At 56.7% G+C, this 42,435-nt stretch carries 34 protein-coding genes and 5 pseudogenes; 18 read left to right on the plus strand and 21 right to left on the minus strand.

What is annotated here, in order from left to right:
• The 6 genes and pseudogenes from ACMGFG_RS22480 to ACMGFG_RS22505 form a co-directional block, all read left to right on the plus strand.
• Window positions 1-96: pseudogene (locus ACMGFG_RS22480) on the plus strand (IS5/IS1182 family transposase); the annotation flags it as partial.
• 177 nt (window positions 97-273) lie between these two features.
• Window positions 274-1,644 carry a glycosyltransferase family 2 protein gene (locus tag ACMGFG_RS22485; RefSeq protein WP_436932526.1) on the plus strand — a complete coding sequence of 457 codons (1,371 nt, stop codon included), beginning with the start codon at window positions 274-276 and terminating at the stop codon, window positions 1,642-1,644.
• Window positions 1,637-2,653, plus strand: a complete 1,017-nt coding sequence (locus ACMGFG_RS22490; protein WP_436932527.1) for a polysaccharide deacetylase family protein — start codon at window positions 1,637-1,639, stop codon at window positions 2,651-2,653. The genes ACMGFG_RS22485 and ACMGFG_RS22490 overlap by 8 nt, the downstream gene beginning before the upstream one ends.
• On the plus strand, window positions 2,650-3,024 hold the full coding sequence (locus ACMGFG_RS22495; protein WP_436932528.1) for a DUF8044 family membrane protein: 375 nt from the start codon (window positions 2,650-2,652) through the stop codon (window positions 3,022-3,024). Before ACMGFG_RS22490 ends, ACMGFG_RS22495 begins: the two co-directional genes overlap by 4 nt.
• Before the next feature lie 9 nt (window positions 3,025-3,033).
• Window positions 3,034-4,083, plus strand: a complete 1,050-nt coding sequence (locus ACMGFG_RS22500) for a GNAT family N-acetyltransferase (RefSeq protein ID WP_436932529.1) — start codon at window positions 3,034-3,036, stop codon at window positions 4,081-4,083.
• A complete protein-coding gene (locus ACMGFG_RS22505) occupies window positions 4,080-4,751 on the plus strand; it encodes a DHHA1 domain-containing protein (protein WP_436932530.1) in 672 nt (223 codons plus the stop codon). Before ACMGFG_RS22500 ends, ACMGFG_RS22505 begins: the two co-directional genes overlap by 4 nt.
• A 337-nt stretch (window positions 4,752-5,088) precedes the next feature.
• Here the strand turns inward: ACMGFG_RS22505 and ACMGFG_RS22510 are convergent.
• Together ACMGFG_RS22510 and ACMGFG_RS22515 are read right to left on the minus strand one after the other, a co-directional pair.
• Window positions 5,089-5,939, minus strand: a pseudogene (locus tag ACMGFG_RS22510) (IS5 family transposase); the annotation flags it as partial.
• 2,393 nt (window positions 5,940-8,332) lie between these two features.
• On the minus strand, window positions 8,333-9,121 hold the full coding sequence (locus ACMGFG_RS22515) for a class I SAM-dependent methyltransferase (protein WP_436932531.1): 789 nt from the start codon (window positions 9,119-9,121) through the stop codon (window positions 8,333-8,335).
• A gap of 598 nt (window positions 9,122-9,719) precedes the next feature.
• On the opposite strand from ACMGFG_RS22515, the gene ACMGFG_RS22520 reads away from it, so the two are divergent.
• The 4 genes from ACMGFG_RS22520 (at window position 9,720) to ACMGFG_RS22535 (ending at window position 15,202) form a co-directional block, all read left to right on the plus strand.
• Window positions 9,720-11,543, plus strand: coding sequence for a hypothetical protein (locus tag ACMGFG_RS22520; protein ID WP_436932532.1), 1,824 nt, complete (start codon window positions 9,720-9,722; stop codon window positions 11,541-11,543).
• A gap of 121 nt (window positions 11,544-11,664) precedes the next feature.
• A complete protein-coding gene (locus tag ACMGFG_RS22525; protein WP_436932533.1) occupies window positions 11,665-12,768 on the plus strand; it encodes a glycosyltransferase family 4 protein in 1,104 nt (367 codons plus the stop codon).
• Window positions 12,765-14,198: an oligosaccharide flippase family protein gene (locus ACMGFG_RS22530; RefSeq protein WP_436932534.1), complete on the plus strand. Its 1,434-nt coding sequence runs from the start codon at window positions 12,765-12,767 to the stop codon at window positions 14,196-14,198. The genes ACMGFG_RS22525 and ACMGFG_RS22530 overlap by 4 nt, the downstream gene beginning before the upstream one ends.
• A gap of 113 nt (window positions 14,199-14,311) precedes the next feature.
• Window positions 14,312-15,202, plus strand: coding sequence for a hypothetical protein (locus ACMGFG_RS22535; RefSeq protein ID WP_436932535.1), 891 nt, complete (start codon window positions 14,312-14,314; stop codon window positions 15,200-15,202).
• Between the two features lie 238 nt (window positions 15,203-15,440).
• Here the strand turns inward: ACMGFG_RS22535 and ACMGFG_RS22540 are convergent, their stop codons facing one another.
• The 5 genes from ACMGFG_RS22540 to ACMGFG_RS22560 form a co-directional block, all read right to left on the minus strand.
• Window positions 15,441-16,715, minus strand: a complete 1,275-nt coding sequence (locus ACMGFG_RS22540; protein WP_436932536.1) for a right-handed parallel beta-helix repeat-containing protein — start codon at window positions 16,713-16,715, stop codon at window positions 15,441-15,443.
• A 60-nt stretch (window positions 16,716-16,775) separates the two neighbouring features.
• Window positions 16,776-17,141: a hypothetical protein gene (locus tag ACMGFG_RS22545; protein ID WP_436932537.1), complete on the minus strand. Its 366-nt coding sequence runs from the start codon at window positions 17,139-17,141 to the stop codon at window positions 16,776-16,778.
• A gap of 21 nt (window positions 17,142-17,162) precedes the next feature.
• Window positions 17,163-17,468: a hypothetical protein gene (locus ACMGFG_RS22550; protein WP_436932538.1), complete on the minus strand. Its 306-nt coding sequence runs from the start codon at window positions 17,466-17,468 to the stop codon at window positions 17,163-17,165.
• 3 nt (window positions 17,469-17,471) lie between these two features.
• Window positions 17,472-17,978 carry a pre-peptidase C-terminal domain-containing protein gene (locus ACMGFG_RS22555; RefSeq protein ID WP_436932539.1) on the minus strand — a complete coding sequence of 169 codons (507 nt, stop codon included), beginning with the start codon at window positions 17,976-17,978 and terminating at the stop codon, window positions 17,472-17,474.
• A gap of 366 nt (window positions 17,979-18,344) precedes the next feature.
• Window positions 18,345-19,364, minus strand: coding sequence for a DUF8471 domain-containing protein (locus ACMGFG_RS22560; RefSeq protein ID WP_436932540.1), 1,020 nt, complete (start codon window positions 19,362-19,364; stop codon window positions 18,345-18,347).
• A gap of 227 nt (window positions 19,365-19,591) precedes the next feature.
• Between ACMGFG_RS22560 and ACMGFG_RS22565 the strand changes: the two genes are divergently transcribed.
• On the plus strand, window positions 19,592-20,794 hold the full coding sequence (locus ACMGFG_RS22565) for a glycosyltransferase (RefSeq protein ID WP_436932541.1): 1,203 nt from the start codon (window positions 19,592-19,594) through the stop codon (window positions 20,792-20,794).
• A 39-nt stretch (window positions 20,795-20,833) separates the two neighbouring features.
• Here ACMGFG_RS22565 and ACMGFG_RS22570 read toward each other — a convergent pair whose 3' ends face one another.
• Together ACMGFG_RS22570 and ACMGFG_RS22575 are read right to left on the minus strand one after the other, a co-directional pair.
• Window positions 20,834-21,928 carry a glycosyltransferase gene (locus ACMGFG_RS22570; protein ID WP_436932542.1) on the minus strand — a complete coding sequence of 365 codons (1,095 nt, stop codon included), beginning with the start codon at window positions 21,926-21,928 and terminating at the stop codon, window positions 20,834-20,836.
• Between the two features lie 1,308 nt (window positions 21,929-23,236).
• Window positions 23,237-23,871, minus strand: a pseudogene (locus tag ACMGFG_RS22575) (IS6 family transposase).
• A gap of 252 nt (window positions 23,872-24,123) precedes the next feature.
• Here ACMGFG_RS22575 and ACMGFG_RS22580 point away from each other — a divergent pair.
• Together ACMGFG_RS22580 and ACMGFG_RS24300 are read left to right on the plus strand one after the other, a co-directional pair.
• Window positions 24,124-24,360: a hypothetical protein gene (locus ACMGFG_RS22580; protein WP_436932543.1), complete on the plus strand. Its 237-nt coding sequence runs from the start codon at window positions 24,124-24,126 to the stop codon at window positions 24,358-24,360.
• Between the two features lie 12 nt (window positions 24,361-24,372).
• Window positions 24,373-25,005 (plus strand): annotated as a pseudogene (locus tag ACMGFG_RS24300) (DUF8008 family protein); the annotation flags it as partial.
• A 1,061-nt stretch (window positions 25,006-26,066) separates the two neighbouring features.
• Here ACMGFG_RS24300 and rfbB read toward each other — a convergent pair.
• Window positions 26,067-26,990 (minus strand): dTDP-glucose 4,6-dehydratase, encoded by a 924-nt coding sequence (gene rfbB, locus ACMGFG_RS22590; RefSeq protein ID WP_436932545.1) that lies wholly within the window; start codon window positions 26,988-26,990, stop codon window positions 26,067-26,069.
• Between the two features lie 52 nt (window positions 26,991-27,042).
• Between rfbB and rfbD the strand changes: the two genes are divergently transcribed.
• A complete protein-coding gene (rfbD, locus tag ACMGFG_RS22595; RefSeq protein WP_436932546.1) occupies window positions 27,043-27,927 on the plus strand; it encodes a dTDP-4-dehydrorhamnose reductase in 885 nt (294 codons plus the stop codon).
• Here rfbD and ACMGFG_RS22600 read toward each other — a convergent pair whose 3' ends face one another.
• Genes ACMGFG_RS22600 through ACMGFG_RS22610 form a run of 3 tightly spaced genes read right to left on the minus strand, consistent with a single transcriptional unit; the run spans window position 27,928 to window position 29,657 of the window.
• A complete protein-coding gene (locus ACMGFG_RS22600) occupies window positions 27,928-28,107 on the minus strand; it encodes a hypothetical protein (protein WP_436932547.1) in 180 nt (59 codons plus the stop codon).
• Between the two features lie 2 nt (window positions 28,108-28,109).
• Window positions 28,110-29,183, minus strand: a complete 1,074-nt coding sequence (locus ACMGFG_RS22605) for a glucose-1-phosphate thymidylyltransferase (protein WP_436932548.1) — start codon at window positions 29,181-29,183, stop codon at window positions 28,110-28,112.
• Window positions 29,184-29,186: 3 nt separating this feature from the next.
• The gene (locus tag ACMGFG_RS22610) at window positions 29,187-29,657 is read right to left on the minus strand and encodes a dTDP-4-dehydrorhamnose 3,5-epimerase family protein (RefSeq protein WP_436932549.1); all 471 of its coding nucleotides are present in this window, start codon (window positions 29,655-29,657) and stop codon (window positions 29,187-29,189) included.
• 201 nt (window positions 29,658-29,858) lie between these two features.
• Here ACMGFG_RS22610 and ACMGFG_RS22615 point away from each other — a divergent pair, with 201 nt between their 5' ends.
• Window positions 29,859-31,271, plus strand: coding sequence for a flippase (locus ACMGFG_RS22615; RefSeq protein ID WP_436932550.1), 1,413 nt, complete (start codon window positions 29,859-29,861; stop codon window positions 31,269-31,271).
• Between the two features lie 62 nt (window positions 31,272-31,333).
• Here ACMGFG_RS22615 and ACMGFG_RS22620 read toward each other — a convergent pair whose 3' ends face one another.
• The 3 genes from ACMGFG_RS22620 to ACMGFG_RS22630 all read right to left on the minus strand — a co-directional run bounded on the left by ACMGFG_RS22620 (window position 31,334) and on the right by ACMGFG_RS22630 (window position 35,766).
• Window positions 31,334-33,196: a glycosyltransferase family 39 protein gene (locus ACMGFG_RS22620; protein ID WP_436932551.1), complete on the minus strand. Its 1,863-nt coding sequence runs from the start codon at window positions 33,194-33,196 to the stop codon at window positions 31,334-31,336.
• A gap of 163 nt (window positions 33,197-33,359) precedes the next feature.
• On the minus strand, window positions 33,360-34,808 hold the full coding sequence (locus ACMGFG_RS22625; RefSeq protein WP_436932552.1) for a sulfatase-like hydrolase/transferase: 1,449 nt from the start codon (window positions 34,806-34,808) through the stop codon (window positions 33,360-33,362).
• Between the two features lie 70 nt (window positions 34,809-34,878).
• Window positions 34,879-35,766 (minus strand): glycosyltransferase family 2 protein, encoded by an 888-nt coding sequence (locus ACMGFG_RS22630; protein ID WP_436932553.1) that lies wholly within the window; start codon window positions 35,764-35,766, stop codon window positions 34,879-34,881.
• Window positions 35,767-36,243: 477 nt separating this feature from the next.
• On the opposite strand from ACMGFG_RS22630, the gene ACMGFG_RS22635 reads away from it, so the two are divergent.
• Window positions 36,244-36,507 carry an alkaline phosphatase family protein gene (locus ACMGFG_RS22635; RefSeq protein WP_436932554.1) on the plus strand — a complete coding sequence of 88 codons (264 nt, stop codon included), beginning with the start codon at window positions 36,244-36,246 and terminating at the stop codon, window positions 36,505-36,507.
• Here ACMGFG_RS22635 and ACMGFG_RS22640 read toward each other — a convergent pair.
• Window positions 36,493-37,131: pseudogene (locus tag ACMGFG_RS22640) on the minus strand (IS6 family transposase). The gene ACMGFG_RS22635 and the pseudogene ACMGFG_RS22640 sit on opposite strands and share 15 nt — an antisense overlap.
• Window positions 37,132-37,288: 157 nt before the next feature.
• Between ACMGFG_RS22640 and ACMGFG_RS22645 the strand changes: the two are divergent.
• Window positions 37,289-37,633, plus strand: a complete 345-nt coding sequence (locus tag ACMGFG_RS22645) for a sulfatase-like hydrolase/transferase (protein ID WP_436932555.1) — start codon at window positions 37,289-37,291, stop codon at window positions 37,631-37,633.
• A gap of 12 nt (window positions 37,634-37,645) precedes the next feature.
• A complete protein-coding gene (locus ACMGFG_RS22650; RefSeq protein ID WP_436932556.1) occupies window positions 37,646-37,900 on the plus strand; it encodes a hypothetical protein in 255 nt (84 codons plus the stop codon).
• Window positions 37,901-37,911: 11 nt separating this feature from the next.
• Here the strand turns inward: ACMGFG_RS22650 and ACMGFG_RS22655 are convergent, their stop codons facing one another.
• The 4 genes from ACMGFG_RS22655 to ACMGFG_RS22670 are packed head-to-tail and all read right to left on the minus strand — an operon-like array spanning window position 37,912 to window position 42,290.
• The gene (locus tag ACMGFG_RS22655) at window positions 37,912-39,030 is read right to left on the minus strand and encodes a glycosyltransferase family 4 protein (protein ID WP_436932557.1); all 1,119 of its coding nucleotides are present in this window, start codon (window positions 39,028-39,030) and stop codon (window positions 37,912-37,914) included.
• A 3-nt stretch (window positions 39,031-39,033) separates the two neighbouring features.
• Window positions 39,034-40,122, minus strand: coding sequence for a glycosyltransferase family 4 protein (locus ACMGFG_RS22660; protein WP_436932558.1), 1,089 nt, complete (start codon window positions 40,120-40,122; stop codon window positions 39,034-39,036).
• A 27-nt stretch (window positions 40,123-40,149) separates the two neighbouring features.
• The gene (locus ACMGFG_RS22665) at window positions 40,150-41,250 is read right to left on the minus strand and encodes a glycosyltransferase family 4 protein (protein ID WP_436932559.1); all 1,101 of its coding nucleotides are present in this window, start codon (window positions 41,248-41,250) and stop codon (window positions 40,150-40,152) included.
• Window positions 41,247-42,290, minus strand: coding sequence for a glycosyltransferase family 2 protein (locus ACMGFG_RS22670; RefSeq protein ID WP_436932560.1), 1,044 nt, complete (start codon window positions 42,288-42,290; stop codon window positions 41,247-41,249). Before ACMGFG_RS22670 ends, ACMGFG_RS22665 begins: the two co-directional genes overlap by 4 nt.
• Between the last annotated feature and the right edge of the window lie 145 nt (window positions 42,291-42,435).

Below are 42,435 nucleotides of genomic sequence, written 5' to 3' on the forward strand. Positions count from 1 at the left end.
GTTCGTGCTCGAACCTGGTTCGGTCAGTTCCGCGAACTCGTCCTGAAATGCGCTGTCAGAAACATCGAACTTAGCGTTAGCCACTCATCACCGTGAAATCACGCGTCTAAACAGGGCCCTTAATTTCTGTGTTCCGGACTGTGCGTGATCTGGCTTAAGAAGCGGTATCGTCGGCATCGGAGGGTCCGGAAAAAGTTTAGGAACGAGTTACAAGAACGGCAATTCAGTCAAGTTGAATATAACAAATACTCTGGGATAGGTCCTCTTCGCACTATGAGTTCGGGAAATATTGTGGGGGACGTGGATGAGGTGCGGGAAGAGACGTTTCGTGTCGACCCTCGTAATGAGCAACCAGCGGTGGGCCTAATCCTACGAAGGAACAATGAGGATGCAGTGACACGTGTTGTACTTCGGGCGGCCGCACATGGACATGCGGTGTTTCTCACCTATCAAAGCGACCCCGACAGGAGCTTCCTCAACACCTTGTGCCAGTTCAACGTCCATGTCGTTCAACCGAACTCACGGACTGACAACCTCGTGTTGCTCTCGATGCTGCTCGATGCGGCGCGCAAAGAAGGACATCCGGGACTCATTTTCCACGAAGACCCAGAGGAGTACATCGACTACGAGCGGACGAATGTCCGCATCACCGAGTCTCAGACCTCGATCATGCAGCCAGTGACGGCGAGATACCCACCGTCTAAACAGGAGAGTCACCTGATTGTGGGGATACCGGTATACAACGAAGAGGAAACAGTCCAGAACGTCGTCAGTGGTTCTAGTCAGTATTCTGATACTGTGATTGTCATCGACGACGGGAGCGAAGACGACACATCTAGAAGAGCTTCGGAGGCCGGGGCGACGGTTCTCCGTCATGAGACCAACAAGGGCTACGGGGCGGCATTACAGACACTCTTCCGCGAGGCGATGCGACGAGAAGCAAAGCAACTGGTCGTCCTTGACGGAGATGATCAACATGACCCTGACGACATCCCCCGATTAGTTGAATTCCAGCGAACACAAGAGGCCGACCTCGTAATCGGCAACCGGTTCGGGAACGACGTGCGGACGGACATGCCGAGCTATCGCCGTACCGGCCTCAAGGTCGTGAACGGACTAACTAACCTCAGTCTCGGAATCCTCCCTCGGGGGGAGTGGATCAGTGACACACAGAGTGGGTTTCGCGTGTACAGCAAGCAAGCGATCCAGACGCTCGCCCGCGATGAGAGCCTCAACGATGGAATGGCTGCGAGTACCGATATCCTCGACCACGCCATAAGTCACAACTACAGGATCGCCGAGATCGGAACTGAGATTGACTACGACGTGGTAGATGGAAGTACCCACGCGCCCATCTCACACGGTTTCGTTCTGGTAAGCAATATCCTGAAGAAGATCGAATCGCGCCGGCCGCTCACGTTCATCGGCATCCCTGGGTTCGGAATAATGTTGTTCAGTCTTACTATCTCCTACTGGATCATCTCACCACTACTCTCAACCGGAACGGTTTCGACGGCCCCGATACTCGTCGCCATCGTTTCGTTCCTCCTGGGGACAGTCGCCTGTGTCACTTCGCTCATTCTCCACTCACTCCACATCATGAACGGACACTACGACGCAACTCCGGGGACGACCGATGGATGACTGGACAATAGGTGCCCCGAAAGGGGAATCCGACTGTTCCGGCGAGCAACAGCACTCGAGCGCCAACCGCACTGACAGGCACCGTCACTCGACGCCTGCATTCGACGAGACGGTCACAAATGTCCTCTCGTTCGACCTCGAGCACTGGCACTCAGCGACGCTCATCAGCGAACACATCACGTCCCCAGACGATCGCATTGAAGAGTCGGTTCGACGTGTCCTCGAGATTCTCGATGCCCATAACGTCACGGCGACGTTTTTCACCGTTGGAGAGATCGCCCGGGAGTACCCCGGATTGATCGGGCGCATCGCGGACAAAGGTCACGAAGTTGCCTCGCACGGTGATACACACACGCCGCTTTCCGACCTCGACCGGCGGACATTCAAAGCGGAACTCAAACGGAGTAGTGATGCTATCGAGCGAGTGACAGGGACCAGCCCTGAGGGATTCCGTGCGCCTAATTTCTCGCTGGAACCGACGACCGCCTGGGCAGCTCAGACGCTCGCGGCCGCCGGTTTCGCATACGACGCGAGCATCTTTCCCATCCAGACGCCGATGTACGGGGTTAGCAGCGCACCAGTCCGGCCATATCGGTTCCACCCCGAGCAGCCATTCACGAGCTGCGACGGCCGGTCGGGGACGAGCGCGAGCCTAGTCGAACTCCCGGCTGCCGTCTTCCATCCCTGGTTCAGGCTGCCGGTTGCTGGCGGTTTCTACGGACGCGTGCTACCCCGAGAGTTACTTGAAGCCGGAATACGAAACCTCAACCGGCGAGGCGCTCCGGCGATACTGTACTTCCACCCTTGGGAGTTTAATCCAGACGTTCCGACGACCGGCCTCCCATGGCACAAGCGGTTCGTCAGTTTTCACGGGATCGATGGATTAGGGGAGAAACTGGGAACGATACTCGACTCCTTCGCCTTCGACACGGCGGAGGCGGCAGTCGCGACTGTAGAAGCTGACGGTTTTCGCGAGACAGATTCTCACGAGAGGAGAACACAAATATGACACGTTCTGATGAGACGACCGACTCGTCAAGTTCGATAACCGGTCACGACAAAAGCCTTGATCTGTGGATGCCGACTGTGAACAGTCGGCCACAGCAGGAAGGTGACGGCGTCGAACTGTTCGAATTCGTCCTATTGCTCGGCAGTTGGGCTATTCTCGTCGGCGCCTACCTGCTTGTCTCGGGAATGTTCACTGCCCAGTCACTTTTCATCGGGGTGTTTGTCGGACAATTGATCCTAGTCGAAGTCACTACGACCAACGACCCAACAGCAGAGAAACAGAGTGTGCTCAGCTGGAGTGCCCGTGTCGGGTATCTCGTGTTCGGGTACTTCATCTATAACGATGTGCTAGCGCTCATAACAGCCGGATAATACTAGAAAATGACGTCATCCACCCGTTACAGCGTCGACCTCCTCGACGATACAGGATGCGACTCCCGCTGGACAGAGTTCGTCGCTGCGCACGACCACGCGACACCGTACCATACGCTGGCCTGGAAACAGGCCATCAAGGAGACGTTCAGTTACGACCCAGCATACCGACTCGTAACCGACGCAGAGGGGAGCGTGGTCGGAGCGATTCCCGGGTTCAAACTCCCTGAGACGGTCGGTACAAGTCTCAAGAACCCGTTCTGCGAATACGGCTTCCCCTTGGTAGCATCCGGTGTCGACCCGCGCGAGGTACTCGAAGCAGTCGGGGGCAACGTCGGAGGCACCCGTGTGGCCATCATCAAAGACTGCCCGTTCTCGGGCGTGGCAGGTTATAGTGCGGCCGGATACGGTGGCGTCGAGACCGGTATCACACATCGGCTGGATGTGTCGGTTGAGTTCGACCGGCTCCTGGAGGATGTGTTTGACGACTCGCTTCGCCGGACGGTCGACCGTAAGGGGGAGGTCGACGCTATTATCGAGCAGAGCGACGACGTTGCGGCGTACTACCCCGTCTACGTCGAGACGATGCAGCGACTCGGGAGTCCCCAGTTCCCGGCAGGGTTCTTCGAATCGCTCCGAGACGCGTTCGGGGCTGACTTCCACTACTACACCGCGACTATAGACGGTGAAACGGTTGGCGGACTCATCGTGCTCACCGGGGGCGACGGGCGGTACATCTTGAGCAATGCGGCGGTGAGACAGTCGGGCGCCCCTTCCTACAACGCGTTGCTGTACGCGTCGGCTGTCGAGAAGGCCTGCGAGACAGACTGCCGCGTCATCGACTTCGGACGGTCGGAACCGGGGTCGGGCGTTGACCAGTTCAAGTCACAGTTCGGCGGGACTACGTTCCGGCTCGTAAGTTTCGTCACGCCGTCGCGTCACGTCGGACGGGCGGACGTGTCCGGGTACAAGCGGCTCGCCCCAATCACCCGCATGTTGAGCCCGGTGATCACACATCCGGCGGTCGGACCGGAACTGAAACGGAGGATCCACGAATGAACACCGCGAAGCTAGTCGCGCTCGGGGCCGCCTTCGCCATCGCAGTGACGAACGGGTACTGGTGGCGGCGGCTGCGGACCGTCGAGAGTGGGCTTGAAACGAGCCATGAGTGGGATCAACGAGCGGTGACTAACGACGCCGACAGAGACGTGGTCGATTCTAGACAGATGTCACTGCTCAATCGGGCCGCCGAGAAAGCAGACACGACGCCGGAAGACCTCCCGGAGACAGTAGAGATGCTTGACGAGAAACGGCGTGAACTCCGAACGAACGTCAAGAAACTCCGGACGGAATGGGTTTCGTCGTACTGGGAGGCGTTGACCCGGAGCAGTATTGAGACAGACCGCCCGCATGTCGTCACCATTGACCTCGGTAGGTCGACCTACGACGATGCACGCGCGTTTGCCAACCATGCACAGGACGCCGACCGGGAGGTGGTAGTCGCTGTCGCTCGGTCGGACGACACGTTCGCTGTCGGGGTGAGTGAGGACCTGACCGAACGGTTCGGCGTTAGCGCCGACGACATCGCGACGACGATTGCGACGGAAGAAGACGGCAACGCCGGCGGGACGGCGGCGTTCGCAGGCGGCAGCGTGCCGGACGCGGACCGTTTGTGCGACCGGGTCGACGGCTACTGCCCGGACCTCCACTCCCAGCCGGCCGGATAGAACATGGATGGCGGGTCGGCGGAGGTCGGTCACGCCGACCAAGAGACTGAAAGTGAGGGCTGACCGGGTCTGGCGACGCCGTAGGCCGTCAACGTGTCCGACATTGCTGACGTTGGGGCCGGAAACCGGACAGGCGCTCCGGATTGCTGTGACCGGCGAAAGAGAAAGGAAAGGTAATCATCGAGCCCGTGTGTTGATAGATCGCTCATGGGTAAGCGATCGTTGGTAGTATCATAGAGCGGTTTCGAGATGGTTCTGAGTGCGTCCTCGTTCGGTTTGCGACGGTATAGTTAGAACGCTCTAAAGGGCCTTGTTTAGACGCGTGACTTCGCGGTTGTGAGTGGCTGACGCTGAGTTCGATGTTTTTGACGGCGCATTTCAGGACGAGTTCGCGGAACTGACCGAACCAGGTTCGCGCACGAACGATTTCGCCGTATTTGCGGCGCAGCGCGAAAAATATGGATTCGGCGTTCGAGCGTTGATGGCAGATCGTATCAACCTGAAACAAGTTGTTTACGATGCCGTGCCAACCGGATTCGCGGTGTATTATCACCGGTTTCACGTCTTCTGCACGGAGTCTTTGGCGAAGCAGCCACCAGTCGTAGCCTTTGTCGGCGGTAGGAATATTCAGTTTGTCGAGATTGCGCTTGACTATCTGCCGGCCGATCCTAGAATCGTGCGGTTGTTTCATCGATCAATGTATATCGAGGATCGTATCAGTTTCACAATCACTGAGAAGCATCGTTTTCACCGCCTCGAACGTGTACTTCGTCCGTTTTGCGTAGTATTGGTTGGCAGCTATCCGATCCATGCCGGTTGTGTAAATAACCGGAATATCGCCAAGATCGTATAACTCCACCGACAACCGCAGCAAGACGCGCCAGACCCGCATTTCGAGATCTTGCTTGCGCGTACACACGGTCGTAAAATCAGGCAGATCAGCCACCGTTAGGCCAAGTCTGTCGATAATTACATACATCTCATGCAGCACGTTCAGCAGTTGCCGATACGTGTGATCAAGATACCCGCGGAGGCCATGAATCGTCACGATCACTCAATCTGCGTAGCCGTCTTCCCCTTCTTGGAACGTTGGATCCGGCTCGCCGACACGGCTTTTTGAGCAAGCGAGACAACCCGATCAGTGAAGCGGGCAAGTTTGCTATACACAAACTCGTCTTCCCGCTTCACTTCCTAGTAAGTTAGACATTTAGCCGCCCTTACTAGCTTCTAAATATGCCCCTCTAAAGTAGGATAAAAGTCTGTATTGGGAGACGCCGCAGTGTGGCGAGATCTACCGTCGCGCCAGCGAATCTATGCCAGTAGATTCGCGGCTCGACACTCCTAGACGAACTCCTTGAGTGGTATTATGCTTCGTCGAGTGGCGTATTGCGCCACCCTTGCCCGCTGTGACTTCCAGCTACTGCTGCGAGCGGACCAACAATCCTAGTACCCAAGAGTACGATAGATAGCGTTCGAAAACGACAGCAAGTTCCCGAGCGGCCACACATCGTCAGACACACGGTTCGAGACGCGAACTCTGGCACATCCGACGAGACCTGGTGTCTGCATATGCCTGCCACTCGGTTTAGAGTGCCGTCGCCTCTATCGCGACGCCGATGTCCGTCGACGTGACTTCCAGAACCCGCCCCTGATGTTGAATACGAGGTCTAGAATCTCACCGAGGGCATCGCAGCGGTCATCTCCCTCTACCAATTGGGCATCCGTGTCTTATGGATGCGGTCGCTGTGTTAGCACGAGAGAACACCTCATCATTGTCAAGGACGCGATACTGGGACTCGGGACGCTTTGCATTTATCACAATGTCGGGCGCCGAAGCGACTACTGATTTTTTATTTTCCGCGTCTCCAATGAAGCCATCTCGTACAAGGGCGTACTCTTGCTCTGTAACAACAACGTAACGGCTACGCTGGGACCGCTTGAACCACGCCATTGCTTAAACTCGCCGGCGCAATAGTGGTAGCACAGGCGTTCAAGGCATTTCCTGTCACGTTGTGTCAAGCGGTCCAGACATGTGTGCTGGACCCGCTGTTCTGATCCACGTCAGAGGCTTGTGGACGGGTAGAAAACGATGACTCACAGACCGCGCAGCGAATGCTCCGGCAGTAGTTCGACTAACTCGATGAACCGTCACAAGTTGCCCGAGTCGACACTCATATGCTACCAATTTCTTGCTGAAGAGTCCGCTCAACCACCAATGGCTGTCAACCACTCGTCTTCCGCTACGCGATGCTTGTCCGAACTACCGTCGTGATGCCGTCTGCCGGAAACTCCCGCAATGCGGCGTCGAGTATTCACGCTTTAACTATACTCGCTGGCACCACGAGAGCAGTGTCCCACCGCCACCCATACCGCTAACTCGGTCCTCCTGCCAGTACATAGAAGCGTATCTTCGGCACAGACCAGGGAGATCTGTTGGATCGTCCGTGATATTTGGAGTCCTATCGGATCCTGATTGCCAGTTTCGCCGCCAGAAGGGCAAGGACGCCTCCATGAGTGATCCTAACTGCAAAAACGGCTGCGGCACTACCCAGCGTTCGCCACCCGCAACGGCCGCCTGGACCACCCAGTTCAGGGTCTGCAACTGGTGACCGATCCGGTCAGCTCATATAGCCTAACGGACCGAGTATAGCGTGGTTACTGTGCCATATATCACAAGTCGATGGAAAGTGATATACACGAGTCATAAATGATAACACCGGCGCCGGCCAAGAGTGTGAGATCGACTGGGGTCGCGGACCAAACAACGGTATACCGGAGCGCAGTTACACCGCCGAACATCATGAGGGGCGCGACCAGCGGTGGGCTGACGACCCAGATGAACCTGCGGAGCGACCCGTTGACCTCTCTGATCGCGAATAGTTGAAGTGGAGGAAAAAGTGTCTAGAGCAGTGTCAGACTGTCTCTTCTCGGCTTTGATGCAAGTCAATGACCTCAGACAAGTGGCCGAACTCGGGGTCCACCCCAAGGATGAGCGTTGTCTCCATCTCAATGGCTAGCGTAGCAGCGTATGTATTGCTAGTAGATATACTACCAATATATTTGATACAACCAACGGCACTCCACGGAGGCATCTTGACTGTAACTCCAAACGTCGTAAGATACGGTCGTTTCGTGCCACTTGACGTTCTCAAGATGAAGTTTCGCTCTGTGACGTAGCGGTCTTGGTCTCACTGAAGAATCGTTCGGCCTGGGCTTTCTCGCTGGTCTGCATCTGCTTTGATACAACGTACGTAATCCTCTGGCCAATGGGCGCTTTGAGGATGTGCTGGCTATCCTGTCCATGAACACTCGATCAGCCACGGCCAGCTCTACCTCGTCGAGCAGGTTAGATTAAACCCTAAACGGCCGTCGGTCCGCAGTGTGGTAGTCATCCGTCCCGACCGCCCGATCGTGGCCATCGGTGTTCGGGTCACTTGCCGTCCGTCGACGCGGTAATCATCATCGGTGTCTTCGCACTCGTCGTGAGGATATGCCCACCTACACATGACCGGTGCCCGGCGTCTAGCATCTCCCCTGAAACCACCTCCGATCCGATCACCGACACGGTATACTTGTTAATGTCACCACACCCCACGGATCACTCCAACAGATTTCTCCTTTCTTGCGGACTGTATTATAGCGTAGTCGACATCGCGTGACTCCACGAACTCTTTGAAGAACATATTATCGAAAATATCATCCATAATAATGACGGAGTTCTCATGTAGTTTCGATCGTACGATCGACAGGGCGAATTCTCGTCCTCCATAGCTTTTGTCGGAATCGTAATGAAAAAGGTCTATCGAGTCGACTGACGAAATGATCTCGGGGAGATTCTCCCGGTCCGGACCAATGGATAACTCCCAGATATCACGTTTTTCGTCGTCTACGAGGATACCGATCTGGTCCTCTGACGGCCGAAGTGCTGATTCGGGGTACGGTAGATCGTTACTATACAGTTTTCCCTCGCTGTTTTTGTACAGCCCGTCGGTAATGACACGTGAGGACCACCCAGCGGCGACGCCCGTCTCTAGTACCGTCGTCGGTTCTAGGTATCGCGTATAAAAATACAAAATATCGTGAGCGGCTCCTCCTGCACCTTCCTCTATACGATCATGCAAGTCAGACGTGTAGACCTCGTTCCCGTACTCGGTCTGTAAGTCCGATTCTAATTTGTCCAAGTACGACATCGTTTCCAGCCACAGCGCCTCGTCAGCCTCTCGCAAGTAGTCTTGTGCACGCACGTGGTGGTTACGTGCCCACTTTTTTAGCACCCGTCCGATATACTTTCGATAACACTGTCGAAGGACATAGCGTACTGCCCTGATGGGGTTTTTGATCCCCTCGGTAGCCAGTTCTGCTGTTCTCATGGGATCAGTCATTAATGAGGATGGTTTATTTGATAAGATAAGTTCGACCGCGCTCTCTCCTGCGAACATCCCCAGACTCCGACAGACATCCGCATCCCCACGTTCAATCGCCAGGAGCGCGACGTGGTCGAATGGTTCCCTATTCGCACTTTTCGGGATCGGCCTGACGACACGTCTGTTGCGCCCTCAGTCTCCCCTCCTTCTCTCATTTTGGCCGCGATACCCATTTAACGACGTGTATTCTACAAAGAACAATTGTTATAAAGTGGCACACCATCCGGTGGCACCCGATAGCTCCAGATTAAGTCTCTGTTGGACGACATACTCGAATTTCAACGCCGCTGACCAGATCGAGATAGCCGGAGTCGTGCTGGATGCGCTGTGTTCTCCATCTCTTAAATCGGAATGTCCAGTTTTCGTCTGTCTCGTCGGGGTGGTACTCTAATCACTCCCTCATCGACGGCGGGTTTCCGGGGCTCAAGGTCTCGTGCAAACGCGTCCGGAAAGGACGGCGAGAGACATAGGGAGATGTCGCCAGGGATCGGATCATTCGGGTAGACGGTTCATACTAATGGAGGGCGGTCCGGACAGGGCGGATGTGATCGGACGACAGATTGGGGACAGAAACAGGAATGGTGAGACTCAAAATATCCTTCTCGCTGTGGGGGCTCTCTCACTAGCGGTAACCTGCTTGTTTCTCGCGCTTGTCCCCCCGGCCACTACCTACGAGACATCGCTCGTCAACGCGTATCCACCGCTGTTTTGGCTGTCGTTCGCGGTCGGTCTCACCGTCGTCGTAACAGTTTTTGCCGTCTCAGCCGTAGCGGGAAGCTCACACTGGCGTTACGCCTTCGGTCTCCTCGCTGCGTTCTATGCGGTCTTTTTTTTTCTACCTGTCCATCGGGGCTACAGGCTGTACGGTCGCGGTGGATCGGACACGATCGCCCATCTCGGAACCGTCAAGGCCGGGCTAGCCACCGAGTCGATTGACGTGTTCTACCCGCTAGAACATCTCGTAGTGGCCGAACTATCGATGCTTGGCGTCCCACTCACGATCAGCAGACATCTCCTGCCACTGGTCTTTACCCTCCTGTTCGTCGGCTCGGTTGGGATCTTGGTCCGGACGTTCATCGGCCGCCGGTACGTTATCGGCGGAGGTCTCTGTGCAGCCACGCCCCTCGTATTCACGTACCAACAAATCCAGATCCTCCCTTTCCTCCAGTCGCTTCTCCTGTTTCCGCTTGTGGTGTTTCTCCTTGAACGGACCCGACAGACCGACGACCCGCGATACCGGCTGTCGTACGTCGTTCTAGGTGTCGGAATCGCTTTCTTCCACCCGGTGACGGCGGTGTTTCTGGTGATCCTCGTCGTCAGTACTGTCCTCTTCGGCCGGGCCTACGACTGGTACGAGCGGGGCAAGACCTGGTCGGTGTCCACTCGTCTCGCGCCGCTTTCCGCTGTCGTGATAGTGTGGTGGTACAGTTCCTTCGACCGGACCTCGATGGCCGTCTCGAAGGTAGTAGGGGCGTTCTCCCGGGGCCACCAGACACCTATGACTGCACAGACACAGCAGGCAGCGACGGCCGACTTCACGATTCTACAGTTGTTCCAGCGGACAACTGCGAAGTACGGGATGATATTCCTCGTCCTCGGTATCGGGGGGCTGTATTCGCTCACAGTTCTCTACCGAGTCTCCCGTCACGACCAGCGCTACCCGGAGACGTACGCCACGCTACAGTACGCGATCGGTGGCAGTCTCGCGGTGCTCTTTCTCGTGACGTACCTCATCGCGTTCGACCCAGTTCGCGTCTCACGGTACTTCGTTTTCGGTGCCGTGTTGCTGGTAGGGTTGCTCCTCGCCCGTGCGAGTCTCCCGTGGCGACGCGAGGGTCAGTCGATCAGCGTCTCGGGGCGGGCGCTCATTCTCCCTGTCGTAGTGGTCTGTGTCCTGATGGCCGCCCTCCTCGGGAGTTTCGCCGGGACGACCTACTGGCCGAACAAGCAGATGACCCATGCCGAGTACGAAGGTGTCGAATTCCTCCTATCGCACAACGATCCGTCTGTCGAAGTCCACGCTCACTCCCTGCACCCAAAGACGCAGTGGTACGTCACCGGCAACCGGTCGGTCCCCGGACATCCGCCCGCCTTCAATGAGGGGTCAACGATACCGAGACACCTCGGATACGACCGCAACGACACTGCCGGACGAACATTCAGCCGGGCCTACCTCGTGACCCAGGCCTATGACCGCGAGTACTACCGCGCATCCTATTTCACCCCTGAGCAGCGACGCGCCCTGTTCGTCTACGACCGGTCGGCGCTCGATCGTCTCCAGCGAGATCACACCGCTGGCCGTGTGTACACCAACGGCGGGTTCTCCGTCTGGGACGTCAATCCCGCACGGGAGGTGGACGACCGGTGACGGTCGTGGAACTACCGCCGGCTCTCATGGGGGTCACCCGAGCCAGAACCTGGGCCCGAACTCGTACTGGCACGCCAGGCCAACCAAGCGCCGATGCCGAACGGTGCTGGAATTACCGACGATGACCGGGCGCCGAATCTGTTTCGTCTGTCCGACGGTGTACGGGTACTACTACCCGGGCGAGGCGTTCACGGGCGGTGGCGCACAGCGCCAACTCTACTTGCTCGCACATGAGCTCAGCGACCGGTTCGATGTTCACTTCGTCGTCGGGGACTACGGCCAGCCGAAGACCGTGCGGACCGACGGCGTGACGCTCCACCGTGGGCACACGCCGCGGACCGACCCACCGGCGGTCGCTCGCCTCTTTCAGGTGCCTCGTCTATTCGCAGCCATGCGACGGGTCGATCCCGACGTCTTCGTCCACCGTGGGAATCCGGACGTTGCCGCAGTCGTGTACCTGCTTTCCCGCGCGCTCAACACGCCCTGGATCTACAATGTCGCCAATGACGACAACCTGCTCGGACGCGCGGAGGATCTACCGCTCCCGCTCTCTGTCCTCTTTCGTCAAGCGCTGCGGGACAGCGAGACCGTCATCGCACAGAGTGAACGACAGGCATCGCTGCTTGAGGATCGTTTCAACGTCGCGTCCTCAACCGTTGTCCCGAACGGTTACCCCGCCGTCGAGTCCATCCAGGCCCACGACCGGCGGATGCACTTCCTCTGGGTGGGATCTATCGACCGGGAGCAAAAGCGCCCCGACCTGTATCTCGACTTGGCCGGTCGGTTTCCCGATTCCCGGTTCCTACTGATCGGCTCCGGACCGGACAACGGGTACCACGACCGGGTCAGACAACGGGCCAGTGATCTCGACAACGTCACCCGTCTCGGTCGTGTCCATCCCGACGAGATCCACGACTATTACGAGCAGGCCATCGCGCTCGTCAACACGTCGGTCTACGAGGGGTTCCCGAACACGTTTCTGGAGGCCTGGCGGTACGCGACCCCGGTCGTGAGCCTGGACGTGAACCCGAACCGATTCGCCAGAGATGCCGAACTGGGCGGTTACGCTGACGGCGAGTTCGATCGACTCGCCGACCTCGTCGAGAGGCTAGCGACTGACGAGAGATACAGGGCGGCGATGGGCTCGCGGGCTCGCGAGTTCTTCGAGTCCGAACTCCGCATGTCGTGCGTCGCTCGGCGCTACGGAGAAACCCTCAAGGCATGAACCTTCGCAAGGTCGCCACAGACTCCGCGGTTTCGGGCCTGCGGACCGTCCTGTCGATCGTTCGGGGAATCGCCGTCATCGCCATCATCACCAACGAGCTGAACGCGGAGGCGTACGCCGCGTGGGTGAGTGCCTTCGCGGTCGTGAGCTTGGTCGGATCGATAGGAGCGCTCCACCTCCATGGCGCGCTGATACGTTACAGACCGAAAGACGCGTACTCCGAGACGGTGTTTGCCGATGTTCTGTGTCTCGCTCTCGGGGCCGCGACCCTCGTGACAGCCGGTCTCGTTGGTCTCGGTTCGATTGTACCACTCTCCTCGCTTGTCGACGGTGCCGACGACTTATTCGCTCCAGTCGTGTCGCTCGTCGCAATAACCGTGGTCTCAAAGCCGATTTTTAACTATCCCAGATCTGTAGAACACGTGAAAATTTATGAACTGCTCGTCGGTCTCCGACTGATTGGGGAGATCGTCGGTATCGCCGTTTCCATCTATATCTATGAGAGCCTCACTCTCGCACTCTGGTCGGTGTTTGCAGTCATTGCGCTGCTCTCGCTGACCATCCTCGTCGGATACCGTCCCGTGCGCGGCCTGCCGTCCCCGTCGAACTTTCGAACCTACCTGACCTACAGCCTCCCGATGGTCCCCAAAGGAGTCGGCTCAAAGTTGTTGACTGACGCCGACAAGCTCCTCCTGCTGTACTTCCTCACCCCGAACCACGTCGCTGTCTACGCGGTTGCCTACTCCCTGGCGAGCCAGCTCGGCAATCTCACAGCGCCTCTTAACTCAACACTGTACCCCACTGTAATCTCCGCTTGGGAAAGAGATAACAAGACTGAATTACGGTCACTGTACACTTCTATCTTGCGCGGGACGGTATTGATCGGCATCCCGGCGGCCGTGGGATTATCGATTCTCAGCCGCCCATTGTTGACATTAATGTCGACATCCGATCTCGCGTCGAAGGCTTACTTATACGTCCCTATTCTTTCATTAGGGTTTCTGTCTCAAGCCCTCGATGAACCGCTACGGTATCTCGTCAACGCGGCCAACGAAAACCAAAAACTCGCTGTAATAACTGTTACCAGCGCGGCGTGCAACATCGTATTAAACGTTGTCCTCATCCCCCTCATTGGTATCCAGGGTTCTGTACTGGCGACCATTGCGTCACAGATCGTGATCACGGTCTATCTCTCGGTATACGCCGTTCGTACGATACAGGTATCGTTCTCTTTAGGAATCGTATCTGCCGCAGTCCAAGGAACGGCCGTAATGGTTGTCGTGCTAATGGTATTGCCAGTCGGGGGCGTAGTGGATCGAGTTGTCCTCTTTCCTATTATCGGAGTGGGTGTTTATATTGCATCTTTACTCTTTCTAGGTACGATCTCGGTACACGACCTCCAAGCGTTCAAATCAACATTCATGGAATGAGACGGTGGGGTTTTACCGGTGTACAGGAGTGGCTAGGCTCCAATAGAGTCGCGCTCAGTACGATCGGGTATTCTATATATAACTAAGTGCCAACGAGAGGTCAGTCTTCTCAGATGTACTCACTGGAACAACTCCGCAGGGGAATTCTGAACCCACACGATGGGGTTAAGGAACTCCACTGGCTGTACCATCGCCGGCTCTTGGGGAAGGTTGGCATTGATGTCATGGACGCAGACTGGGACAATCTCATTATCCTTGACGCATGCCGCTATGATATGTTTTCAGCAGTTAATACTATCAATGGCGATTTAACCACGAAACTTTCTCAAGGGTCACACACACAGGAGTTCCTAAGATCGAACTTTCGAGATGGTCCGTACTGGGACACGATTTACACATCTGCCAATCCACAGGTTCAAAAGTGCAAGGTTGAACGGAAGTTCGCAAAGTGTGTTCGGTTGTGGGAGACAAACTGGGATGAAACGTTGCGCACGGTGCATCCACGAGACGTACGGGACTCGGCAATCGACGTGTCCGAAAAGTACCCCCACAAGCGACACATCGTTCACTTCATCCAACCTCACTATCCGTTCATTGGCGACCGCGGAAAACGGATCGACCAAGGAACGATAACCGGTGATGGTATCATCACCGACAGACGAGATGAACGGAATGTCTGGGAGAAGTTGGAGGCGGGCCAGCTATCACAGCAGACGGTCTGGGAAGCGTACGTCGAGAACCTGGAGGTCACGTTACCGTACGTCGAAGAATTGGTGGATCAGTTGCCCGGGAAGACGGTGATCACCTCGGATCACGGGAATGCCCTGGGAAGACGAGGGGTATACGGCCACCCGAACAGGTGTTTCATGAAGGAACTCGTTACAGTTCCGTGGCTCATCGTGCCATTCGACCAGCGGCGGGAAACGACGCCTAGCGAGATCAGGGAGCAGTCGATGGGACATTCGGATGTCGAAGACCGACTTGCGGATCTGGGGTACACGTGACAAATAAGGGGTCTGGCTGTTGCAGATTCGGGTACATCTGCGAGCAGTCATTAGCAGGTATCTATCGTATTACTGCCGTCAGCCACCAACAGACAAGTCTCAGCCGGCGTCAGTCCCGAAAATCGCGAGAGCGGCACATCTGATGGACGGCATCCCGCGTGTGACGGGCAGACCGCGCGACATCAACTAGGATATCGTTCAGATCAGACTGCGCGGCGTGATTCCCGGTAACCGACGGTTACAGGAGGACGAACTGGCTCCCATCGTAGTACTTTGCGGCCGCCTGCTCCCAGTTCGAACCGGTGTAGACCCGTAACGGTGCGCTGTACTCGTAGGCACCGAGATCCGGCGCGCTACCAGTATAGAGCAGACCTACGTCGGTCCCGGCGTCACGTGCGGGACTGTCACTACTGAGGTGGAGGAAATCCTCGCTCGCCGGATCGATCGAGCGGAACTGCGGGTCGTCGATGGTTAGATTCCACGAGTTATACTGGTCGTCGGCCGAGTCGAACATGCCGGTCCCACCATTGTTCTCCCACGAGATGCAGTTACGTACTTCGTGGGTCGCGCTTGTGAGTCGGTACCCCTCACTCCCGTTGTTCCACGCGGTGCAGTTGTAGACCGTCTGTGGCTCGGTCGTAAGGTTGTCGTTGAACCCGCGCTGGGCGTTGTCGTAGGCAACGCACCGCTCGAACCGGTGGCCACCGGTCCCGTCGCCGCCGCCCATTTTAAAGCCGTTGCCATCGCCGACCGCGTTGCCGTCCGCGTCGTAGCCACTGTGCGTGGCGATACACCGGCGGACTGTCGCTGTGCCGTTTGCCGCACCCCAGAGGTCGATCCCGTCGTCGGAACAGCGGTCGAACACGCAGTCCTCAACCAGCACGTCCGACGACCCGCCGACGACGTGGACTCCATCGGAGTTGCCCGCGCCGTCCGGGCCGCTATCGTGAAGATAACAGTCCCGGATCGTCACATTGTGGGCGTCGCTCAGGTTGAGTGCCGACCCGTAGTCGTCTACGCGGGACATCCCGTGCGAGTCCAGCCCCTCGACCAGCACGTCCGACGTGCCGCCCTGAAGATGGACGTTGTGGTCTGGGGCGTGGCGCACTTCCAGATCCAGCAGTTCGAACCACGAACTGCTACCGATCTTAAAACCGTGGCCATCGCTCAAGTTCGAGAAGTCCACGACGCCGTGCTGGTCCGGGTGTGAGCGGATGGTGATCGGTGCGGACTCCGACCCGTGTTGGGCCCAGAACGTGACGGTCCCGTTCTCTTCGATGACGCCGCTGACGAACACGCGGTCGCCCGCGCCCAGCGGCGTGCGACCGGTGTACTCGAGCGGCGCGAACGTCGCGAACGGTTCGCTCTCGGTGCCCGGATTCGAATCGTCGCCGTTCGCGTCGATATAATAGTCAGTCATGATTTCGTCTCCCTGTAGTTCCACCGACCCCGATAGCATGCACAGCAGACCCAGCAGGTACAGCCGACGCGTGGCCTTTCCCTGCAGTCTCATGGTCCCCTCCGTCACACACGTGGATTTGGTTCCGTCGCACTTCCGTGTTGTTGCGGATCATTACAGATCGCTCCCTGCCACCGGCAGCCATCGCGAGCCGTCGTAGACGGACAGGTTCGGCCCACCAGTCTCGAGCCAAATGTCGTCGGCCGCGGGCGAACTCGGTTCAGCGCTCTGGATGTAGACGTCACCTGCCACTTCGTGAATGTCGCCGACGTGAATCCACTGGCTCCCGTCTCCCACGTACATCGCGCCCGTGTCGGTCGCGAGGTATTTCGCGCTAGCGTCGGGAGCGTACTCCGATCTGTTGGCGTCGGTGTCACGGATTTCGACATCGGCGTCGAGCTGTCGAAAGTTGTTGTTGAGCGGTACATCCCAGTTGGTCATCCCCTCGCTGGGGGTGTTGTAGTCGTGGTTATCCGTCATATAGATGTAGCCGTCACCAATTCAGCTGGTGTCGATCCAGATGTCGTTCTCGGAGGGGTCGGCCGGCTCCGTGCTCGCAACGTAGATGTTCCCGTCTAGTCTGGAGATAGTGCCGATGTGCTGCCAGTTCGATCCGTCTCCGAGGTAGACGTCGCCGGTGTCTGTCGCCAAGAACTTGGCTCCTGTCTTAGGCTGGTAGTCCGATTTGTTGGCGTTGATGTCGCGGATTTCGACGTCGGCGTCGAGCTGTCGAAAGTTGTCGTTGAGCGGTACATCCCAGTTGGTCGTCCCCTCGCTGGGGGTGTTGTAGTCGTGGTTATCCGTCATCGTTCACGTGGTTCCGCCGTAGCCGTACTCGCCGTAACCCTGGAGACCGTAGTCACTGTCCGCCGCAGTCGCGGTTTCGGTGGAGGTCGCCGTGGGCGTCGCCGTCTCGGTTGCAGTGGGTGTTGGCGTCGGTGTCGCAGTCCTCTGGCCGCCCGTGGTGTCGACGCGCAGTTCGTAGGCACCATTGCCCGACTCAACGTCGACGATCTGGACGAAGTACGTACCCGTCTCGGCGGCGACGAACTCTAAATCGACCGGTGCGTCCGACGACACGTACACCTCGTTGACGAATGACCCGCTGGTATCGTAGGCAACAAGGGATACGACGCCCGCCTTTCCATTCTTTGTCAACTGGACCGTGAGCGTCGCTCCGCCGGCAACGTCGAATGCGAACCAGTCTACCTCCGCCGGGCTCAGTCGCCCATTCACGTTCACGCCCGTCTGGATGGGCGTCGCCGTCGCTCGGGTATCGTTCGGCTCGCTCTCGGAGTCACTGGTCGTGAGGGTCATTGATGACGCACTCGTCGCCAGTACCACGCCGCCGTAGCCAATCTTATTCGGAACGCGCACGCGAGTCTCATCGCCTGCGGGCCCGGTCCCGAGACAACCGGCAGCCGACGCCAACGCCAGCCCGGCCGCTGTAGTTAGATACGATCGCCGATCCAGCCCGGACGAATTAGTATCGTTGTCTGTCATTATAGACCACTTACCAATAGTACGTTACTCCTACCACTGCTGTTGTTCGGCTCCACGTTATCGCGTAAGATAGGGTTATATTAATATGGCTTATCGCAGGATGTGAACCAGTAGATAGAGGGGTAGATACCGGCTACTTACTTTTGTTCTAAGGAAAGCAGCCAGATAGAGTGGCTTGCTTCAAGAAGGCGTTGTCCGGGGTGCCCCGTGCTCACTAATGTTGACCCACAGATACGTCCGCTGGTACGGCTGTGTAGACGCCAAGTTCTCGGGCGCGTCGCCGCGGTATAGGGAGAAGGTCAGCCGGAGGTCCTCACCTGCTATCCGTGGTGTGATGGCCACGGAGCGTTGCCACCCTCGTCCGGGTGTTAGTTCAGGAGTCCGTACGCGTGTCAGGGCCCGACGCTCAAGGACAGTGCTCGATCCGTTGCTAGTCCGGACGCGCTCGAGTGACACCACGATACTGTACGCCATGGTTCGAGCCTCGTGGTTGGTGACGCCGACGTGGACGGACGCCGTCTCGTCGACCGTGAGCTGGCGGGGGTAGTCGTTCATCACGAGGTCGTTTGAGGCGTTCTCTGATAGGAGATAAAACTCCGTGAATGATTCCCCTGGCGGGCGCGCAAGGGCTGCCCAGGTGACGCTCCCCGCCACGATCATGAGCGCCACGACAATGATTACCGTCACGGTAGTCCGAGGGTGGCCGCCACCGCCGAGCACCTGACGAGCACTCCCGGTCCAGCGTCCAGCCGGGAGGGTGAACCGCCTTTCCGGTGCCACTAGCGCGCGCCGCCACGCTCCGATTCCGGTTACGGCGACGGTGAACGCGCTGAGCGTCGCCACGACGGCCACCGGATCGAGACCGACCGGCGTGAAGTTGAGCGCGAGCGCAAACAGTGGTGCGACTACGACACTGAGACCGACCGAGAGGAGGAGACGTTCTATGCCGTCAACGCCCTCGGGCGCGGAGTCGTCTTCCGTCTCGGTCCATTGGACACCGTGCTGCGGGAACAGCGCGGTCACTACCGCGTATCCCGGGAGGAACAGCACGAATAGTGGTCCGAGGACGAGTTCGAGACCGGTTCCCGCGTCGCCAAAAAAGAACACCAGATCTGTCGCCGCCACCAGTACCACAACTCCGATCGCATCGAGCGTCACTGCAGCTCTGAGTTGCTCAAGGCCAGCCCCGATCCTACTCATTGGTCTTCTGACTTGTGCCAGAACTCAAAAGTATACGTTCGATACCGTGCCACAGCCGGCGAACCGGCGGTGAGTGCATGGCGTGTCAGTAGTCGCGCGCGAGGAGTAGATGGGCAGTGAACCGCCGGCCGTGCCGGGCGCCTCGGAGACCGGCTACGGGACCTGCTCCCGACAGAAGTAGCCAGTCCATTACGATGTGGCTCTCGGGGGAGAAACTGGTACGGTTCATGTTCACGACGCAGGACGCGAGTACCCGGGACAACTCCAGCCGTGCAGACGAGACGGCCGAGACTATGACCGTCTGGATTCTCGTCACTGCACTGTCTGTCGGTGGTGCCGAACGGACCATCGTCGACTTGGCTAACGGCGTGGACCGCGACCGGTTCGAGGTCGTGATCTGGACGATCTTCGACACCAACCCGCTCGCCGAACGAATCGACGACGGCATCACGGTCCGGACGCTTGGGGTACGCGCGATCCATGGAGACGACCCTTACGAGATAACCGGCGCAGTCAACCCACTGATGTACGTTCTCGCGCCGCTCCAGTTTGTCTTTCTGGTCTGGAGGGCCAAGCCCGATATCCTCCACGCGTTTCTACTCTACGACAACCTCATTGCCCGCGTAGCCGGTCTCCTGGCCTCGGGGACAACCGTGGTGACCGGCGAGCGAGGGTTCCATAACTCGATGGGACGACTGTTCAGAACTCTCGACCGGGCGACCGTATCACTGTCGGATCTCATCGTCTCCAATTCCAAGGCCGGAGCCGACTACTACGCCGACCAGGGGGTCGCACGGAACGACCTGCGGGTGATTCCGAACGGACGGGACCTAGCGGCCTACCGCGATGCGTCCGGCGACGGGATCCGGGCCGAGTTCGGGATTCCGCCGGGGGCACCCGTCGTCGGGACCGTCGGTCGTCTCGTTGAGCGTAAGGGCCACTTCGACTTCCTGCGCGCTTGGCCCGCGATACGTGAGACCGATCCCGACGCCCATCTCTTAATCGTGGGGTACGGTCCCGAGCGCGACACGCTTGAACGCCTCGCCGCGGACCTCGGGGTCGCCGATAGCGTCCACTTCGCGGGAGCACGAGACGACGTGCCCGAACTGCTCAACTCGATGGATGTCTTCGTCTTCCCCTCTCATTGGGAGGGGCTCCCTGGTGCCCTCCAAGAGGCCATGGCCGCGGGGCTGCCGATCGTCGCTACACGCGTCACCGGCACCGTCGAACTCATCTCCGATGGCGAGACAGGGTTACTGGTTCCCCCAGAAGAACCCAACGCACTCACATCCGCAATGGCGCGGCTCCTGACAGACCGGACACTCGCCCGCTCGCTGGGAGACAGGGCCCAGACCGAAGCCTTCGAGATGTATACGCTGGACCGGATGGTTGACGAGTTTGAGGGTCTCTACGACGAACTCGCGACTTGACGTTCGCCGCGGGTCGCGGTGGCCGAGGCCGCTGGCCAGTCACGCGGTCGTACCGTTGATCAGCCGGGAGTAATGCCGCTTTGTCCGTCGCCTGTCGTAAGCGGTGACGGCCCGTCGGCGGGCAGCGCGTTGCAGGTTGTCGTACTCCCGATCGAGTACCGCCCGGATCGCAGCCGCGAACTGCGACGGGTCACGATCGGTCACGACTGCGCCAGCCCCGAGCAGTTCGCGCACGCATCCGACATCCGTACTCACGACCGGCACGCCCGCCGCCTGGGCCTCAAGGACGACCGTCGGTTGTCCTTCGGACCGCGAAGACAGGACGAACAGATCTGCCTCGCGGTAGTAGCGCTTGACATCATCCTGCCAGCCGTGGAACGTCACAGCGTCGGATACGCCGCGCCGGTCACACAGCGCGCGGAGGCGCGCTTCGCTGTCGCCATTTCCCACCAAGTTCAAGTGGACATCGAGATCTGGCTGCAACTCATCGACCGTTTCGATCAGGAGATCCAGTTCCTTTATCGGGTCGAGGCGCCCGACATAGAGCAGGTCGAGAGACCCCCCTCTGGGGTCCGGATTGCCGTCGGACGCGGGGACATACCGACCCGTGTCGATCCCGTTGGGGACGACGTGGATATCGTCGTGGAGGGTTAGTTGCTGGACGTCCCGCCAGTGGTCCTCACAGAGGACGACCACCTCGTCGGCAGCGTTGAAGACGACCACCCCGACAGTGTAGGTGTAGACGACGATGGCCGCGTCCACGAGGCGATGGCCGTAGCGCCAGTTGACGCCGAGTACCGCATCGGTCGTCAAGATCACGCGCTTACCAGCCGCCTTCGCCACGACGACGCCGACGGCCGAGGAGAGGTACTCGTACTCAACGACTACGACGACATCCGCGCCAGCGAGCGCCCGCAGAAAGTAAGGGAGAAAGCTTAATCCCGGGATAGTGTAGTTCAAGAACGGGACGTCGACGACGGCGTAGCAGACGGCCCCGTCGGGGGGGTCGTCACATGCCACGGTCAGTAGCGTCACGTTCGTCCGTTCGTCCTCGCCGAGCGCATCGTGGACGATGTCCGCGGTCGTCCGGAACTGGGCGGTCGGATTACAGACGAGGACAGTCCGGTCAGCCATTTCCTCAAGGGCTGTCCCAATCTCAGTTAGTTATACGCGCCATACTACGCTCGAGGTCACTGGCGGGTACAACACTGCCACCACTGTCTTCGAGACGGTGATCCCTGCAGCTCGCCCCGCGCCGGCGAGGCCTCCCATGAGACGCCCTTCCTCGATAGTCACCGCTCGCGGTGCCATGCCCCGGGACTCCTGGAGGGGCCACGATCGGCTCCCCCTTCTCCCCTCCGTCCTTGAGTGCAGGCGGACGACTAGTGGATCCGTCTTCTTTCGAGCTCTCGTTTGTACCTGTAGACGGTCAAGTCTCGCTGGCCACCGCCTTCTCAGCGAGTGCAGCCTCGAGTCGCGGCCGGTAGTGGTTGAGTCTCTCGAACTGACCTTGCAGGTCCGCCACGCTACCGCCTGCGAACGTGGCCCTCCCCCCGTTCGACTCTGACCCGTGAGTCCAGTCATGACATCATCGGCTCCGACCCAGAACCGATCGCGAGGTTGTCGCTCACCTTGACGGCGAGCGTCTTATCCGTGCGCGCCACCGCGACGATGACTTCGTCGTCTTTTCCCTATGTGTGGATAGCGAAGGTACATCCGTCATAGTAGACATCTCTGCCGAGCTCAACCGTCACAACGTGGGGTTGTTCGTGTCGACCGCCTCGTTAGTCAGCACTTCCCAACGTGTCCGGTCCCACTCCCCACGCATCTTCTCGCCCTACCGTCTGAACATCCGCCCCTTCTCGTCAAGCATCTCCACTGTCTCCGGGAGGTTTTCGAGTGCGGGGTCGGTCTTCCGGGCGGCCCGGTTGAGCAGGGCCACGCGCGACGACACATCCTGGGACTGGGACGCCCACTGCTACGTCGCGGCCAAGGAAGAGGCAGTGGTCAGGTTCGTCGCGGAGAAGGAGTACCAGAAGGGCGAGAGGTGCTGGCTCTGTATTAGCCTACGCCGAGGACTACTACGAAAGTCGCCGCGAGACCCGCGACGCCATCAGCGAGTTGACCCACACTCCCTGCGAGGGAGAGCTGAACGTCTCCTTGAGCTGTGACCCGGCCGCGGAACCGACCGACGACAGTGAAGAGCCGGGGGACGGCAGCGAGAGTAGATCCACGGACGAGACCTGGAACGACTCGGGGTCCTCGGGTGAGGACGGGAACGACACTGAGTCCGAGAACGGATCCCGAGGGAACCAGACGAGCGCGTCAACGGGCAAGTCGGTGCCAAGGGCAGTATATTCCAGGAGATCGACTGGCACTCCGACGGATCCCCCGGTTTCAGTACTGAAAAAACAGCCGGTCGGCCGGCAACAGACATCGTGTTTAGTTAGTGGAGTTGTGCCATCGAGCGAAGGTTTGAAGCCATGATTCGGCGGTTTCCGGTTCGACGTGACTGAAGCAGTTCGAGAATGACGAGGTTCGCCGTTTCAGCTCTCGAAAGATCCGTTCGATGGCGTTGCGATTTCCGTGGCGACGCATCTGAAATCGGAGTCCAGCTCATTGCAGTGCGGTTTGGAGGTGTTGGGGGCCATCAACGAGAAAGACGGCGGTTTCGACATCGTGTTTTTGCCGCAATTCTCGGAGGAAGATCTCGGTGAGTGCGGTCGTAGTCGTGGAAAAGAGACGGACGTGAAGCAGGTCGTTGATTTCGGGGTCTGCAGCGGCGTACAGCCAGTATTGCTGGTCGTTGATCCGAATCACTGTTTCGTCGAGCGCGACCTGATTCGGGGATCGACCGGATTCGGGCTGTAAATCGGCTTTCTGAACCCCAATCGTGGACTGGTTTCCGACTCCGCTCGACACCCATGTCTGCAAGTAACTCGGTGGTATTCGACAGCGACAAGCCCCAACGTGCGATTGAAACCCTGTGCCATCGCCGGCTCGGGTGTCCGCTCGCGCTCCACAAAATCCAAATCTATCCACTCTCTATGACCGCTGAGGCGGGTGATTTCTGCCATGAACCAGCAAGAGATTCGCCTGCCTCACTTTTTACGCTTAACTAAACAAAATGGGGGAACTCGCCGGAAAATCGGCGACCGTGATCCAGCACGGCCGCCGCCTGGAGTCGGAACGACCGACATGTCCGCAATCGCACCGCGGGAACTTCAACGTCCCGCACGACGAGTCGCATCGCCCTGCAAATCTACTGTGGCCCGTAAACCCGTGGCTCCCGCTACGTACACACCGACCATCCCGGGAGGTGATCGGCGATGACCGACCGCGAATCGCTCGAAGCACGGCTCGCCGCCCTCGAAGCGACTGTCGAACGGGAGGCAGCCCGCATCGACGACCTCGAAACTGACCTCGAGGCAGCACACCAGGCCTGCGAGGCAGCTGAAACGCGCGTCGACGACCTCGAAGCGACCGTCGAGCGCCAGGATGCGCTCCCCGATGCACTCCGCAAGCGCACGACGACCAGCCGGGAGATGGTCGGCGAACTCCAGTGACGTGAACTCGAGAAAGGCGCACACCTCCGCTGGGACCACGTCAAACCCACACTGGACGACGACCTCCTCGACCTCCACGGGGATACCGTCGAACGCATCAGCAAAGACGACGGGGAGTACGTCCGACGCCCCGCGGAAGCCGACCCGCTCGATCGCGACGACGGTGTCACGCTCGCCCACGGGGATCTGCTGCCGATCCAGCAACTCGCGCACCTGGACGAGACGACGCTGCAATCCGTCACGGACACGCGGCCGGACCGGCTGGCCGCACAGGTCTGGCACGCCCGCCAGGAGTCCACTGGCGACCTCTGGAACGAGGGGTGCAACGGCGTCCGGGAGTACCTCGACGCCGGCGAGCTGGCGACGTGGATCCGGATCCAGGAGGACGACGTGAGCCGGGACTACGCGACGAAGCTCGCCCGGCGGACGATCGACGCGCTGCTGGACCTGGCGAACCACCGGCTGTACGACGAGTTGCGGTCGCGACGTGCCGACGGCCTCCAGTACAAGGAACGCCGGGTGGTGCTGCCAGCGGACGCAGCAATCCCTGGCGAAACACGTTCGACGGACGAGCCAGCGGACGCCGAGACATCAGCCCCGGCGACAGCTGGTGTCGCCGGTGAGTCGCGTCCGCGGGGCGAGTGACTAACATTCACGGGGCGAGCCAGCCGCCCGACCGGGCACGAACCGGGTGACGAACGCGACCGAATCGAGCGAGCGCGGGTGTGCGCCCGGCGTCGATAGCGTGTCGTCTCGCGTCTCGATCGGCAGTCGTCGGCTCACCCCACGGGCGACCGGGACTGGACCCACCGGTGACACCAGTTGTCCGCGGAGTCCCACTAATCAGCGATGTGTCATCTATGTGTCATCGCTGCACCCCTCGTTGATCGACGGGATGCGGGTAAGACGCACTGTCTGTCGCAGTATTCCGGATAGCAAAGCTGGGAGGTTCCCGCTAGTATAGCGGACACTCCTCCGAACTGAAGCGAGACACCCAGGGGCCCCGCCGGCGCGCGCGACTGGGGCCGCCCCGGCGTCGCGCAGCCGGCCGAAATCCCCACGGAGCGCGATCGCCGGCTGCCCGCGAACCGATACGTACCAGTAGTCGTAGGTATTGAAAGGATGGCGTGACATCGCTTCTCAAGCTAAGGTTTCCCGATTTCGGGGGTGCGACGCGCTGGGGGTGTTGACATGTTTCGGCGCGTGGCGTGTACAGCGGTTCGGCCGCTGGAGCGCGTCTGTACTGTGAATCTGGCCGAGACAGGTTTGCAGCCGACGGGCTTCGCCCGGTGGATTTGGGGTGTGTCTAGGCGCGAATTGGGCCGAAAAACGCAATTATAGCGGGGACGTGCCCAAGTTTCACCTCCGAATTAAAGGGAATACAAAGGGGTATTCCGTTCGATACCGGGATCTCGGGGGGTTGTATATCGTGGTCTGTTCAGCGAATGTGATATGGAATATGATAAACTGGCTCAGGTATACCTCCGAGAGGAGCCGCACTCGTTGCTTACCGGCGAGTCAGAGAGAAGTCGCCAGTCGAAAGGGGCGAGTAGCCACTGTTCAACCAATTTCGAGCAGCGCGTTCTCTGTTCATCCAATGAAGCTAGGTAGGCAATCCGGTTCCAGAGAATTATGAGAGAGACATTACCGCACGTGAGGTCCTATATTATCCTCTCACTCCACTCGATATATTAGTAGATCCGAACTCAGAGATAATAATCCATTGTCCGCTTGAGCCCCTCCTCGAAAGACCATTCAGGTTCCCAACCAAGCCGTTCGATTTTCTCTGTATCGAGCGCGTACCGCTGGTCGTGTCCAGCACGGTCCTCAACAAAGGTGATCTGGTCTTCCGAGCCACCGACGAATTCAAGGATAGCTCTGGTTACCTCCAAGTTCGTCCGCTCTATTCCTGACCCGATGTTGTACACCTCTCCGGGGTCTCCCTCCTGAAGTACGAGATCGAGCGCCCGACAGTTGTCTTCGACATAGATCCATTCCCGGACATTCGAACCATCACCATAGACCGGAAGGTCCTTTCCGGCTGCCGCGTTCGTGATGAACTTCGGGATCAGTTTTTCCGAGTGTTGCCGTGGGCCAAAGTTGTTACAGGTTCGGGTGATGACCACCGGCAGTCCGTGGGTTGTCTCGTAACTCTTGGCGAGGAGGTCCGCACCGGCTTTCGTCGCGGCATATGGATTTCTAGGTTCGAGCGGATCCGCTTCACTGAACGTCCCATCGAGAATCTGACCATAGACTTCATCCGTCGAGATCTGGAGGAACCGATCGAGATCGGCATCAACTGCAGCGTCGAGTAGCGTCTGGGTGCCCTGAACGTTGGTCGACACGAACGGTTCAGACCCTTCGATCGAGCGGTCAACGTGAGACTCCGCCGCAAAGTTGACGACAGCGTCGGTGTCTTCGAGAAGATCCGCTACTAACTCACGGTCGCAGATATCGCCCTCGATGAATTCGTGATTCGGGTGGTTGAGGATGCCGTCGAGATTGGATCGCGACCCTGCATACGTCAGCGCGTCGAGCGTGACGATATCGACATCGTCACGCGAATCGAGAAGATATCGAACGTAGTTCGACCCGATAAATCCCGCACCGCCAGTGACGAGGATTCGCATGATAGAGTGTTGTTTGCAGCACCTATTTACAGTACTGTCGGTATGGTTCGATATGCAACTACTCGTGGTTGGGGCGAACGGTCTGTTAGGGAGTAATCTTGTTCAAGCCGGTAAACACCGGGACTGGACGGTCGCTGGGACCTACCACTCCACTCGCCCGAAGTTCGAGATCCCGCTGACGCAATTCGATCTCGAGAACCACGCCACCTTTGGAAACGTGCTCGACGAACACACGCCGGAGGTCGTGGTAAACTGTGCGGCGATGACAGATGTCGATCAGTGCGAGAGAGAACTCGGACGGGCACAGACACTCAACGGTGATGCACCGGGAGAAATCGCCGCCCAGTGTGCCGGGCGGGGCATCGAGTTTGTACACATCTCGACGGATTACGTGTTCGATGGCTCGGATGAGCGGCCGTACACGGAAACATCGGAACCTGAGCCGATCCAAGCGTACGGCGACTCGAAACTTGCCGGTGAGCGAGCAGTACGGGAGACGACGGAAAGTGTACTCATCGCCCGACTTTCGTTCGTTTGGGGGATCCATCGGAGTCACGGCACTCTCGAAGGGTTCCCGGCATGGGTCGAAGACCAGATCCAAGCAGGTGAAACCGTCCCGCTGTTCACTGACCAACGGATGACCCCAACCCGAGCCGGACAGGCTGCAACCGTGTTGATCGACATGATAGAACGCGACGTGGCCGGTACCTACCACGTGGCTTCCAGATCCTGTGTATCGCCCTACGAGTTCGGAACGGAAATCGCAGAATACACCGGTTGTAGCGACTTAATCGAGGAGAACTCAATGGCGGATGTCGAACGGGCTGCGTCCCGCCCCAAGAATACCTGTCTCGATGTCGGGAAACTCGAGTCTACACTCGGGCGCCCACAACCGACACTTCGGGAAGACGTGGCACGAGTCTGGAACGAGCGGTGACTACAGCTGGTAACGGTCCCGGTTATCGAGGAAGTGCTGTCGGGCTTCCTCCGAGAGGTCTTCAAACCTGAGGACATTCTCACAGTTCAGTCCCGGACACTTCATGATTCGGTGGTCTTCAAGTTCGTTTGCAGCGACGACCGTCCCACAGTCGGAACAGGTGTGCGTGATTACGCGCATCGTTAGAGTTTGAGGTTCGAGTTCTCACCGACGACGAGTCGGCGGCCTTCAGGAAGCATCTCGTCGGCGCTTCCGATGGTTGCTCCGCGTCCGAGGAGACTATCTACGATCTTTCCATTCGAGTGGATCTCGGAGTCGCCGATGACGACGCTGTTCTCGATATGGACACCTTCGACTGTGGTGTTCGGACCGATAGATGTGTACGGGCCGACGTATGTGCCGTCTCGGATTGTCGTTTCTTGGCCGATCGAAACTGGACCGCGGACAACCGCACCGGATTCGATAGTTGCCGACCCCGCAAGATCGATGTGGCCTTCTATCGATGCACCGTCCTCGATAGTTCCGCTTGATTCTCCCGGTCGCCCTTCAAGGACGAGACGGTTCGCCTCCAGAATGTCTTCGGGCATACCGGTATCTTTCCACCATCCTTCGATGACCTGGGAGTCGATCTCGTGTCCGTCGTCGAGGAGCGTCTGAATGGCGTCCGTGATCTCGAGTTCACCCCGCCAGGACGGTTCGATCCGTTCGATTGCGTCGAACACTGTGTTCGAGAAGACGTAGATCCCAATGAGAGCAAGATCACTGGGCGGATGGTCGGGCTTCTCCACGAGTTCAGTTACCGTTCCGTCTTCATCGATATCGGCGATGCCGAACTGCTGGGGATTATCTACTTGTTGGAGCGCAATACTCGCTCCGTAGTTACCCCGTTCGAAACTCTCGACGAGATCGGTGATTCCCTGTTTGAGGATGTTATCCCCGAGGAACATGACGAAGTCGTCATCACCAACGAAATCACGAGCGCAGGCGGCTGCGTGTGCGAGTCCGAGTGGGTTCCCCTGAATGATATAAGTAATATCTACTCCGTAGTCGCTGCCGTCGCCAAGGAGTTCTTGGATCTCTTCACGACCCTTGTTTCCCAAGACGACCCCGATCTCCGTGATTCCTGCCTCCTTGAGGTCTTCGACGGCGTACTCAAGGACAGGTTTGTTTGCCACTGGAACGAGCTGTTTCGGGCCTGTGTGAGTGATGGGACGGAGCCGCGATCCTGTCCCACCCGATAGAAGAACACCTTTCATACGTTATCCACTCGGATTCTTGTCCCAGTCAAGCGGAATTTTGTCCGTGTCGTGCGGAAGACGTTCTTCGTCTGGGTCTTCGTAATCATATAGATTTGTTGGGAAGTTAAGTAGGGTCGCTCGCTCATCGCCGAGTACCTTGAACCCGTGCCAGCAGTCTCCCGGAACACGGATTGCCTGCATATTTCCGTCGCCGATGATGTAGGTATCGAGTTCCCCTTCTGTTGGGGAGCCCTCACGTTCGTCGTAGATACCCACCTTTACCTTGCCGTGAGGGACGACGAAGTGATCGATCTGGCCTCGATGGTGACGGTGCCACGCTCGGATGATTCCTGGATACGACACCGAAAAGTACGACATCTCGGGTTCGTCCTCGCCCGCGTAGAACTCCCAGTCCGAGCGCCACACCTCCGTCAACTCGCCCCGCTCGTCCGCGTTGATCTGCAGGTCTTTGAGTTCGACGTCGTGGATCATGCTGTACAACAAGTTATCAAGAGGGCCTTAACATAATTATGCCCGATAGCGACCGAAGTAGAGAATTCATCCCGGGTCATGCCAACGAGATATCCTCAGTTCCTTGGTTGTAAAATGTCTCTGGCTTCATTTTCGAACGCTTATTATATGAGGACACGAAATCAGATCAGAACACATTCCGCCTGGATTTACGCCTGAATCATGGACCTCGCACGATCCAGTCTTAGACTCTTTGCGGCAAAGCTACTGGGCTCAGTTGCCACGTTTGTTGGTATAACGCTCTTCGCTCGAGAATTAGGCGCTGCTGACATGGGTAAGTACTTCCTTTTCATTGCCGCTCTCGGAATGTTGTCGATTCCGGCAGATTTTGGCATCAAAGGAGCTGTCGAAAAAAGAATTAGCGAGGGGAAAAACAAAGAGCGGATAGTTACTTCTGCTATTTCCCTGAAATTTGTGACGCTAGCCGGGGTGTCTCTTTGCCTCTGGATCGTCCGCGGGCGTGTCAACGAGTATCTGGGTGCAGACTGGGTCCCGCTTCTAATTGTCGCTCTGTTCGTGCAGACGTTATCGAATCTGTTGATAAGTGTATTAAAGGGGACTCTGCGAGTCGGTGAAACGGCCGAGCTGCAGCTTACACAGAAGTTAGGGTGGTTTCTAATTGGAGTTCTATTTCTCAATACCGGATTCGGCGTAATTGGACTAGTGTACGGGCATATCTGTAGTCTATTGCTTGTGATCCTGTGGGGGTGGATAAAATCGCCTTTACTCTTGACGGCACCGACTAGATCCTCCCTGAACTCTGTGATTGATTACTCGAAGTTTAATTGGATTTCATCAGTCGGAGGATATGTTTACAGTTGGATGGACATCCTCGTGATAGGGTTCTTCCTCACACAGAGCCACGTCGGCGCGTATGAAGTTGCTTGGCGCGTGACTGTCGTTGCAATGTTATTTAGCAAATCCATAGCCACGAGCATTTTCCCCCAGATGAGTAAATGGGACGCGGAAGAAGCAATTGAAGAGATAGAACGCATGATTCCGAAAGTTCTCACACCCAGCTTAGTTCTTGTCATACCGGCGTTCTTCGGGACGCTAGTCCTGTCACGAGATATCCTTCAGACGCTCTTTGGCTCAGAATTCGAAATGGCATGGATAGCACTCATCGTCCTGATGCTAGATCGGATTTTTCAATCTGTTCACGTAATCGTTGGTCGATCGTTGCAGGCAATCGACCGCCCAGACTTGGCCGCTAAGGCGACGGTTTACAGCGTTATGGCAAATGGGGTGCTTAATCTCATCTTTGTATGGCAATTCGGGCTCATCGGAGCGGCATTGGCGACCGCACTCGCCTCCTTCCTGAACAATGCCCTCCACTTTAGGTATCTGTCCCGATTTCTCCGGATTGGGGTTAACTGGGATGAGCTCGGTTGGTGTATCGGCACGTCCCTACTGATGCTGGGGATCGTGAAGGGCCTGAAATCGATAGTCCTCATCAACACGGTCCCTAAACTCTTTCTTGTGATCGGGATCGGAGCGGCCGTTTATTTCGGTATATTATTAACATACTCCCCGTTCCGACGCCACAGGACTAAGATATGTGAGCTGGTGATATAAACGCGGACAGTGCGGCGTCAGTTATCGATTACCCTCACAGCGCATTGTCAAAGCTCCTGTTCTCAACAGTCGCTAGTTTCATTCTCCCAGTGATAGACGTGAATACGTTGCTCCCCCTCGTTTGGTTCTGCCGGAAGTGTATACCCTACCCGTTTTTCGGGGAACGGCGGTTCAAAGACCCGTACGAGGGTTAGGTTTTCTTTGACCCAGTTAGTCCCTTCCAGACCCATGTATGGAGTATAGACGATCCATCCGCAATCGTGAGTCTCAATTATGTGTTTTAGTTCGGACTTTGACTCAATAGGGGGCACACCTGTTTTTGCATCGATAGCAGTGCCATTCCGCGTAACGGTCCCAAATGTTGACGCGGAATAATCAATATCGACACCATACACATATAGATAATTCGGCCAGTTGGCAATTACGACGTCGTCAGCGTCCGATTGGTTTTTGACAAACTTCGCCGCGCCCCTGCTATCGGGCTGTGGTTCATGGATATTCGATAGTTCGTTGACGTTCGTTGAGAATCCAGGAAGGGCGACTATCGCGACAAGAACGACGAGGAAGACACCAATAGCTTGGAATTCTGTACGATGTAATTCGTAATCACGGTAGGTCTCAGGAAACAGCCGCCAGACCTCTGCGATGCCAACGGCCGCAGACAGAAACAGGAACGGGGTCGCAAACAGGAGATACCGGGGCCAAAAAAATCCCTGAATGCCCATCACGAAGTACGTGACCACGAACAGACCCATCCAGAACGGTAGTGTGACAACTAGTTGTCGGACGTTCTGGCGAGCGAGCATCGCGATCGTCCCGACCGTCGCGAGGAGCCAGACGACGGGATAGTGAGAGGCGACGAACTCGGGGACGAGGTCTAAATACTCGAGATAGAACCCAGACCCAAGTACCGGGGCGATCACCGGGTCCGGCAGCAGGATGTCGTTTGTGACAACGGTGAGCAACAGATACCCGGCCATCGACGATAGGAGCACAATCCGGAGCCGTCGAAAGAAACGTCGGTCAGGTTTCAGGGTGAGGACCGCGTCGACCAAGACGACAGCCGGGATCAGCATCCACATTTGATGGGTCTCGCGAGCCAGAACAATCAGTGCGGCAAACAGTCCCAAGTACCTCGGGCGAATTGACCCATCGGAGACGTACTCCTCACGTGCAAGGATATAGACGAACACAGCGGCCACAAAGAAGAGCTGGAGAACTGCGTACATCCGCGCCTGGCGGGCCCATCCAACATCAACCCAAGAGACTGCAAACAAACCCATGGCGATTAGTCCGACGGATACAGAATGAACCTCTCTTCCGAGCAGATACACGAGCGGGATCGTAGCGATTCCAGCGAGGGCAACCGGGAGACGAGCCGCGAACTCGCTGAAGCCGAGAATACGAATTGAGGCGGCGACGGCGTATGTCACTGTAGCGCCGCGACGATACGGCCATTGAGAGCCGTGATTGACGAGTTCGCCATACTCAAGCAAGCCCATCGCGGTACTAACGGTATGAGCCTCGTCAATCCAGAAGGGGACCTGCCCCAGATCGTATAGACGGAAGGCTACGCCGATCAGGGCGAAACCGCCCAAGAGGAGATGTGGAAGGGTTACCGAAATTGATTCGAGATCGAATATGCGATCTATCGCGGTTGGCTCTCGGGTATCTGAGTCCGAATAGTCTTCTCCAGCGAGGGCTCGTTCGACGGCGCGTCGATCAGCGACAGTGTAGGAGCTGCCGTCTTTCTCGACGATACCTCGCGAAACGATCTCTCCGAAGGGCCCGGACTCTAACGAGATGTCGTCAAAGTCCCAGCGACCCTTCTCCCGGTCGACCCGGAGAATCTCTTCGATGGCAGCTTCGAAGTCAGGTCGTTCCTCAAGGAGAGTAGTAACTGATCGGTATGTGTCTTTAGTCATTGGTCAAAAAGGAGGAGTGGTGTTGATAATCCAGATGTCGAGAGTCGAGATAATTCGGGGTAGTTCAGTTTCAGCCTCATCTTGACGTGTCCACTCTTGAAATTACCGGACCAATCCGCTTTATACATGTCATCGTAATCATCGACAGTCCGGAATGGGGCAGTCATACATACCCAAGTGATCGTAACCGCTCACTTACTTCACCGGTCGGCCCGGTCGATGGCTTTCCGTCGCGCAACCACTGAGCCACTCTCTCGTCGTCAGGTACGGCGTCGCTCCTATCGATTTCCCGTCGACCATGGCCTGTAAGTTTGTAGTCGATGCGTACGATATCTCTCGAGCCCCAGTTACACCTGAAGACGGTCTGGGTGTCTCCCTCAACGAAGGAGACTTTTCGGACGGTGATGCGAGCAAGTTCGTCGGACGGGAACCGTTCTTGTAAGTCCGGGAGTTGCCAGTTTGGTCCGTCGACCGCACTTAGACTACGATCGGTATCGACGAGCTGACTGAGTAACGATGACGAGTCAGTGATTGCACCGTTCATTACTCCTCTTATCATATCATGAAGCCGATACCAGTTCGCGTGGCCCTCGGGAATAGACCGCGCAGTTGAGAATGTCTCGGGAAATTTCAGTAACATCGGGACTCGAATTCCATTGGGGTGTAAGGACGTCTGGTGACCGGCCATTCCTTCTTCACCGAACAACTCCCCGTGGTCCGCTGTGAAGATGATTAGGGAGTCTCGGAGCACTTCGGAAGCCATTTGCTCAAACCATGTTTCAAGAAGCGAATCAAGATATATAATCTTTGATAGGTATGCATCGTGCTTCCGGCTGTAGAGGTGGTTCCAGTCGTCGAAGGGGTCCCGAACGGGCCCTCGGTCGGAGTTAAGGACGAAGAGGTGGTCATCGTCGAACTCGTTGAGGTTTGCTCTCTCCGCGGCAGAGAAGTCGATATCGAGCGTCTCGCACCCGGACTCCGTGGGAACATGGGGATTGTGCGGTTCAAGTAGATTTACCGCGGCAAATCCCGACGCTGGTCTGCCATTTCGAAGGAATGAGTTGAGATGCGAGAGAACGCGGGAACCGTGAAATATATCAGATACATCGTCGCCTCCACTAGTGATAAAGTGGCTATATGCACCGTATCCAATATTGATGACATTCCGTAGTGGGGCACTCGATCGGAAAGCCTCACGGAAAAGTCGGAGCGCTTCAGAGGGAGAAACTGACAGGTCTCCGTAGGCGTCGAAGTCCGTCGAGAAAAGCTTTCGATCGATGTGTGTATCGACGAAGTCGAATCCGTGATGAAAGCCTTGCTTTTCGCTGAAATTAGGGTTCTCGCTGAATAGACCGGTTTCGTACTCGCTGCTCGCATGTGGGAGCGACTCTTGGTTGGCGGACAGTTTGTCGGTAGGTCGCGTCACTGAGTGACCGATGGGCGAATCGCCTGAGAGCAACGAGGCACTGGACGGAACAGTCCACGAACTGGGCGCAAAACAGCGATCGATTCTCAGATCCGCATATTCCGTTAAAAAAGGCATCGTATCGGAACTGACATCGGCGTCCCGGAGCGTATCGGCGATGAGTATAATTACGTTCGGGCGCTTCATTCTATCGTTACCTACCAACTCTACTGGAGAAAAATGAATACTGCGCTTATCCGCCGGGAACCTGTACTCGCTATGGAACGGGTCCACGCTCCATACGACCCGAAATGCCGTGCAAGCCACCGAGAGCGGAGTTTCGAACTACGTCGAAGTTCCCTTTAATCGAATGGTACACTATCGTACCGAGGAAAAAGTACACATAATCTATAAGAAACGGTAACGTGATAGATCGTAGTGTACGGACGTAATGCAATCGGTTCCGGAAATAGTAGTACCGGTGGGTCGCCTTCGACGAACTGGTGCCGACCTTGTGATAGATGTGAACATCGGTAACGGTGGCGATATCGAATCCCCGCTCCTTTGCGCGCGTACAATAGTCTACATCCTCGAAGTAGAGGAAATACTCTTGCGGAAGGAGGCCGACCGTGTCAATTACTTCGCGACTGAACACGGGGCTGCAAAACGGGACATAATCGTTACAAACGATACCACTCTCAGAAGTGATGTCAGCGTGTTTCGCGTCGTGGGTCTTGTCTCCGACTGAGCCTCTGACGAACCAGGGTTCCTCTGTATCCGGATACTCGTTGATTTGCGGCGTGAGGATGCCAATGCCGTCCTCCTTTTCAAACGTCGAGACGATCACGTCCAGTAGATCAGGATCGGGATCACGAATATCGTTATTCAGAAGCCACACGTAATCCGCATCTCGGTCCATTGCATGGATAATTCCCGCGTTCATACCGCCAGCGAATCCCCGGTTCTGTCCGGTCTGAACGACAGTCGTGTCGGGGAATTCCTGACTGAGGCGCGCCCCGGAACCATCCGTGGACCCGTTGTCGACGATAATCAACTCTAAATTCTGGTAGTTGACAGTGGAGATCGCGTCGATACTCGCCGCTGTGTCCTCGAAATTGTTCCAGTTTAGAATAATAGCATAGACGGATGGACGACCAGTCTCCATTGTGTCGCCACTACGGGTCAATTGTGATATATCCTTCTCTTTAATATCGTTGCTCGATAGTGCTGATCTAGTGGGTTTACCTGAGAGTACTATTTAAGTCCAGTCACGATTCGAATTACCTATAGAACTCCAAAAAGTCATAGACTCCACTAGGTCCCTGTTCTATCGCTTGAATAATAGGTAGAAGTTCAGGAAAACGACGGATTCACTTTCCGGATTCGACATAGGCGACAAAAAGAATGTACTCGTCGTAACTATCGGCTGCCTGCGGAACGACCGACTCTCGCGAACCAACTACAGGAGAGAGAGGACACCGTTCCTCGACGAAGTATCCAATTACACGACAGCAGTTACGGCCGCTCCCTGAACCTACAGTTCAGTTCCGTCCATTCTGACCGGCCGATATCCCCACCGACACGGCGCAGTCTACCCCGACGACGGCGTGCGAAACCAAGATCTGAACGATCCCCCCATAGCGTGAGTTCCGACATCTGGACTCTCGCGGAGAAGCTCGCTGCGTCTGGATACGCGACGCGGTTCTTCACCGCAGTTAGAACTGCGGAGATCCCGATCCGCGGCCGATTCAAGGCCGCGATCCGCCGGCACGACGCACCGGCCGTCGAGGTGTTGGCAGAGACGAAACAGTGGTGGAACGGAACTGGCGGGCCGAAGTTCGGATACGTGCAGCTCGGTGACCTGCACGAACCACTTCGTGAACCCATCGCGTTAAGTTTGGCGTGAATTGTGGTAGACGGCGAAGGCTTCGAGCCATGATTGGGCTGTCTCAAGCGTGACATGGCTAAAACTATTCGCAAACGATGATGTTCTGCGTTCTACCTCCCAAAATATACGTTCGATGGCATTCCGATTCCCATGCGGAATTATCTGGAATCGGTAGCCGTCTTCAGCGAGAACCGGTCCAAGATAATCTGCATCGTCCACGAGAAACAGCACGTCGTCGAGTTGGTAGCGGCGGTGGAGCTCGTCGAGAAACCACCGCGTCGTCTGTTTCGTCGTGGTCGGAAACAGGCTCACGTGCAGAATTTCGTTCGTATTGGGATCGACAGCGCCGTACAGCCAGTGGTCTTGGCCGTGCAGGCGGATCATCTTCTCGTCAACCGCGAGTTGATCCGCGGTCACTGTTGAGATCGGCTGTAGATCCGCTTTGTGAACCCAGTTGTGGATAGCAACGTGACTGCGTTGGACTCCCAACTCCTCTAGATGCTAACTTGCATCCCGAGTTGACATACCCGCCAAGTGACACCGGATGCCAACTTGAATCGCCCAGTCGGGAGTCCGCTCGCGCTCCACAAACGACAAGTCTATCCACGCGATATCACCGTTGAGGCGTTCGAAATCGGGCATGAACACTTCGAGATCGAACGCCTCATCCTCTAACTTAACGCGATGCGTGAACCCGGCGAAACATTCTTCGGCCGCGATTGACGGGATCGATCGGTGGCGCTTCGAAGAGGATACCGAACCCCAATCCGCTTTCCAAGAATATCGCACCGGACGAGAATTGTTCTACGATTCGGTTCTCCGTGAGGTAGACGAGTCGCTCCGCTCGTTCCTGAGTGATCTCGACGACCGCGAGGGGACAATCGTCGTCGTCACCAGCGACCACGGCGAGGAGTTCTGGGAATACGGCCAGTTCGAGCGCGAACACTTCGAAGATCCCCGAGGGATAGCCGGCGTGGGCCACAGGCACGCGCTGGTCCCTCCCGTGCTTGAGGTGCCGATCCTGTCTGACTCGGTCAGTATCGCCCAGAGTGACGGCCCGGCAAGTACTGTCGACATCGTGCCAACAATTCTTCGGGAACTCGGCGTTGATCACCCGGACGGACTCGACGGCGTCCCGCTCTAGACCGAGGATTACGTGCGGCCCCTCCTCTCACAAGAGATCGCTTACGGCCCGAACCAGATCGGCGTTACTCACGACGGAGACCATCTGATCTACGTTCCAGCGCGAGAAAAGACGGTACTCCTGGACTTCGACACTGGGGAAGTCGTCGATGACGACGCTCGGATCAAGGAGGTGATGTCGTACGTTCCCGAAACGCAACGGGTCGGTTCGGCGGTCGAACTGGACGAGGAAACTATGGATCAGCTTTCCGACCTCGGCTATGCCTAGCGGGGGATGGACTACTGTCGTGCGGAGAGAACTGACTCGTATACGTCCGCCGTCTCCCTTGCAGTGCGTTCCCACGTAAACTCGGCGGCGCGTTGCGGGCCTGCGAACTGGAGCCGATCACGAAGTTGGGAATCAGTCAACAGGCGTTCGATCGCCTCCACGATACTGTCCGTGTCCTCCGGGTCACACAGCAACGCTGCGTCACCGACGATCTCTGGGAGTGACGTTGCGTCCGCTACGACAGTGGGTGTCCCGCAAGCGAGGGCCTCAAGCGCCGGGAGGCCAAACCCCTCATACAGTGACGGGAACGCGAATACATCGGCGAGGTTGTAGAAGTGGGGCATCTCCGCCTCTGGAACGTTCTCAAGGAAGTGGACTCGGTCATCAATCCCGAGGTCGCTAACGAGATCCAGTGTTTTCTCCCGTGACCCGAACTTTGAGGGAGATCCGATCTTGAGGAGGTGCAGGTCCGGGTAAATCTGACTGACCCTCGAAAATGCTTTGAGGAGTCGTGGAACGTTCTTACGAGGTTCTTCAGATCCAATGTATAAGAGATATCTCTCGTCTGAGGATAGATTGTACTTGTTCCAAATCTGGTTATCGACGTTGGAGAGAGGTTTGTAGTGGCTAGCGACACCGTTGTACACGGTCGAGACAAGGCTTGGATGACAATTTAAGATATCGTATAGATCGTCCGCAGTCGTTTTAGATATAGATATGACATGATCGGCGTAGCGTAGGGGCCGGTACAGAAAATCCCGTGTCACGTACTCCGTATATTTGCGAGGGGAGCGATACTTTATCAGGTCATGGCACGTGATGACCTTCGGCTCAATATCCAGAAAGGAGATCCCAGGATGTGCGATATGGAAGAGATCGAAATCATCAGGAAGCACCGATCGGCACCGAAACTGGAACATCAGGTCAGGTTCAAACGGAATATCCAGTTTTGTTATCTCGGTTTTGTTGGTTCCCTCCCCGATTTGGATCTTTGACTCCTCTGGACGAATCTGTACCTTGGTAACGTTCACTCCGATATGCTGTAATTTTTCATATATGTTTTGCGAGTAGGTGCCGATACCAGAGTGGTCGAAACTAGTTGAGACGAGTGCTATTTCGTAACTATCCATCTGTTAAGAGTCTGTGACCAATTTTTCATATATAGATACGGTTTCTTTTGCCGCGCTTGACCAAGAGAATTCTAATGCTCGGTCACGACCTTCTTTCGCTAATTGGTCCTGAAGTGTCGCATCATTCAAGACTTCTGCGATCGCAGTTCGTATCTCGCTTATGTTTTCAGGATCGACAGTTTTCCCCGCATCCCCCACGACTTCGGGTAGCGAAGTGGTGTTTGAGGTGATGACAGGAGTAGCGCTCGCCATCGCTTCTAAAACCGGAAAGCCAAATCCTTCAGCAAGAGAGGGATACACGAATACCTCAGCATAGGAGTATAGAGCAACAAGGATATCTTCAGGGACGAACCCGAGGAAATGGATCCGGTCACTAATGGTTGAGTCCTCGGCGACACTCGTAATTTTGTCCGAACGCCAGCCCATCTTCCCTGCGACCAACAAGACAGCATCTGGATTATCTTTGGCTATCTCTGTAAAGGATTTGATGAGCGCAGTTTGGTTCTTTCGGGGCCTTACAGTTCCTGTATTCAATATAACTTTTTTATTTCGTATGTTAGATACACCTTCGGACTGAAGATAATCAAATAGTCTTGAACGATCGATAGACCTGTTGAAGTACTTCGCCTCAACACCATGGTGGACCACGGACACATTTTCCTCGGCTATAGAAAATAACTCGACGACATCATCTTTCGTTGAGTGTGATGGAACGATAATATGATCAGCTGACCTAGCATATTGTCTCCAAATTCGGGCATATACCTCATCGCTAGTCTTCATATTCATTTGCTTGAACTCAAGGACATCATGGATGGTCACAACTGTCGGAACTGAGGAATTTATCGGCACAGCGTACTTGAGACCGTGGAAAATATCGACATCATCTATATGTGATTGGATAGGGAATGCGACATTCTCCCAAAGGATTCTTAGAGGGGTTGATTGGATGTAACGGGAAAATCCCCCATAATTCTCACCGTATAATTTTACTTCATCAACTAACTCACCGGTTGCCTGAATTATGTTCTCAGAGTACTTTTTTGACCCGCCTCGAATAGACAAAGTTCGAGCATCAAACCCAACCTTCATTTCAATATCATATTCCGATCTACCCAGCTACTCCACGAGCAATTCACTGTAAGACGAATCGACAGTCTGTGTCTGTACATAACGGTTTCGATCTGACGTAACTTTTTCAATACTACCCGCCAGTTGGTCAGGTGCTTTGGGTGGTACTAATTCACTCTTCACCGATTCTAGCAGGTCCGTCTGCCCCCCATTATCCGTCGCGACGATCGGGAGACCTACCTGCATCGCTTCCTGAAGCACGATCCCGAACCCCTCGTGAATCGAACTGAGGACATACACGTCGCCACACTCCAGGTACTGGAACTTCCGGTCTTCGTCGACGTATCCAAGGAAGTGGATCCTATCGGCGACGCCGTGCTTACGAGCATACGCTTCTAGCGACTCACGGAGCGGACCCTCTCCGATGATGAGTGCCTCGATGTCCTCCGCGAGTTCCGAGATGGCCTCGATCAGATATCGATAGCCCTTCCGCTCGACGAGGCGTCCGATCGACACTGTGTAGGTCACGTCCTCCTCCAAGCCGAGCGTCGCTCTGTCTACGGACTCAAACTCGTGAGGGTCGTACGGGAGGGGAACGACGTCGATGTCTGTCGTCTCCGCCAGGTCGTAGTACCGGTAGGCGTTGTCTCGCGTGTCGCTTGACTGGGCGATGACGCGGTCGGCGCTGTTTATCACTCTTGAGACGACTTCGCGGAGGTACCACTTGTTATGCGGGGAGAAATCCTTCGTCGGATCGTGAATGTCCCCCCCGTGAATCGAAAGGACGTGCTCAATGTCGAACGCTTCCGAGATGGCGACCCCGAGCGGCCCCGAAGGGACCGCGAAGTGGGAGTTGACAACATCGTAGTCGTGGCGGCGGCAAAGGCGGACGCAGCGTGGGAACCCGGAAACGGGGTAGGCGAGCATTGAGTGCAAGGACGCGGTGCTCTTGTCGCGGCGACCGACTGGGACCCGGTAGACATCGATCCCGTCGATGACCTCGTGTGTCGGCTGACCGGGATAGAGGCTTGTCACGTAGTCCACGTCGTGATCTCGATCCACGAGATCAGAAGCGATCGTCTTGGCCGCGACGCCACCGCCACCACCAACTGGCGGAAACTCATAGTTCACCAAGAGGATCCGGCTCATTCGAGGACCTGCTTCACTCGATACGGCCTTTCCTGCTTAGCATATTGGTACCCCTTGATCCCGATATCGGCCAAAATACCGGAGATGAAAAATTGTACACCGATCATCACCATAAACACTGCGAACAGCGGCATTGCCGTATCAGAGAGGTTCGCCCCGCTGACCAACTTCAGCCACACAGTATACAGCCCCGCTAACGAGCCGATGCCCATTGACATGATCCCTAGTCCGCCGAAGATGTGCAACGGGCGCCCAGAGAACTTCTGCCAGAACCAGACGTTTAAAAGATCCATGAACCCTTTCGGTAGTCGTTGCCAAGAGTACTTCGTCTCGCCGTTGCGGCGGGGCCTGTGGTTAACCTTAACCTCAGAAATACGATATCCTCGCCAGGACAATAGAGCAGGGATGTACCGATGCATCTCACCGTCAAGGTCTATATCCCTGGCGGCCTCACGACGGAAGGCCTTGAGAGTACAGCCGTAATCATTGAGATCAGTACCTAAAAAAAGCTTTCGGAGGTAAGAAGCTACTTGGGAAGAGACGCGCTTGCCCAGCGGGTCGTTCCGGTCTGCCCGCCACCCGGACACACAGTCATAACCCTCCTCTAGCTTCGTGATGAGCTTAGGAATGTCCGCAGGGTCGTTTTGCCCATCCGAATCCATTGTCACAATGACCTCACCCTTCGCATATTCTAAGCCTGCGTCCATTGCCGCACTCTGACCGAAATTGCGTCGGAACTCGATAACTCGGAAACGGTTGTCCTCCTTGTGGATCGCTTCAAGAACATCAAGGCTCCCGTCGGAAGACCCATCGTCAACGAAGACAACCTCCCAACGGTCATATTCTTGCTCCAAGACTTCCGATAACTCATTTGCAAGCGGCTGGAGATTTCCGCTCTCGTTGTAGACGGGCAAAACTACTGAACACTCAACCATCCGCTGGTTGCCCGTTTCCTTGTATTCTGATTCGACTGTAAGAGCCACGTTACCGATAAATGTATGAATAACCCCTCTTAGGTCTAATGGTATGTGGGATGCCACCTACATTCGGAATAGTTAACTTATAGGGCGGTGGTGCAGAAGTCCTCACAAGGAAGCGGTAGGACGAATCTGATGTGTCTACGACCAGCTCCGTCCTACCAGATAACGCTACGGTAGAACAGGTCTTCAAAACACTGGACACCGA

Origin of the sequence: Halosimplex halobium, assembly GCF_051414055.1 — an archaeon.
In the GTDB taxonomy this organism is placed as follows: domain Archaea; phylum Halobacteriota; class Halobacteria; order Halobacteriales; family Haloarculaceae; genus Halosimplex; species Halosimplex halobium.

Bases quoted from the DNA above. Each gene is read 5' to 3' on its own strand.
- ACMGFG_RS22550 (WP_436932538.1), bottom strand. From the start codon at position 17,468: ATGACGGATAACCACGACTACAACACCCCCAGCGAGGGGACGACCAAC.
- ACMGFG_RS22555 (WP_436932539.1), bottom strand. From the start codon at position 17,978: ATGACCCTCACGACCAGTGACTCCGAGAGCGAGCCGAACGATACCCGA.
- rfbD (WP_436932546.1), top strand. From the start codon at position 27,043: ATGCAACTACTCGTGGTTGGGGCGAACGGTCTGTTAGGGAGTAATCTT.
- ACMGFG_RS22505 (WP_436932530.1), top strand. From the start codon at position 4,080: ATGAACACCGCGAAGCTAGTCGCGCTCGGGGCCGCCTTCGCCATCGCA.
- ACMGFG_RS22665 (WP_436932559.1), bottom strand. From the start codon at position 41,250: ATGAGCCGGATCCTCTTGGTGAACTATGAGTTTCCGCCAGTTGGTGGT.
- ACMGFG_RS22610 (WP_436932549.1), bottom strand. From the start codon at position 29,657: ATGATCCACGACGTCGAACTCAAAGACCTGCAGATCAACGCGGACGAG.
- ACMGFG_RS22600 (WP_436932547.1), bottom strand. From the start codon at position 28,107: ATGCGCGTAATCACGCACACCTGTTCCGACTGTGGGACGGTCGTCGCT.
- ACMGFG_RS22515 (WP_436932531.1), bottom strand. From the start codon at position 9,121: ATGAGAACAGCAGAACTGGCTACCGAGGGGATCAAAAACCCCATCAGG.
- ACMGFG_RS22485 (WP_436932526.1), top strand. From the start codon at position 274: ATGAGTTCGGGAAATATTGTGGGGGACGTGGATGAGGTGCGGGAAGAG.
- ACMGFG_RS22625 (WP_436932552.1), bottom strand. From the start codon at position 34,808: ATGAAGCGCCCGAACGTAATTATACTCATCGCCGATACGCTCCGGGAC.
- ACMGFG_RS22570 (WP_436932542.1), bottom strand. From the start codon at position 21,928: ATGGCTGACCGGACTGTCCTCGTCTGTAATCCGACCGCCCAGTTCCGG.
- ACMGFG_RS22545 (WP_436932537.1), bottom strand. From the start codon at position 17,141: ATGACGGATAACCACGACTACAACACCCCCAGCGAGGGGATGACCAAC.
- ACMGFG_RS22560 (WP_436932540.1), bottom strand. From the start codon at position 19,364: ATGAGTAGGATCGGGGCTGGCCTTGAGCAACTCAGAGCTGCAGTGACG.
- ACMGFG_RS22540 (WP_436932536.1), bottom strand. From the start codon at position 16,715: ATGAGACTGCAGGGAAAGGCCACGCGTCGGCTGTACCTGCTGGGTCTG.
- ACMGFG_RS22630 (WP_436932553.1), bottom strand. From the start codon at position 35,766: ATGGAGACTGGTCGTCCATCCGTCTATGCTATTATTCTAAACTGGAAC.
- ACMGFG_RS22530 (WP_436932534.1), top strand. From the start codon at position 12,765: ATGAACCTTCGCAAGGTCGCCACAGACTCCGCGGTTTCGGGCCTGCGG.
- ACMGFG_RS22655 (WP_436932557.1), bottom strand. From the start codon at position 39,030: ATGGATAGTTACGAAATAGCACTCGTCTCAACTAGTTTCGACCACTCT.
- ACMGFG_RS22565 (WP_436932541.1), top strand. From the start codon at position 19,592: ATGTTCACGACGCAGGACGCGAGTACCCGGGACAACTCCAGCCGTGCA.
- ACMGFG_RS22525 (WP_436932533.1), top strand. From the start codon at position 11,665: ATGACCGGGCGCCGAATCTGTTTCGTCTGTCCGACGGTGTACGGGTAC.
- ACMGFG_RS22620 (WP_436932551.1), bottom strand. From the start codon at position 33,196: ATGACTAAAGACACATACCGATCAGTTACTACTCTCCTTGAGGAACGA.
- rfbB (WP_436932545.1), bottom strand. From the start codon at position 26,990: ATGCGAATCCTCGTCACTGGCGGTGCGGGATTTATCGGGTCGAACTAC.
- ACMGFG_RS22615 (WP_436932550.1), top strand. From the start codon at position 29,859: ATGGACCTCGCACGATCCAGTCTTAGACTCTTTGCGGCAAAGCTACTG.
- ACMGFG_RS22490 (WP_436932527.1), top strand. From the start codon at position 1,637: ATGGATGACTGGACAATAGGTGCCCCGAAAGGGGAATCCGACTGTTCC.
- ACMGFG_RS22580 (WP_436932543.1), top strand. From the start codon at position 24,124: ATGACCGACCGCGAATCGCTCGAAGCACGGCTCGCCGCCCTCGAAGCG.
- ACMGFG_RS22495 (WP_436932528.1), top strand. From the start codon at position 2,650: ATGACACGTTCTGATGAGACGACCGACTCGTCAAGTTCGATAACCGGT.
- ACMGFG_RS22500 (WP_436932529.1), top strand. From the start codon at position 3,034: ATGACGTCATCCACCCGTTACAGCGTCGACCTCCTCGACGATACAGGA.
- ACMGFG_RS22605 (WP_436932548.1), bottom strand. From the start codon at position 29,183: ATGAAAGGTGTTCTTCTATCGGGTGGGACAGGATCGCGGCTCCGTCCC.
- ACMGFG_RS22660 (WP_436932558.1), bottom strand. From the start codon at position 40,122: ATGAAGGTTGGGTTTGATGCTCGAACTTTGTCTATTCGAGGCGGGTCA.
- ACMGFG_RS22535 (WP_436932535.1), top strand. From the start codon at position 14,312: ATGTACTCACTGGAACAACTCCGCAGGGGAATTCTGAACCCACACGAT.